The 55,721-nt window shown below is 62.8% G+C and carries 42 protein-coding genes, 1 tRNA gene and 3 pseudogenes; 26 read left to right on the top strand and 20 right to left on the bottom strand.

The window, feature by feature from the left end; genetic code table 11:
* Window positions 1–325 precede the first annotated feature (325 nt).
* The 5 genes from NKI46_RS26365 to NKI46_RS26345 all read left to right on the top strand — a co-directional run bounded on the left by NKI46_RS26365 (window position 326) and on the right by NKI46_RS26345 (window position 5,071).
* Window positions 326–1,720 (top strand): multicopper oxidase family protein, encoded by a 1,395-nt coding sequence (locus NKI46_RS26365; RefSeq protein ID WP_352748769.1) that lies wholly within the window; start codon window positions 326–328, stop codon window positions 1,718–1,720.
* A 152-nt stretch (window positions 1,721–1,872) separates the two neighbouring features.
* Window positions 1,873–3,186, top strand: coding sequence for an NAD(P)H-dependent oxidoreductase (locus NKI46_RS26360; protein WP_023818683.1), 1,314 nt, complete (start codon window positions 1,873–1,875; stop codon window positions 3,184–3,186).
* Window positions 3,187–3,267: 81 nt separating this feature from the next.
* On the top strand, window positions 3,268–3,510 hold the full coding sequence (locus NKI46_RS26355; protein WP_023669292.1) for a type II toxin-antitoxin system VapB family antitoxin: 243 nt from the start codon (window positions 3,268–3,270) through the stop codon (window positions 3,508–3,510).
* Window positions 3,510–3,902 (top strand): type II toxin-antitoxin system VapC family toxin, encoded by a 393-nt coding sequence (locus NKI46_RS26350; RefSeq protein WP_352748765.1) that lies wholly within the window; start codon window positions 3,510–3,512, stop codon window positions 3,900–3,902. The genes NKI46_RS26355 and NKI46_RS26350 overlap by 1 nt, the downstream gene beginning before the upstream one ends.
* 269 nt (window positions 3,903–4,171) lie before the next feature.
* Window positions 4,172–5,071: an MBL fold metallo-hydrolase gene (locus tag NKI46_RS26345; protein WP_023818682.1), complete on the top strand. Its 900-nt coding sequence runs from the start codon at window positions 4,172–4,174 to the stop codon at window positions 5,069–5,071.
* A 22-nt stretch (window positions 5,072–5,093) separates the two neighbouring features.
* Here the strand turns inward: NKI46_RS26345 and proC are convergent, their stop codons facing one another.
* The 3 genes from proC to NKI46_RS26330 all read right to left on the bottom strand — a co-directional run bounded on the left by proC (window position 5,094) and on the right by NKI46_RS26330 (window position 8,283).
* Window positions 5,094–5,909, bottom strand: a complete 816-nt coding sequence (gene proC / locus NKI46_RS26340; RefSeq protein WP_023832763.1) for a pyrroline-5-carboxylate reductase — start codon at window positions 5,907–5,909, stop codon at window positions 5,094–5,096.
* Window positions 5,910–5,996: 87 nt separating this feature from the next.
* On the bottom strand, window positions 5,997–7,316 hold the full coding sequence (locus tag NKI46_RS26335) for an O-antigen ligase family protein (protein ID WP_352748762.1): 1,320 nt from the start codon (window positions 7,314–7,316) through the stop codon (window positions 5,997–5,999).
* Window positions 7,285–8,283 carry a glycosyltransferase family 2 protein gene (locus NKI46_RS26330; protein WP_023681900.1) on the bottom strand — a complete coding sequence of 333 codons (999 nt, stop codon included), beginning with the start codon at window positions 8,281–8,283 and terminating at the stop codon, window positions 7,285–7,287. Before NKI46_RS26330 ends, NKI46_RS26335 begins: the two co-directional genes overlap by 32 nt.
* Before the next feature lie 162 nt (window positions 8,284–8,445).
* Between NKI46_RS26330 and NKI46_RS26325 the strand changes: the two genes are divergently transcribed.
* The 3 genes from NKI46_RS26325 to NKI46_RS26315 are packed head-to-tail and all read left to right on the top strand — an operon-like array spanning window position 8,446 to window position 11,329.
* Complete coding sequence (locus tag NKI46_RS26325; protein ID WP_352748758.1) at window positions 8,446–9,618, top strand: glycosyltransferase; 1,173 nt, start codon at window positions 8,446–8,448, stop codon at window positions 9,616–9,618.
* Window positions 9,615–10,409: a WecB/TagA/CpsF family glycosyltransferase gene (locus tag NKI46_RS26320; RefSeq protein ID WP_023669298.1), complete on the top strand. Its 795-nt coding sequence runs from the start codon at window positions 9,615–9,617 to the stop codon at window positions 10,407–10,409. The genes NKI46_RS26325 and NKI46_RS26320 overlap by 4 nt, the downstream gene beginning before the upstream one ends.
* Complete coding sequence (locus NKI46_RS26315; protein WP_352748755.1) at window positions 10,406–11,329, top strand: DUF6492 family protein; 924 nt, start codon at window positions 10,406–10,408, stop codon at window positions 11,327–11,329. Before NKI46_RS26320 ends, NKI46_RS26315 begins: the two co-directional genes overlap by 4 nt.
* On the opposite strand, the gene NKI46_RS26310 is transcribed toward NKI46_RS26315, so the two are convergent.
* A complete protein-coding gene (locus tag NKI46_RS26310) occupies window positions 11,326–12,621 on the bottom strand; it encodes a lipopolysaccharide biosynthesis protein (protein ID WP_352748752.1) in 1,296 nt (431 codons plus the stop codon). The two genes, NKI46_RS26315 and NKI46_RS26310, sit on opposite strands and share 4 nt — an antisense overlap.
* A gap of 198 nt (window positions 12,622–12,819) precedes the next feature.
* On the opposite strand from NKI46_RS26310, the gene NKI46_RS26305 reads away from it, so the two are divergent.
* The 4 genes from NKI46_RS26305 to NKI46_RS26290 all read left to right on the top strand — a co-directional run bounded on the left by NKI46_RS26305 (window position 12,820) and on the right by NKI46_RS26290 (window position 19,276).
* Window positions 12,820–15,117 (top strand): GumC family protein, encoded by a 2,298-nt coding sequence (locus tag NKI46_RS26305; protein WP_352748749.1) that lies wholly within the window; start codon window positions 12,820–12,822, stop codon window positions 15,115–15,117.
* Window positions 15,118–15,472: 355 nt separating this feature from the next.
* Window positions 15,473–16,372 carry a bifunctional methylenetetrahydrofolate dehydrogenase/methenyltetrahydrofolate cyclohydrolase FolD gene (gene folD / locus NKI46_RS26300; RefSeq protein WP_023669302.1) on the top strand — a complete coding sequence of 300 codons (900 nt, stop codon included), beginning with the start codon at window positions 15,473–15,475 and terminating at the stop codon, window positions 16,370–16,372.
* A gap of 17 nt (window positions 16,373–16,389) precedes the next feature.
* Window positions 16,390–17,382 carry a GlxA family transcriptional regulator gene (locus NKI46_RS26295; protein ID WP_032905230.1) on the top strand — a complete coding sequence of 331 codons (993 nt, stop codon included), beginning with the start codon at window positions 16,390–16,392 and terminating at the stop codon, window positions 17,380–17,382.
* Between the two features lie 235 nt (window positions 17,383–17,617).
* The gene (locus NKI46_RS26290; protein ID WP_352748745.1) at window positions 17,618–19,276 is read left to right on the top strand and encodes a vWA domain-containing protein; all 1,659 of its coding nucleotides are present in this window, start codon (window positions 17,618–17,620) and stop codon (window positions 19,274–19,276) included.
* Between the two features lie 77 nt (window positions 19,277–19,353).
* Here NKI46_RS26290 and edd read toward each other — a convergent pair whose 3' ends face one another.
* The 3 genes from edd to zwf form a co-directional block, all read right to left on the bottom strand.
* Complete coding sequence (gene edd, locus NKI46_RS26285; RefSeq protein WP_023689335.1) at window positions 19,354–21,177, bottom strand: phosphogluconate dehydratase; 1,824 nt, start codon at window positions 21,175–21,177, stop codon at window positions 19,354–19,356.
* A 64-nt stretch (window positions 21,178–21,241) separates the two neighbouring features.
* Window positions 21,242–21,958, bottom strand: a complete 717-nt coding sequence (pgl, locus tag NKI46_RS26280) for a 6-phosphogluconolactonase (RefSeq protein WP_023669306.1) — start codon at window positions 21,956–21,958, stop codon at window positions 21,242–21,244.
* Window positions 21,940–23,409, bottom strand: a complete 1,470-nt coding sequence (zwf, locus tag NKI46_RS26275) for a glucose-6-phosphate dehydrogenase (protein WP_023669307.1) — start codon at window positions 23,407–23,409, stop codon at window positions 21,940–21,942. Before zwf ends, pgl begins: the two co-directional genes overlap by 19 nt.
* Window positions 23,410–23,730: 321 nt before the next feature.
* On the opposite strand from zwf, the gene NKI46_RS26270 reads away from it, so the two are divergent.
* The 3 genes from NKI46_RS26270 (at window position 23,731) to NKI46_RS26260 (ending at window position 27,334) form a co-directional block, all read left to right on the top strand.
* A complete protein-coding gene (locus NKI46_RS26270) occupies window positions 23,731–24,477 on the top strand; it encodes an SDR family oxidoreductase (RefSeq protein ID WP_027049416.1) in 747 nt (248 codons plus the stop codon).
* Between the two features lie 179 nt (window positions 24,478–24,656).
* Window positions 24,657–25,952: a Mur ligase family protein gene (locus NKI46_RS26265; protein ID WP_352748773.1), complete on the top strand. Its 1,296-nt coding sequence runs from the start codon at window positions 24,657–24,659 to the stop codon at window positions 25,950–25,952.
* An 86-nt stretch (window positions 25,953–26,038) separates the two neighbouring features.
* Complete coding sequence (locus NKI46_RS26260; RefSeq protein ID WP_352748742.1) at window positions 26,039–27,334, top strand: Mur ligase family protein; 1,296 nt, start codon at window positions 26,039–26,041, stop codon at window positions 27,332–27,334.
* A 26-nt stretch (window positions 27,335–27,360) separates the two neighbouring features.
* Here the strand turns inward: NKI46_RS26260 and NKI46_RS26255 are convergent, their stop codons facing one another.
* From NKI46_RS26255 to NKI46_RS26235, 5 genes are all read right to left on the bottom strand, one after another.
* On the bottom strand, window positions 27,361–28,206 hold the full coding sequence (locus NKI46_RS26255) for an SH3 domain-containing protein (RefSeq protein ID WP_352748739.1): 846 nt from the start codon (window positions 28,204–28,206) through the stop codon (window positions 27,361–27,363).
* 275 nt (window positions 28,207–28,481) lie between these two features.
* Window positions 28,482–29,768, bottom strand: coding sequence for an NAD(P)/FAD-dependent oxidoreductase (locus NKI46_RS26250; protein ID WP_352748736.1), 1,287 nt, complete (start codon window positions 29,766–29,768; stop codon window positions 28,482–28,484).
* Window positions 29,769–29,902: 134 nt separating this feature from the next.
* Window positions 29,903–31,339: a glutamine synthetase family protein gene (locus tag NKI46_RS26245; protein WP_023681878.1), complete on the bottom strand. Its 1,437-nt coding sequence runs from the start codon at window positions 31,337–31,339 to the stop codon at window positions 29,903–29,905.
* A 102-nt stretch (window positions 31,340–31,441) separates the two neighbouring features.
* Window positions 31,442–32,410: an ATP-grasp fold amidoligase family protein gene (locus NKI46_RS26240; RefSeq protein ID WP_050589025.1), complete on the bottom strand. Its 969-nt coding sequence runs from the start codon at window positions 32,408–32,410 to the stop codon at window positions 31,442–31,444.
* A 2-nt stretch (window positions 32,411–32,412) separates the two neighbouring features.
* Window positions 32,413–33,228 (bottom strand): class I SAM-dependent methyltransferase, encoded by an 816-nt coding sequence (locus NKI46_RS26235; protein ID WP_156929752.1) that lies wholly within the window; start codon window positions 33,226–33,228, stop codon window positions 32,413–32,415.
* 86 nt (window positions 33,229–33,314) lie between these two features.
* On the opposite strand from NKI46_RS26235, the gene NKI46_RS26230 reads away from it, so the two are divergent.
* Window positions 33,315–34,016, top strand: coding sequence for an HAD family hydrolase (locus NKI46_RS26230; protein WP_031201930.1), 702 nt, complete (start codon window positions 33,315–33,317; stop codon window positions 34,014–34,016).
* 30 nt (window positions 34,017–34,046) lie between these two features.
* Here the strand turns inward: NKI46_RS26230 and NKI46_RS26225 are convergent, their stop codons facing one another.
* The 3 genes from NKI46_RS26225 to aceA form a co-directional block, all read right to left on the bottom strand.
* The gene (locus NKI46_RS26225) at window positions 34,047–34,508 is read right to left on the bottom strand and encodes a response regulator (RefSeq protein ID WP_023697301.1); all 462 of its coding nucleotides are present in this window, start codon (window positions 34,506–34,508) and stop codon (window positions 34,047–34,049) included.
* A 276-nt stretch (window positions 34,509–34,784) separates the two neighbouring features.
* Window positions 34,785–35,027, bottom strand: a complete 243-nt coding sequence (locus tag NKI46_RS26220; RefSeq protein WP_023669318.1) for an SMc00767 family acetate metabolism repressor — start codon at window positions 35,025–35,027, stop codon at window positions 34,785–34,787.
* Window positions 35,028–35,078: 51 nt separating this feature from the next.
* Window positions 35,079–36,368, bottom strand: coding sequence for an isocitrate lyase (gene aceA / locus NKI46_RS26215; protein ID WP_352748732.1), 1,290 nt, complete (start codon window positions 36,366–36,368; stop codon window positions 35,079–35,081).
* A gap of 250 nt (window positions 36,369–36,618) precedes the next feature.
* On the opposite strand from aceA, the gene NKI46_RS26210 reads away from it, so the two are divergent.
* The 7 genes and pseudogenes from NKI46_RS26210 (at window position 36,619) to NKI46_RS26180 (ending at window position 44,745) form a co-directional block, all read left to right on the top strand.
* A complete protein-coding gene (locus tag NKI46_RS26210) occupies window positions 36,619–38,046 on the top strand; it encodes a helix-turn-helix domain-containing protein (protein WP_023738250.1) in 1,428 nt (475 codons plus the stop codon).
* 150 nt (window positions 38,047–38,196) lie between these two features.
* Window positions 38,197–39,096 (top strand): DUF2167 domain-containing protein, encoded by a 900-nt coding sequence (locus NKI46_RS26205; RefSeq protein ID WP_031253330.1) that lies wholly within the window; start codon window positions 38,197–38,199, stop codon window positions 39,094–39,096.
* A 161-nt stretch (window positions 39,097–39,257) separates the two neighbouring features.
* Window positions 39,258–40,210, top strand: a pseudogene (locus NKI46_RS26200) (DMT family transporter).
* A gap of 424 nt (window positions 40,211–40,634) precedes the next feature.
* Window positions 40,635–41,732, top strand: a complete 1,098-nt coding sequence (locus tag NKI46_RS26195; RefSeq protein ID WP_023681872.1) for a polyamine ABC transporter substrate-binding protein — start codon at window positions 40,635–40,637, stop codon at window positions 41,730–41,732.
* Between the two features lie 83 nt (window positions 41,733–41,815).
* Window positions 41,816–42,955: an ABC transporter ATP-binding protein gene (locus tag NKI46_RS26190; RefSeq protein WP_352748729.1), complete on the top strand. Its 1,140-nt coding sequence runs from the start codon at window positions 41,816–41,818 to the stop codon at window positions 42,953–42,955.
* A gap of 9 nt (window positions 42,956–42,964) precedes the next feature.
* The gene (locus NKI46_RS26185) at window positions 42,965–43,930 is read left to right on the top strand and encodes an ABC transporter permease subunit (RefSeq protein ID WP_352748726.1); all 966 of its coding nucleotides are present in this window, start codon (window positions 42,965–42,967) and stop codon (window positions 43,928–43,930) included.
* Window positions 43,927–44,745 (top strand): ABC transporter permease, encoded by an 819-nt coding sequence (locus tag NKI46_RS26180; RefSeq protein WP_023681869.1) that lies wholly within the window; start codon window positions 43,927–43,929, stop codon window positions 44,743–44,745. Before NKI46_RS26185 ends, NKI46_RS26180 begins: the two co-directional genes overlap by 4 nt.
* Before the next feature lie 42 nt (window positions 44,746–44,787).
* Here the strand turns inward: NKI46_RS26180 and NKI46_RS26175 are convergent, their stop codons facing one another.
* Window positions 44,788–46,641: an AsmA family protein gene (locus NKI46_RS26175; RefSeq protein WP_352748724.1), complete on the bottom strand. Its 1,854-nt coding sequence runs from the start codon at window positions 46,639–46,641 to the stop codon at window positions 44,788–44,790.
* Between the two features lie 366 nt (window positions 46,642–47,007).
* Between NKI46_RS26175 and NKI46_RS26170 the strand changes: the two genes are divergently transcribed.
* A complete protein-coding gene (locus NKI46_RS26170; protein WP_023827905.1) occupies window positions 47,008–48,978 on the top strand; it encodes an acetoacetate--CoA ligase in 1,971 nt (656 codons plus the stop codon).
* A gap of 265 nt (window positions 48,979–49,243) precedes the next feature.
* Here NKI46_RS26170 and NKI46_RS26165 read toward each other — a convergent pair whose 3' ends face one another.
* On the bottom strand, window positions 49,244–53,248 hold the full coding sequence (locus tag NKI46_RS26165; protein WP_352748720.1) for a PAS domain S-box protein: 4,005 nt from the start codon (window positions 53,246–53,248) through the stop codon (window positions 49,244–49,246).
* A 324-nt stretch (window positions 53,249–53,572) separates the two neighbouring features.
* Here NKI46_RS26165 and NKI46_RS26160 point away from each other — a divergent pair, with 324 nt between their 5' ends.
* Complete coding sequence (locus tag NKI46_RS26160) at window positions 53,573–54,031, top strand: phasin (protein ID WP_023669330.1); 459 nt, start codon at window positions 53,573–53,575, stop codon at window positions 54,029–54,031.
* A gap of 346 nt (window positions 54,032–54,377) precedes the next feature.
* Window positions 54,378–54,454: transfer RNA gene (locus NKI46_RS26155), tRNA-His, on the top strand.
* Between the two features lie 605 nt (window positions 54,455–55,059).
* Here the strand turns inward: NKI46_RS26155 and NKI46_RS26150 are convergent.
* The 3 genes and pseudogenes from NKI46_RS26150 to NKI46_RS26140 all read right to left on the bottom strand — a co-directional run.
* Window positions 55,060–55,140 (bottom strand): annotated as a pseudogene (locus tag NKI46_RS26150) (alcohol dehydrogenase catalytic domain-containing protein); the annotation flags it as partial.
* A gap of 81 nt (window positions 55,141–55,221) precedes the next feature.
* Window positions 55,222–55,335 (bottom strand): annotated as a pseudogene (locus tag NKI46_RS26145) (SDR family NAD(P)-dependent oxidoreductase); the annotation flags it as partial.
* Window positions 55,336–55,403: 68 nt separating this feature from the next.
* On the bottom strand, window positions 55,404–55,721 hold the full coding sequence (locus tag NKI46_RS26140; protein ID WP_031196696.1) for a hypothetical protein: 318 nt from the start codon (window positions 55,719–55,721) through the stop codon (window positions 55,404–55,406).

Here is a 55,721-nt window from a genome sequence, read left to right as displayed (position 1 = left end):
ATGGACGACCTGCGCGAGCACAAGAAGCTCGCTCTGCGCCAAGCCGCATGACCAGCATCATGGCCGCCCCATTTTGCAGAACTTGACGCACACAACCGCGCGCCGCAGCTTTCCCTCCCCTTGTGGGGAGGGATTAAGGGTAGGGGTACGTGCCGGGCAAACCTTGGCGGGCTAACCGGTGGCACCAGCGTTCACGCTGGTGCGCAAGCAAATGTCATCGGCTCGCCATGGCATGATCGGGAGGCGATGTGGCAGTATCGGCAGCGCGCCGGTAGCCGCCGCCATCCAGAGCGCCAACACAGCCGGATTTTCGTCGGAGCTTTCCATGACCCTATTCACCCGCCGCGGGCTTCTGAAAACGGCTGCGGTTGCCGGCGGTGGCGGCGTCGGGCTGGCAGCAATGACCAGGCTCAGCGGTTGGGCAGCTGTCACACCTGAGCCGGTGGTGCTCAAGACGGCAAAGATCCAGGCCAGGTTCATGGATGCGGGCGAGACCCGGGATGTCCTGACGTATGGTGAATCAGGCATGCCGCCTGTACTGCGGATGAAAAAAGGCGAGCCCTTTGCCGCGCGTCTCGTCAACGCCATCGACGACCCGACGACCATCCATTGGCACGGCATTCGCGTTCCAAACAAGATGGACGGTGTTCCCTTCCTGGTTCAGCCTTACGTCCATACCGGCGATCATTTCGACTACGCCTTCACGCCGCCCGACGCCGGCACGTTCTGGTATCACCCGCATTGCAACACGCTGGAGCAGATGGGCCATGGCCTCACCGGCGTGATCGTGGTCGAGAACCCCAACGATCCAAAATTCGACGCCGAAGCCGTCGTCAACCTGCGCGACTGGCGCCTCGGCGACGACGCGCAGTTCATCCAGCAATTCCGGCCGCGCGATGCCGCAAAAACCGGAACCTATGGCACGGTGCGCACCGCCAACTGGCTCGACCAGCCGCAATTCGACGCGCCGGCCGGCGGGTTGGTGCGGATGCGGGTCGCCATCACCGATGTCACCCGCATCTACGCCTTTCGCGTCGAGGGTGCGGAGGCCGCGGTCATCGCGCTCGACGGCAATCCGGTGCCGCAGCGTTTTGCGCCCGATGCCTTGCTGCTCGGACCGGGGCAGCGCATGGAGCTCGCCATCCGCATGCCTGACCAGGAGGGCGCGATCGTCAGCCTGGGCGACATCAGAGGCACCAAACCCAAGGTCCTCGCCACCTTGCGCGCCACCGGCAGCTCGCTCAAGCGCGATTTGCGCGACCTCGCACCGCTGGAAGCCAACCCGGTGCCGGAGGTGGATCTCGCCAGCGCGAAACACATCGCGCTCTCGCTCAGCGCCACGGCGGAAAACGTGCCGAGCGACAGCATATGTGGCACGCTAGGCTACTCCTTCTGGGCCATCAACAAGGTACCGTGGCCGGGCGACACGCCGGACCCGACCGCGCCTTTGGCCGAGCTGAAGCTCGGCAAAAGCTATGTCATCGACATGGAGAATTTGACGCCGCAATCGCATCCGATGCATCTGCACGGCATGAGCTTCAAGGTGCTGTCGTCGTCGACACGCCAGGTTCAGCCGGTCATCTCCGACACCTATCTCATGCAGCCCAACGAGAAGGTTCAGCTCGGTTTCGTCGCCGACAATCCCGGCGACTGGCTGCTGCACTGCCACATCATCGAACATCAGAAAACCGGCATGACGAGCTATATCAGGGTGGTTTGACGCCGAGGCGGGTCAATCAGCCTCTACCGGGGTTGGCCTCACCTGCCGGGCCTGTTGCCGGAGAAATTGCCGCCGTCCGCTGGTTTCGTTGGCAAAGCGGGGCCGTTCCCTGCTATTCCCGCCTGCAATCAAGAAGCCGTGGACACGCTTGCATGACCAACGTCGCCCTGACCGGACTGGCCCGCGATCTCGCCAGGCGCGCCGCCGAGGGCCGCCCGGTGCGCATCGGCGTCATCGGCTCCGGCGAAATGGGCACCGACCTGGTCACGCAAGGCATGCTGATGCCCGGTATCGAGATCTGCGCCATCTCGACGCGGCGTCCGCACACGGCGCGCGACGCCATCCGCATCGCCTATGGCGACGAGGCGATGGCGGTCGAGGCCGACATGGGTTCGAAAGTCACCGCGGCGATCGAGGCCGGGAAAATCGCCATCACCTCGAACGAGATGCTGGTCACCAATCCGCTGATCGACGTCGTGATCGACGCCACCGGCAAGCCTGGTGTCGCCGCCGATTTCGACTTGAAGGCGATGGAGCACGGCAAGCACCTGGTGATGATGAATGTCGAGGCCGACGTCACCATCGGCTGCTACCTCAAGCAGCAGGCAGACCGGCTCGGCGTCGTCTATTCGGTCGGCGCCGGCGACGAGCCGTCGAGCTGCATGGAGCTGATCGAGTTTGCCTCCGCGCTCGGCTACACCATCGTCTCGGCTGGCAAGGGCAAGAACAACCCGCTCAACCACGATGCCGTTCCGGATGACTATCGCGAGGAAGCCCTTCGCCGCAACATGAACCCGCGCATGCTGGTCGAGTTCGTCGACGGCTCGAAAACCATGGTCGAGATGTGCGCCATCGCCAACGCCACCGGGCTGGTGCCCGATGTGCCGGGCATGCACGGGCCCAAGGCCGACCGCGACCAGCTGGCCAAGGTGCTGATACCGCGCGCCGATGGCGGCATCCTGTCGAAGAAGGGTGTTGTCGACTACACGATCGGCAAGGGTGTGGCGCCGGGCGTCTTCGTCATCGTCGAGGCGACGCATCCGCGCATCGTCGAGCGCATGGACGATCTGCATATCGGCCACGGCCCCTATTACAGCTTCTTCCGGCCCTACCATCTGACCTCGCTGGAGGTGCCGCTGACGGCAGCGCGTATCATGCTCTACGGCCGCCCCGACATGGTGCCGCTGCCGAAGCCGGTGGCCGAGGTCTGCGCGGTCGCCAAGCGCGATCTCGCCACGGGCGAGACCTTCGATGCCATCGGCGAGACTTGCTACCGCTCATGGACCATGACCGTCGAAGAGGCGCGCGCCAATCTGGCAGTGCCGGTCGGCCTGCTCGAAGGCGGCAAGGTGCTGAAGCCGGTCAGGAAGGGCGAGCTCATCACCACCGACAACGCCACACCCGACCGCACGACCAGGCTGTTCGCTTTGCGCAAGCTGCAGGATGAGATGCTCTACGGGGGCTGAGATTGCATGACAGGCCAGCCTCTCTGGTTTTGTCATGGCAAGTTCACTATATTGTAGTGGCACCGAACGGAGGCTTCCAGGATGAATCTCCAGATCAGAGACCCGCGCGCCCGTGACCTCGCCCGGCAGCTTGCCGAAAAGCGAAAGATTTCAATGACCGAGGCGGTGATCGAGGCGCTCGAATCCGAGCTTCAGCGCGAACGTGAACGAGTTCCGCTGGCTGAGCGGCTGGCCGCCATATCGAACGATCTGAAGGCCAAGGCGGGAAGCGGCGGCAGGGATTTGACTAAGGATGAGATCGACGAGATGTGGGGACATTCCTGATGTTCATCGACACCTCGGTGGTGATCGCTGTCCTCGCCGGAGAGGAAGACGCCGCCGATTGGAGCCGCCGGATCGGGCAGGCCTCGATACGGATAACATCTCCGCTGGTCGTGCTCGAAGCGGCGATCCGGCTTTCATCGAAGTTGGTGGTGGAGCCGCTCTTCGCCGAAAAGGCGATAGAGGACTTCCTGCGTGAGGCCGAGATCGAGGTGGTTCCGATCGAAATCGGTGATGCCAAGCTCGCGATCCAGGCTTTTTCGAACTATGGCAAACGCCGCGGCCACCCGGCTCAGCTCAATCTCGCTGACTGCCTGTCATATGCCTCGGCAAAAAGCTGTGGGATGCCCTTACTCTACAAAGGGAAAGACTTTTCCCACACCGATCTGGCCTGATCCTACTCCCCCAGTTCCACGATTCGGCCAGCAGCTTCGTCAGCCGCTCCCGCCCAGCAGGCCAAATGCTGCCGCGCTCGCGCCATGGGCTGTTGACCTGGTCGCGCAACACGCCTGATCATTGCGCTCGTGCTGACGACGCAGACCATCGGCTGCCATTGTGTGATCCATTCATACAGTCTGTCTTTTTGATCCGGGTTTTTCAAACAATGCCGAGATGCCAATCTCGATCAGTTGAACCCCCATTGAAGATTGAAATCTTGCAAACCATTTGGACAAGACGCGAGACGATGAAAACCCTTCTGGCAACGGGCATGGTTGCCATGCTTCAGCCTCTGGCTTTTGCAGCCAAGGCCGCCGCCAAGCTGGAATGGACCCATTTTCAGGCTGACGAGAATGGTTTCCGCCGCACGCCGGTGCTGCTGACCGGGGAAAAAGAAGCCATCCTCCTCGACGGCGGATTTACCCTGTCCGATGGCCGTGCGGTCGCGGATGCGATCAAGGCGACGGGCAAGACCCTGACCACGATCTATGTCAGCTGCAGCGACCCTGACTATTATTTTGGCCTGCGTCCCGTCGCGGATGCTTTCCCCGGCGCCAAGATCATCGCGGCCGCTGCGACGGTGGCGGCCATCAAAGCCAATGTGCAAGCCAAGCTGGATGTCTGGGGCCCGCAGCTCAAGGACAATGGACCGAAGGTCCTGGCGGATGTCGTCATTCCCGAGGCATCCGATATCACCTCACTTGAAATCGAAGGAAACAAGATCGAGATCGTCACCGTCGCCGATCTGAAAGACCGGCGGTATCTCTGGGTGCCCAGCCTTGAAGCGGTGTTCGGCGGCGTGCTGATCTCGTCCGGCGTACATGTCTGGGTTGCCGACGAGCCAACCGTAGACGACCGCAAGAAATGGATTGCCGCGCTCAACGAAATCGCGTCCCGCAAACCAAACATCGTGGTGCCGTCCCATCAGGTAGCCGGTGCACCGGACGGTCTGGCGGCCGTGGAATTCACCCGCGCCTACCTCGAAGCTTTCAATAAGGAAGCCGAAAAAGCGAAATCCAGCGTCGAGCTGATTGCAGCGATGAAGCGGCGCTATCCCGATCTTCTTGACGTCTCGTCCCTGGAACTGGGCGCAAAGGTCGCCAAGGGTGAGATGAAGTGGGGCTGATACGGCCCCGCGAGCGCCTCGGCTACTTCCCCAATTCCACCGACCGCAGCCGCGCGGCTTCCACCGCCTCGGTCAGCAGCTTCGTCAGCCGGTCTTCGCCCATCAGCACGGCAAGGGCGGCTGCCGTGGTTCCGTTGGGGCTGGTCACCTGCTGGCGCAGGACGCCGGGCTTCTCGCCGCTTTCGGCAGCGAGTGCAGCAGCGCCATAGACGGTCTGCATGGCCAGCAGCCTGGCGGTCTCGACCGGCAGCCCGGCCTTCTCGGCTGCAACCGTAAGCGCCTCGATGAAATGGAAGATGTAGGCCGGACCGGACCCCGAAACCGCCGTCACCGCGTCCATCAGGCCTTCGTCGTCGATCGTCGTCACCACACCGCTCGCCGACAGCAGCTCGGCAACGAAACGCCTGATGTCGTCGGTCACCAGCGGGTTGGAATAGACCACCATCATGCCCTTGCCGATCGCGGCCGGCGTGTTGGGCATGCAGCGGATAACAGGCGCGAGATGGCCGAGTATGTGCTCGAAGGTGGCGACCGGCGTGCCCGCGGCGATGCTGACGAAGGTGGTCCTGCCGTCGCCGAAGCGCTTGTAGGCGGCGGCGACGTCGCGGATCACCTGCGGCTTGACGGCGATGACGACGAGGTCGGGCTCTGCGTCGGCGGGGATCCCGTTCGCGTCCGCGGCGACACTGCAACCGAGGTGCTCGGCGCGCTTGCGCAATTCGGCATTGGGCTCGACCACGAACACGGCTTGCGGGGCAAGCTTGCCGGATTTCAGCCAGCCCGCAAGCATGGCGTAACCCATATTGCCGCAACCGGCGAGAACAAGCCTGATCGTCATTGAGAGCCCTCCGAGACAAGGGTTCTCCTTAGACGCTAGCGGGCAGACGGGAAAGCCCCTCAAGGGGTGCTGGATCAGGCCAGCCGGTCAAGGTCGCCGGCGCACCGCGATCGGCCGCAGCGACACTTGCTGCAAGCCAAGCACGCCGAGCACGAAGAACAGCCACACCGGGTCGCCGCGATGGAAGAAGAAGCTTTCCAGGAACGCGTTCAGCGCCGTGAACAGCACCACCATCATGAAGAAGTCACCGAGATAGATGTTCTCCTTGCGCGGCGGGATGCGCATGTAGTCGCGCAGCGGCGCGATCAGGAAAGTGTAGACGGCAACGCACAGCGCCGGGATGCCCATCAGCACCGCAATGTCGAGATAGCCGTCATGGCCATGCACGATCGTCCGGATGTCCCAGGCCCGGTCGAAGGGCTGGTCCTGGCTGAGCAGCAGCGGCGTGCCCCAGAAGCTTTCATAGCCGTAGCCGGTCCAGGGCTTCTTCGCCAGCATCTCGCCGGAGAACTCCCACAGCGTCGCGCGCCCGGTATAGGTGAGGTCGGGGAAATAGGTGGCCGCCAGCTCCTTCACCGGCGGGATGAAGACGATGCCTAAGGTGCCGATGGCCGTCGCAATGATCGCCAGTGCAAACAGGACCGGCGTGCCGAACCGCATGCCGATCAGGCTCGGCAGCACGACGATCAGGATCGAGAACGGCACCAGGCCGGCCGTCGTCTTGGAGCCGGTGTGCAGCATGAAGATCATCGCCGCGCCGAAGATCGCCACGCCCCAGAATTTCTGGCTGCGCCGGAAGAGATAGAGGCCGGCGAAGCTGAAGCAGGCCATGATTGGTCCGGCAATGTTCTTGTGGGCGAACACACCACGCCACAGGCCGGCATGTTCGGGCTCCTGCGAATCGGCCGTATGCAGGGCCTCCTGCGGAAAGACGATGAGGCCGATATAGGACAGGCCGATAACGACGATCGCGCAGAATATGATGACTTTCGAAAAACTGTCGGCGTCGCGCGGCAGCACCAGGACCGTCGCTATCGTCAAAACGCCAAGCAGCGTGAAGAAGGCCGCGCGCATGGCCGAGGACGGGTCGGTCGCGTTGATGACCGAAAGCATGAAAAAGCCGAGCATCAGAATCCAGGACGGGCTGAGCAGCGAGCGCACCACCTTGGGGTCGGCGAACGTCAGCAGTGAGAAGATCGAAATGGCGCCGAGCGAACTGAAGCCGAGCTGGTTGACGATGTCGCCGCCGTCGCCGGTCAGTTCCGCGCCTGCCGGCTGAAACGGCCGGAACGACACGATGACGACGGCAAACAACAGCGCGGCAATCGCCGTCGCCACGCCGTCGCGGGTGACGATGCCGCCCAGCAGCAGCTCGTCAGTTCTTCTCAGGCTGCCTGTATTGCTCATTGGCGTATCCGAATTCGGCAAGCACGCGGCCGAGCGAGACATAGACGGGGTAAAGCGCCGTCGACAGCGATCCTGTCCGCGCCAATTTGATTGCGCCGCGCACGGGCGAGGCTATCAGCAGCGCCAGGCTTTTTGCAAACACCTTGGCGCCGGCGAATGGCGTGCCGGCGCGCTTCTTCTTTTCGACCAGCGTCGAGATTACACCGTTGCGTAAGGATCGGGCGCGGATCCAGTCAGCCTCGACGCGCCGGGCCGGAACGCCTTCGCGCACCTTTGCCTCGGCGCACCAGCCAAGCACGAAACCTTTCTGCGCCGAGCGGCTGAGGAAGTCGGAATCGCCGCCGCCCATGAAGTTGAACCGCAGGTCGAGGAAGGGTGGCCCCATGATGGTGAGCACATTGCGCCCGACCAGAAGGTTGCCCGAGGAATAGAGTGCGGCCACGCGCCCGGTCTGGCGATAGGGCGGCGCAAACACCGGGTGCTCGGCCCATTTGGCGTGAGCAGGATCGGTAAACACCGGCACTTGCGGGCCACCGACAATGTCGGCGCCAAGCGTCTCCGCCGTCCTGCACATGCGCTCCAGCCAGTCCGCGTCGGCGATCTCGTCATCGTCGATGACCAGCAGGTGGCGGAAATCCGGAAAATGCAGGATCGCCGTCTGCCAGCCAGCATTGTAGGCACTGCAATTGCCCCGCTCATGCGCGATGATGACCATGCCCTTCATATCGTCGCGTTCGAACAGCGGCACGGCCGCCTGGGCGCCCTCACGCGCCTCGGCCTCGTTTTCGATGACGATGACGGCGAAGCGCCGGCTGGTTTGCTGTGCCTTCAGCGACGCCAGCGTTTCCAGCAGCAGTTGCGGCCGCTTGAAGGTCGGCAGCGTGACGACGGCTTCGATCGTCTCTGCGGCGAGCCCCGGAGAGCGTCCCGCAATCGATACCGAACCGTCCGATGGCAAAGGGATCATCCGCTCCAGCCGCATGTTTTAAATCTGGCTTTTTGATAACACCGCGACGATAACGTTTCGTTAATCACCTTTCGCAGCGGCGCCTGCCGGTCCGCGCCTTTCAGCCGTTGCGTCGCATGATTTAATCAAGGGTTCACCCAGCTTTGCTAGTGGATAGGTGAGATGCATCTGCTGTTCGCCACATCGATCGTGCCCGACGGCGCTCTCGCTTCGGGCTATGAGATCGCCAACGCTGCGATCATCGCCGCCTTGCGGCGCGCCGGCGTGCGCGTCACCGTCATCGGCTTCATCTGGCCGGGCAAGGCGCCCAGCGACCCCGAAAACACCATCGTGCTCGGCGCCGTCGACGTGCGCACGGAAAGCGCCTCGGCGCGGCAGAAGCTCGCCTGGCTTGGCAAGGCGGTGCTGTCAGGGCTCACCTTCGCTTCCGTGAAGCTGCGCGCGGTTTCCGACAGCGAAGTCCGTGCTTCGATGGAGCGCGCCGGTCCCTTCGACGGTTATGTCCTGAATTCCGTGCAGTTTGCCGGCGCCTTCGAAAAACTGTTCGCCGACCGTCCCTCGATTTTCGTCGCCCACAATGTCGAACATGGTTCGGCCAAAGAGAATGCGGCGGCAGCAAACAGTCGCTTCCAGCGCCTGCTGTTTACCCGCGAGGCCAGGCTGCTCAAGACCATGGAGGAGCGGCTCTGCCGCCGTGCTCGCTTCGTCTTCACGCTGGCCGAGGAAGACCGCGCCGCACTCGGCGTTGCCAGCGACGACCGCTCGGCGGTGCTGCCGCTGGTGACCACTGCCACGGCGCCAAAGCCGGTCAAGCCGCGCCGCATCGATTGCGACGCGGCGCTGATCGGCACTTGGACCTGGCAGCCGAACCGCATCGGCCTCGACTGGTTCCTGGAAAAAGTCGTGCCGCATCTTCGCCGGAGCTTTCGCATCAGGGTCGCCGGCAACATGCCGTCGGATATCACCTCTGCCCATCCCGGTGTCGAATTTGTCGGCCGCGTGTCCGACGCCCAGAATTTCGTGCGCGGCGCCGCCGTCATTCCACTGATCAGCACCGCGGGCAGCGGCGTTCAGCTCAAGACCATCGAAACCTTCGAGCTCGGCCTGCCGTCGGTCGCCACCAGCCGTTCGCTGCGCGGCATCGATCATCGCCCGGCAAATTGCTTCGTCACCGACGATCCGGCCGCCTTCGCCGGCGCGCTGGAGGCAGCGGCGGCCGATGTCAAGGATGTCGATGGCAGCGCCTTTCACCGCCGGCAGATCAAGGCACTGGATGCCGCCATCAGGCTCGGCCTGGAAAAGCTCGGGTCGGTGGGGGAGGAGGTGTTTGCATGAACATGCACACCGCCCGCGCCGCCTTCGGGCTCGATACGCTGAAGACGATCCTTGGCATTTCGGTCCTTGCCATCGGCTGGGATGACGCGATCGCGCTGCTCGCTCGTCTGATTGCCGAGCGGCGCTTCACCAAGGTCAGTTTTCTCAACGCTCACAACGCCAACATCGCCTCTACCGATCCGGTCTTTGCCGAGGCGCTCGACGATTTCCTCATCCTGCCTGACGGCGTTGGCGTCGATCTGGCGGCAAAGCTGCTCTACGGCGCGCCGTTCCCGGACAATCTCAACGGCACTGATCTCATTCCGGCCTTTCTGCAGGCATCGGCGAGGCCGCTGACCGTCGGGTTGCTTGGCGCCACCCGCGCCAACGCCGAGGCGGCGTCGGTCAGGCTAGCCGCTCTGGCGGTGCAGCACGAATTCGTCGTCATCCATGACGGCTATTTCTCCCCCGCCGAAGAGCAGGCGATCGTCGATCGCATCGAGGCATTGCGGCCCGACGTGCTGCTTGTGGCCATGGGCGTGCCGCGCCAGGAATTGTGGATCGCCCGTCATATCGATGCCCGCCACTGCACGCTGCCGATCGCCGTCGGCGCGCTGCTCGATTTTCTCTCCGGCACGGTGCCGCGGGCGCCTCTGTGGATGCGCCAGCTGAGGCTCGAATGGTTGTTCCGTCTGTGCATCGAGCCCGGCCGGCTGTGGCGCCGCTACGTCGTCGGCAATCCGGTGTTCCTGCTGCGTGTCGTCAGGCAGAAATTCTCGCGTCGGCCCGAGCCCGCTGGAGAGTTGCGGTGAACAGCCGCGTCGTGCCGAGCCCTGCAGCCGAGACCGGTGCCCTGCCGCAAACTCCGACGGCGGCGGTGGTGACCGCCAGCTATGCGCCGGATTTCGAACGCTGCCGCCTGTTGTGCGAGACCCTCGACCGCCATGTCTCCGGCGTGGCGCATCATTACATTCTGGTCGAGCACCGCGACGTGGCGCTGTTTCGCCAGTTGGAAAACGACCGCCGCAGCGTTGTCGACGAGCGCGACCTGCTGCCGCGCTGGCTGCGTGTGTTCGACGATCCGATGAGCCTCTTTCGCCGTCGCATCTGGCTCAGTTTCAAGACCCAGCCGCTGCGCGGCTGGCATGTGCAGCAGCTGCGCCGCATCGCCATCGCTGCGCATGCTGGAGAAGACGTGCTGGTCTTCTGCGATTCCGACGTCGCCTTCCTCAAGCCATTCGATCTGAGCGCCTTCTGGCGCGACGGCAAGGTGCGGCTGTTCCGGCGCGACGGCGTGCTGTCGAGCGACGGTCACGACGAGCATCGCATCTGGTCGCGCAATGCGGCCTCGGCGATTGGTATCGATGCATCCGAGGTTTCGAACCACGACTATATTTCGACGCTGATCGCCTGGCGCCGTCAGACCGTGACGGCGATGTGCGCCGAGATCGAGAAGGTGCACGCGCGCGGCTGGGTCGAGGTCATCGCTTCAGTGCGCCGGTTCTCCGAATGCATGATCTATGGCCGCTATGTCGACGATGTGCTGGGGAGCGCCGGCCATTTCCACGGCTCGGAGGAATTCTGCCGCGTGCATTGGACCGGGGAGGCGCTGTCGGATGACGAATTCCGCAGCTTCGTCGCCGCTATGGCACCGGGGCAGGTGGCGATCGGCATGCAATCCTTCATCGGCACCGATATCGGCCGCATCCGCCGCCTGATCGGATTGGCTTAGATTGCCTTGGCGGGCTTGCGCAGCGCCGAATAGGTCAGCAGCGCCGAGGCGAGATAGAGCAGCAGGAAGACGACGTTGAGCGATACGACAAGCCTGGGCGTGTCGGCAATCGTGGTCAGCACATAGGTCAACAGCACCGCCTTCAGCCCCGCCAGCAGGCCGAGGTTGAGCGCCCTGAGTGCGGTCTGGCCGCGCGCGAACAGCAGCTCGGCCTGGTATTCGACCAGGTTGCGCAGTCCCGGCACGCCGATTGCCAATGCCACCAAGGGCGCCGCCTCGGCGATATTCCGGCCAAGTGCATTGGGGAAGAAATGCAGCACGATGCCGAGTGCGGCCAGCGCCAATGTCGATACCAGGAACACGCCGGCTTCGATACCGCTCTTGACCCGCAGTCGCGACAACAGCTCCGGCGACCGCATCATCTTCTGCACCAGCATCATCGAGAAGGTGCGGATCGGTATTGCCGTCAGGTCGACCAGCCGCATGATAATGGCATAGATGCCGGCCAGATGCGGCCCGCCGATCGCCAGGACGAGCAGCTTGTCGAATTCCGACTGCAGGTAGAACAGCACTTCGGCGCCGGCAACATAGATCGAATCGGCAAGCCGCCTGAGATAGAGCTCGGTGCGCAGCCTCAGCCGCTGGCGTGGATAATAGAAGCCGAAGGCCAGCAGCAGCGAGGCGGCGTTGGCGCCGATGTAGAACAATGACCAGATCCAGACGCTGTGCTGCCCTGACAGCATGAACAGCACGGCGCCCAGCGCACGGAACGCCGTGGTCACGATCGACAGCACCGCGGCGCGGCCGAATTTGCCGAGCCCGTTGTTGACGATCAGCACCACCTCGACCGGCCGCCACAAAAGCGCTTCGGCAAAGACGATTGCGGCAAAGACGGCCAGAGGCACGGTGCTGGCGAAGAAGATCAGGTAGACGCCCCAGGAGGCCGCCGCCAGCAGTGGTAAGGACACGGCGCCAAGCAAAAGGAAGCCGGCGGTGAAGGTGCCGATCAGATTGGGGCGGATGGTGGCTGTGCGGTAAAGCGCCGAGATGAAGCCGAAAGCGAGGATGCGCGACAGCATGACGCCGGCCGCCGAGGCGGTGGCGAACATGCCGAACTCGGCAATCGACAGCGTGTTGGCAAGTGCGATGAAATAGGCAAGCGAGAACACCAGCCGCCCGCCGGCGCCGCTGATGGCTGAAAGATAGTCGCGAACCAGCCCCCGTCTTTCGGCAAGGAAGGTGCCGATGCGGGCGAGTGTCCGCCTTTGCGGTATGTCGCTGGCCTGCGTCATATCGAGGAAAGCCGTAAGCCGCAAAGCTTAACGTGCGGTTCTGACGCCATTTTACAGATCCCGGCAATGCGTGGCGAAGCGAGAAACTTTCACTTGCAGACTTCGGAAATTAACCTTTTGTTTCCCATGCCTGTTTAGCGTGACTTAACGATTGGCCGACCGCCGCTCCCGCGCCGTCGAAGGTAAAGTTTCGAAACAATGGTCGACAGGGAAAACCGTGAAGACTGGAGGCGCGAGCGCTCCCTCCTGGCGCTCGGCAAAGCCGTGCGCGGCGATGAGGCGGCGGATGCGTCGGCGGTCTCCATCGGTGACCGGGCCGATCCGTCATGGCGCGAGGATGCCGCCACGCGTCACCGCATAGCCCGCTCGCAACGCGAGGCGCGGTCGAATCCGGCGCCAACGTCACCGCCCGAGCCGCCGCAGTTCCAGGCCGACGGCGAACCCGTTTCGGCCGCCAGCGCGCGTGAGGAGCCTGTTTCCGGCCGGCGTCAGGAGCCTAGCTCCCGCGCGGCCTATGAGCCCCGCTCTTTCCACGAGCAGCAACCGGACCGCGACGACGATGACGGGCAGGAATGGAAGCCGCTGATCGATCCGCTCCAGGTCGTCCGCGGCATTACTCGTTCCAAGTTGCTGATCGTCTCGACGACGATATTGGGGACGGTGCTCGGCGTCGCCGTCGCCGTTTCGACACCGAAGAAATACGAAGCCACCACACAGATGGTCATCGAGCCAGGCGACCTGAAGCTTTCCGACAACGATCTCACCCAACCGGTCGGGCAGCCCGATGCGGCGCTGGCTGTTGTCGAAACCCGCATCAAGATGGTGACATCCGGCAAGGTCCTCGACAAGGTCGTGGCCGATCTCAATCTCGTCGACGATCCGGAATTCAACGGACAGGGCTCTGGCGGCCTTGGCGTCCTGTCGCTCATTCGCTCGATACTGTCGCGCCAGGATGGCCCTGGCGGCGGCGGTGAAGTGCGCCGCCAGGCGCTGGCGGTCGGCAATCTGGCCAAGAGCCTGTCGGTTGAGCGCAGCGGCAAGAGCTTTGTCGTTTCCATCAGCGCCACCACTCAAAGCGCCGACAAATCGGCGAAGATAGCCAATACGACCAGGGACGTTTTCCAGCAGGAGGCGGCCCAATACCAGTTCGGGATGGCCGGGCGCGCGACGGACCAGCTGACGGCCAAGCTCGATGACCTGCGCAAGAATGTCGAGACAGCGGAGCGCAAGGTCGAGGATTTCAGGGCCACGCATGATCTCGTCGACGCGCAGGGCCATCTGATCAGCGACGACCAGATGCTGAAGCTCAACGAGCAGCTCTCAGTCACCCGGGCCCGTACGCTGGAACTCAATGCCCGGGCCGCGTCGGCGCGTTCGCTGGACGTCAATTCGGTCATCAACGGCACCTTGCCGGAAGAAATCAATTCCAACACGATGAGCGAACTGCGCGCGCAATATGCAGTTTTGAAGCAGGAGGCCGACCGCGCCGCCGTGCGTCTGGGACCGCGTCATCCCGAATACCAGGCGCTCAACGCCCAGCTCGACGGCTCGCGCGAGCGCATCGCAGGCGAACTGCGCCGCATCGCCTCGTCGCTGCAGGTCGATTTGAAGCGCTCGGTTCAGCTTGAGCAGGATCTCGCTTCCCGCCTGGCTCAGGCAAAGGTCCAGAGCGGCGACGTCAACAGCGATCTGGTCAGCCTGCGCGAACTGGAGCGTGACGCCACGGCCAAACGCTCCGTCTACGAACAGTACCTTCTGCGCGCCAAGGAGACCGGCGAACAGCAAAACATCAACACCACCAACATCAATCTGATGACCCCCGCGCAACCGCCGCTCGAACCCAACGGACCGTCGCGGGCTGTAATAGCGATGGCCGGCCTGCTGCTCGGGCTTGCTTCGGGCATCGGTGTCGGCGCCATGCGCGGCGCCTTTGCCAGCCTGCGCGGCGCTGCCAATTCGCGTTCGCGCGGCAGAATGGACGAGCGCCCCCCTCCGGTCGAGGACAAGGTCTATCGCGCGCCGCTGCCTGTGGCGCCGCCACCGGCAGCACCTCCGGTGTTGCCGACCGCGGCCGCTCCCGCCCGGAGCCCAGGTCTGTTCGACGGACTGTTCTCGGCGATGCGCAAAGCCGCGCCGGGTAGCGGGACGTCAGGCGAACCCGTCGAGACCTACCGCGCCCAACCAGCCGCCGAATATACAAGGCCGGTGCAGGAGCCTGTGGGCTATCGCCAGCCGGACTTCCGGAACGAGGTTCCGCACGCCAATTCCCCTGCGCAGCAGCCTGGCTACGCGCAGCCTCGTCAGCCGGCTGACTATGCCTATTCGCAGGCTCAGCCGATGCCCGCGGCGTCCGGGCCGTGGTCTTCTCCGCAGCCCGCTGGGGCGGCGCCGGAAGACCAGCAGGCGCAAATCGACGATATCCGCGCCAGCCTGCGCGAATTTCGCGAAGCGGTGCGCGAACTCACCGAAAGCCGTTCGCACCGCCGCTATTTCTGAGCAATTCCAGGAAAAGTGTGAAACGGTTTTCCCGGGAAAAGCGCGTAGCGCGCTTTCCCTTGGGAATTGCGTCAAAACAAGAAATAGAGCGGTTCAGCCTTTCCGTGAAAGGATGAGTCGCTCTGAGCCCGTCAGCACAGAATAAAAGCTGCCGGTTTCGAGTTTACGGCATGTGACGGCGCTTTGACGGGATTGCTTAGGCCAAATTTCGTGACAATGCCGCGCAGCATGGCGCCCAAAAAACGCTGCCGTCGGGCTTTACCCGAATGGGCGGAACGTTTGGAACAACGACATGCACGAAGCAACGTTCAAGGCGCGCGCCGCGCCTTGGCTGGAATGATGTCGAGGATGGTTCATGGCCGAAGTGATTGACGGAAAGATCGTCGCCGCAGACGTGGTTCAGAAGGTCAAGGCCTTGACCGAGGACCTGGTCGCCAAGGGAAAGGCCCAGCCCGGCTTGGCGGTGGTCATCGTCGGCGAGGATCCGGCAAGCCAGGTCTATGTCGCGTCGAAGTCGCGCACCGCCAAGGAATGCGGCTTTCATTCGCTGCAGCACACACTGCCGGCCGACACGTCCGAAGCGGCACTGCTGAAGATCATCGGCGAACTCAACGCCGATCCGGCCATCAACGGCATTCTGGTGCAGCTGCCGCTTCCCGCCCATATCGATGCCGGCAAGATCATCCAGGCCATCGCGCCACAAAAGGATGTCGACGGCTTTCATTTCATCAATGTCGGCAAGCTCGGCACCGGCGAACTCGAAACAGCCTTCGTGCCCTGCACGCCGGCTGGCTCCATGCTTTTGATCGAACGCGTGCGCGGCAAGGATCTTTCCGGCCTCAACGCGGTCGTCGTCGGCCGCTCCAACATCGTCGGCAAGCCGATGGCAAATCTGTTGCTTGCCGCCAACTGCACCGTCACCATTGCCCACAGCCGCACCAAGGATCTGCCGGCGCTGGCCCGCACAGCCGACATTCTGGTTGCCGCCGTCGGCCGGCCCGAAATGATCAAGGGCGACTGGGTCAAACCCGGCGCCACCGTGATCGATGTCGGGATTAACCGCATTGCCGCACCCGAGAAAGGCGAAGGCAAAACCCGCCTCGTCGGCGATGTAGCCTATGCCGAAGCGGCCAAGGCCGCCGGCGCCATCACCCCCGTGCCCGGCGGTGTCGGACCGATGACCATTGCCATGCTGATGGCCAATACGTTAGCCTCAGCCTACCTTGCGGCCGGCTTGAAGCGGCCTTCCTTCTGACCCAGAAAGCAGCTTCTTTGCCGAACCTTACTATACCCTCTGAACGGCCGGATGATCCCGTTCAAGGGGGCCGGCAATTCGCGTTCCTGCTGGTCGACAAGTTTTCGATGTTTTCGTTGGCAGCGGCGATCGATACCTTCCGCTCGGCCAACCGCCTGCTCGGCCGCGATTTCTATGGTTGGACCACGGTCTCGGCCGACGGCGATCCCGTCATGGCCTCCAATGGCCTGCCGCTCAAGATCGACTATGCCGTCGCCGATTTGCCGCCGGTCGATATCCTGTTCGTGTCGGTGGGCCTGTCGGTCGAGTTCCCCGGCAAGAGCAAGGTGCTGGCGGCGCTGCGCAGCTGGGGCCGGCGCGGCAATGCGCTAGGCGCGCTGTCGGTGGGCTCTTACCTCCTGGCCGAAGCCGGTCAGCTCGAAGGCTATCGCTGCACCATCCATTGGGAAAACCGCGCCGGCTTCGTCGAGCGCTTTCCCGACATCAATTGCACCGGCAACGTCTTCGAGATCGACCGCAAGCGCTACACCTGCGCCGGCGGCACCACCTCGATCGACCTGATGCTGGAGATCGTGCGTGGCGACTTCGGCTCGAACCTCGCCAACGGCGTTGCCAACCAGTTCCAGCATGAGCGCATCCGCTCCGCCGGCGACCGCCAGCGCGTCGGGCCGGAGCGCGACCTGACCGGCAAGTCGGAGAAGCTAAGGCGCATCGTCGAACTGATGGCCGACCATCTCGACGAGCCGCTATCAGCCGTGCAGCTTGCTAAATCGGCGGGCCTGTCGGTGCGCCAGGTCGAGCGCTTGTTCCTGCGCCATTTGAGCGTCACGCCCGGTCGTTACTACATGCGGCTCAGGCTTGAGCGGGCGCGCGAACTGCTGCGCCAGACCAACATGCCGATCCTCGACGTGGCCATTGCCACCGGCTTTACCTCGCACTCCTATTTCGCGCAGAGCTATCGGCTGCAGTTTGGCCGTCCGCCTTCCGAAGAGCGGCGCACCACCTACTGATTTCGTGTTACCAGCTCTGCCGGCGCCGATCCTGTTACACTGCAACCGTTAGAAGCATGATCCCAAAAAGTGGGTGCCGGTTTTTGGAAAAGATCGTGCTCCAACAAAGGGTTAGATCATGATGAGATTTCATCCAAATCTCATCATGATCTAGTAACCCGCTCCAGGCTTGTGTCCGGACGCGCTGTCAAATAGCTTCCGGCGCGGATCAGAGGGCGGCCTCAAGGAGATTTCGATGGCGGGACTTTTGCGGAGCGTCGCTGCGGCGCTGCTCCTTTTGTCGATGACTTCGCTCGGCTTTGCCGCCAATAAGGTTATCATCATTCTTGACGCTTCAGGCTCGATGTGGGCCCAGATCGACGGCAAGCCGAAGCTCGAGATCGCGCGCGAATCGCTGAGGACCGTACTGCAGTCGGTCCCGGGCGACGACGAGATCGGCTTAATGGCCTATGGCCACCGCGAAAAGGGCAGCTGCGACGACATCGAGCTGATCGTGCCGCCGCAAGCCGGCTCGGCTAGCGCCATTTCGGCCGCTGCCGACAGCATGAAATTCCTCGGCAAGACGCCGCTGACCGCAGCCGTCAAGCAGGCGGCCGAAGCTCTGAAATACACCGAGGACAAGGCGACCGTGGTTCTCATCACCGATGGGCTTGAAACCTGCGAAGGTGACCCGTGCGCGCTGGGCAAGGAACTGGAGGCCTCAGGCGTCGATTTCACCGTCGACGTCGTCGGCTTCGGCCTGACCGCTGACGAGGGCAAGCAGATCGCCTGCCTTGCCGACAACACCGGCGGCAAATATATCCAGGCCTCGGACGAGAAGGCGCTGCAGGAAGCACTGGTCGAAACCGTCGCCGCGCCGGCTCCGGCGCCGGCACCCGAACCCGCTCCGGCGCCTGCCCCTGAACCGGCAAAGCCCGAATTCAATTTCATCCCGAGCGTGGTCATGGCGGAAGGCGGCGATCCGATCACCGACGGCAATGCCTGGGAGGTCTACAAGGCCAAGGCCGATGGCACGCGCGGCGAGGCCGTCACCACCCAGTACAACAACTACGAGGCCAATCTCGAGCCGGGCGACTATGTCGTCGTCGCGCGCGCCGACGAAGCTCGGGCGGAACAGAAGGTCAAGATCGAGGCGGGCCAGGTCTACAAGCCGCTCTTCACCTTGAACGCCGGCACCATGCTCATCCATCCGAAGCCAAGCCAGGGCGCCGAGATCAGTGACGAAGCCCATGTCGACTTCGCCTTCCCGGGCGGCAGCACCACCCACTATGGCGACATCAGGATCATCGTGCCGGCTGGTGAGCAGAAGGTGACGGTTGCGATCGGCAGCGGCTCGGTGACCGAGACCATCCAGCTCGCCGCCGGGCAGACTGTGGAAAAAGACATAGTCGTCGGCGTCGGCCATGCCGCCGTCAACGCCTACTACACTGCAGGTGGCGACAAGGCCGACTCCTCGGGCATCAGCGTCCAGATCGTCAAGGCCAAGAAAAAGATCGACGGCTCGCGTGACGATGTCGCCCACTCCTATGGGCCCGACAGCAAGTTCTGGCTGCCGCCGGACGACTATGTCGCGGTCACCTCGCTTGAGCTCGCAACCGTCGAGCAGCCTTTCAGCGTCAAGGTTGGCGACAATCAGGACGTCAAGGTGACGCTGGATGCGGGCGTGCTGGTGATGTCGGCGCCGGGCGCCTATTCGATCGAGGTGCTGTCGTCGAAGAAGGATATCCAGGGCAACCGCAAGGCGCTCGGCCTGAACTATGGCGACACCTGGCAGCAGACTATCTCGGCCGGCGACTATGTCGTCCTCCGCCACATGCCCGATCAAGGCCATGACAAGGAAATGCCGGTGACGGTCAAGGCCGGCGAACGGAGCGAGATTACGGTTCAGCCGTAATCGCCATCCATCCCTCACCAAAGGGCGGCCTCAAACCGAGCTCGAGCCGCCCTTTTTACAAAATAGGCAATGATGCCTCAAGCCGTGCCGAAAGCACTGGCGCCGTGGTCGGCGCGGCCGACCAACTGGCGGAAACCAGCGAACAGCTCGCGGCCGAAACCGAACTCGTTGCCGATGAGATCGATGTCGGCCGTGCGGCGCAGCGCGAGCTCGGGCCCCGGCACCAGCACTTCCAGCGTGCCGGCATCGGCGTCGAGCCGGATGATGTCGCCGTCATGGATCCTGGCGATCGGCCCTTCCTCGACCGCTTCCGGCGTTACATGGATCGCCGCCGGCACCTTGCCGGAAGCGCCAGACATGCGCCCGTCCGTGACCAGCGCGACGCGCTGGCCACGATCCTGCAGGATGCCGAGCACGGTGGTCAGCTTGTGCAGTTCCGGCATGCCGTTTGCCTTCGGGCCCTGGAAGCGGATGACGGCGATGAAGTCGCCGGTCAGCGTGCCGGCCTTGAAGGCTTCGTTCAGTCCCTGCTGGCTGTCGAACACCTTGGCCGGCGCCTCGATGACGCGGCGTTCCGGCTTCACGGCGGACGTCTTGATGACGGCGTGGCCGAGATTGCCGGCGAGCACCTTCAGGCCGCCGGTCGGCTGGAAGGCTTTCTTGAACGGCGCCAGCACCTTCTCGTCGCCGCTCTGCAGCGGCGAGGCTTCACGCACGACGCCGCCATCTTCGCCGAGCCGGGCCTCGACCGCATAGGGCCTCAGGCCTTCGCCCCATACCGTCTGCACATCCTCATGCAGGATGCCTTCGTCGAGCAATTCGCGGATCAGGAAGCCAAGCCCGCCGGCGGCGTGGAAATGGTTCACGTCGGCAAGCCCGTTCGGATAGACGCGCGCGAGAAGCGGCACCGCTTCCGACAGGTCGGAAATGTCCTGCCAGGTAAGCGTGATGCCGGCCGCCGCGGCCATGGCGATGAGATGGATGGTGTGGTTGGTAGAGCCGCCGGTGGCGTGCAGGCCGACGACGCCATTGACGAAAGAGCGCTCGTCGATCATGCGGCCTACCGGCGTGTAGGCGTTGCCGAGCGCGGTGATCGCCAGGGCTCGCCTGGTCGCCTCGCGCGTCAGCGCGTCGCGCAGCGGCGTGCCTGGATTGACGAAGGACGCGCCGGGCGTATGCAGGCCCATGATCTCCATCAGCATCTGGTTGGAATTGGCGGTGCCATAGAAGGTGCAGGTGCCCGGCCCGTGATAGGATTTGGACTCCGCTTCGAGCAGTTCTGCGCGTCCGGCCTTGCCCTCGGCATAGAGCTGGCGAACCTTGGCCTTCTCGTCATTGGGCAGGCCCGTCGTCATCGGCCCGGCCGGCACGAACACCGCCGGCAGATGGCCGAAGGTGAGGGCTGCAATCACCAGCCCCGGCACGATCTTGTCGCAGACGCCGAGATAGACGGCGGCGTCGAACATGTTGTGCGACAGGCCGATCGCCGCCGACATGGCGATGACGTCGCGCGAAAACAGCGACAGCTCCATGCCGGGCTGTCCCTGGGTCACGCCGTCGCACATGGCGGGCACGCCGCCGGCCACTTGCGCGATGCCGCCAACTTCCTTCGCGGCTTCCTTGATCAGCGCCGGGAAGGTTTCGAAGGGCTGATGCGCCGACAGCATGTCATTGTAGGAGGTGATGATGCCGAGGTTCGGCACCTTGTCGGCGCCGAGCGCCAGCTTTTCAGACGGGCTGCAGACGGCAAAGCCATGCGCGAGGTTGCCGCAAGACAGGACGCTGCGGTTGGCGGTGCGGCTGGAGGCCTCGGCGATGCGGCCGAGATAGCGCTCGCGGCCGGCTTTCGAGCGTTGGCGGATGCGTTCCGTGATGGCTTCGATGTCGCGTCTGGCTGTCATGGTCGGTCCTTTCGAGCCCCGGAAGAACGTCCTCCACCGTCTGCCGGGACTGCTTTGCGTGAAATCAGGGTGCCCAGAACACCTCTACCGGGGTGGGTGCCGCTTCGAGCACTTTGCGGATGGGCTTTTTCGCACCCGGTCCCATCGCACCGTCGAAGGCGGTGCGCTTGTCCTCGCCTTCTATATGCAGCGCGATGAAGCCGGCGTCGACGATCCGTGCCAGCGGCAGCGTCAACCGGGGTTCGCCGGCGCTTGCCGCGTGAACCGGCAGCACGATCCTTGATGAGGCCGGGTCGAGCAAATCGCCGAGATTCTCGGCGTCGGGAAAGAACGAGGCGGTGTGGCCGTCGCCGCCCATGCCGAGCACGACGACATCGAGGGGCCAGGGCAGAGCCTTCAGCGCCGCATCGTCGGCCGCCGCGGCGGTCTCGATGCTTGCCGCCTCATGGTAGAGCGGCACGAAGTGCGCGGCAGCCGCCTTGTTCTGCAGCAGGTTGGCCGCGACCAGCCCCGCATTCGAGCGCGGCGAGGAGGCCGGCACGAACCGTTCGTCGACCAGCGTCACCGTCACCTTGTTCCAGGCGATCGGAATGGCCGAAAGTGCTGCAAAGAACTTTGCCGGCGTGGTGCCGCCGGAAACGGCAAGCAGGGCCGTGCCGCGCTCGTCGATGGCCTTGGTCAGGCGCGCCGCGACATTGCCGGCAAGGGCTGCCGCCAGGTCTTGGCGCCCGGCAAAGCCGTTCCAGTTATAGACGGGCTCGCTCAATTGCTTTCGTGCCATGTCCGCCCGTCGCGTTCGATCAGCGCAATCGAGGCCGAGGGACCCCATGTGCCGGCCGTATAGCCTTGCGCCTCCTGCCTGGCGCTTTCCCAGGCGTTCTGGATCGGGTCGATCCACTTCCATGCCGCCTCGACCTCGTCGCGGCGCATGAACAGCGTCTGGTTGCCGCGGATAACATCCATGATCAGCCGTTCATAGGCGTCCGGCGCGCGACCGTCGAAAGATGTTGCAAAGCTCATGTCGAGCGGAATCTGGCGCAGCCGCATGCCGCCCGGGCCTGGATCCTTGATCATGATGAACTGCTTGACGCCTTCGTCGGGCTGCAGCCGGATCACCAGTTGGTTGGCTGAGATCGGCCCGGCGCTGTCGCCGAAGATCGAATGCGGGATCGGCTTGAACTCGATGACGATTTCCGAAACGCGGGTCGCCAGCCTTTTGCCGGTCCGGAGATAGAACGGCACGCCGGCCCAGCGCCAATTGCCGATCTCGGCCTTGATGGCGACGAAGGTCTCGGTGGAGCTGTCTTTGCCGAGTTCCTCGACATAGCCTTTCACCGCGCCGCCTGCAGAGGCGCCGGCGCGGTACTGCCCGCGCACGGTGTGCTTGGGTGCCTCATTGCCGTTGATGCGCTTCAGCGCCCGCAGCACCTTCAGCTTCTCGTCGCGCACGGCATCGGCATCCATCGACGATGGCGCCTCCATGGCAACCAGGCAGAGCAGCTGCAGCATGTGGTTCTGCACCATGTCGCGCAGCGCGCCGGCCTTGTCGTAGTAGGTGACGCGGTCTTCAAGACCGACGGTCTCGGCCACCGTGATCTGCACATGGTCGATATGGGCAGAATTCCAAAGCGGCTCATAGAGCGCGTTGGCAAAGCGCAACGCCATCAGGTTCTGCACCGTCTCCTTTCCGAGATAGTGGTCGATGCGGAAGATCTGGCTTTCGTGGAAGTCGTCTCCAACCACGTCGTTGAGCTTGCGCGCCGAATCGAGGTCGCGGCCGATCGGCTTCTCCAGCACGATGCGTGAATTCGGCGTGATGAGATTGTGGGCTTTCAGCTGGTGCGAGATGTCGCCGAACAGCGCCGGCGCCACCGCCAGATAGAAAGCGCGGATGCGGTCGCTTTCGCCGATCGCCTTTTTCAGCTTGTCGAAGCCGGCACCAGTCGTCGCGTCGGCCGATACGTAGGACAGCCGGGCAAGAAATGTCTTGAGTTCCTCGGCGTCGATGTCGGCCGGCTTAACATGCTGGGAAATCGCCTGCTTGGCGAAAGCCTGGAATTCCTCGTCGCTCATCTTGGAGCGCGAGGTGCCGATGATGCGGGTCGGCTCGGAAAACTGGTGGTCGCGCTGGCGGTGGTAGAGCGAGGGCAGCAGCTTGCGTTCCGACAGGTCGCCGGTGCCACCGAAAATGATGAAGTCGAAAGGCTCGACGGGAATGATCTGGCTGGTCATGGTCTGTCCGCTTTGACGCCGCTCGCTGTGACGCGGCAGGATATAATCTAATCGATTTAAACTATCCAGTGCCATGGTGTCACATCAAGGCCAAATCACTGCATATTGATTCGCTCCAAATGTGCCTTGACACTGGCTGCCACCCGGAGGCTTTTCGTCAAGCGATGGTCCCGGGGCTTTCGCGCCTGCAACATAAAGCGGGAATGTGACGAAAGCTAATGCGTGTCGCCCAGAAGTGCGAAGCGGTTCTGGGAGACAGACATGCATCGAACAAAAAGGAAAATGCGCTTGCGAGGTGGGTCTTCAATGAGCGGAAAAAGCATGCGTCTGGAAAACAAGGTTGCCGTCATCACGGGTGCTGCGTCAGGTTTCGGCGAAGGCATGGCCAGGCGCTTTGCCGAAGAGGGCGCCAAGGTCGTCGTCGCCGACCTCAACGCCAAGGGCGCGGAGCGCGTTGCAGCAGAGATCGGCCAGGCCGCGATCTGGACCCAGACCGACGTTTCGCAGCGTTCCGAATTCGACGAGATGGTCTATGCCGCAAAAAGCGCCTTCGGCCGCATCGATATCATGGTCAACAATGCCGGCTACACCCATCGCAATGGCGACATGCTCGACGTCGACGAGGCGACCTTCGACCTGATCACTTCAGTCAACATGAAGGCGATCTATCACGCCGCACTTGCCGTGGTGCCGATCATGGAGCGGCAGGGCGGCGGCGTCATCCTGACCACGGCTTCGACCGCCGGTCTGCGGCCGCGGCCGGGGCTCACCTGGTACAATGCCTCGAAGGGCTGGGCGATCACCGCGACCAAGTCGATGGCGGTCGAACTCGCGCCCAAGAACATCCGCGTGAACTGCCTTTGCCCGGTCGCCGGCGAGACCGGCATGCTGGAGAAATTCATGGGCACTGACACGCCGGAGATCCGCGAGAAATTCCGTGCCTCGATACCGCTCGGCCGTCTGTCGACGCCGCTCGATATCGCCAACGCTGCGCTTTGGCTTGCGTCGGACGAAGCCGCCTTCATCACCGGTGTGGCGCTGGAGGTCGACGGCGGCCGCTGCATTTGAGCAATTCGGGAAGTACCTCGCTGTTCGCAATGCATGGCAGACAGAGCAATGTCGGCAAGAGTTCGCATCGGTGCGCCGGCCGGCCGAGGAACGAACAGTTGACGTCGTCACGCCGGACCCCAGTTTGACTTCTCGATCCCCCGAAAGGCATAACGGATCGTGGATAGTGTTGGCGGGTGATGAAGATCAGGCAGCAGAAAAGTCGCTATGATCTGGGATGGCGGCTGCGGCTTTACCTGGCCACCCGTGCGCGGGCGCGAAGCAAGGCAATTTTCATCGGCATTACCGGAAGCTCCGGCAAGACCACGGCGGGAAGCCTGCTTGGACACATCCTGGCCGGTCATGGTTCGGTCCATACACAGGTTCTGGCCAACACGATGAAACTGTTGGTCTCGACGCTATCCAGGCGAATGGGAAAGGGCGGCAAAACCGACTACGTCGTCTTCGAGGCTGCTGCATTCGGCCCGGATACAATGAAGCCCATGGCCGAATTGCTTCGCCCCGACGTGGCTGTTGTCACAATGGTCCGGCTGGAGCATCGGGCCAGTTTCAAGACTGTGGAAAACGTCGCTCGAGAAAAGAGCGCCCTGGTCGCGGCGCTGGAGCCGGGCGGCTTCGCGATGCTCAATGCCGATGACCCTCTTGTGATGGGCATGGCCTCGGCGAGCTATTGCCGTTCCGTCACATTCGGCACATCGGAGCAGGCGGATTATCGCGTCAGCGATATCGAGGCCTCCTATCCCAAGCCGTTGCGGTTCTCGCTCCACTGGCGCGGCGGTGTGCTCGATATCGAGACGTCGTTCCCCGGCGAGCATTTCTGGCTGCCGACTTCAGCGGCGGTGGCAACCGCTCTTGAGCTGGGCGTGCCTGCGCAGATGGTCAAGCACAGGATCGCGACGTTCCAGCCTCTGGAAAATCGCGGCCAGGTGCTCGTCCCCGCGGGTGGCCCCCACTTCATCGTGGATGCCGCAAAGGCGCCCTGGCATTCGCTGAGCCTTGCCTTCGACATGGTAGCCGGATCGACATTTGGGCGAAAACGTATCGTTCTTGGCCAGCTATCGGATTTTTCCGGCTCGAATAACAGATATGCCCAAGCTTACAGCAGCGCGCGCGAGATTGCAGACCAGGTGATTTATGCCGGCGATCATGCCCATCGCTCCAAGGCGAACCAGGCAGATCGCGACAGCGGCCGCTTCATCGAATTGCGCACGGCGAGGGAAGTGTCGGACTACATCGCCCAAACCGCGCAGCCTGACGAGTTGATCCTGCTCAAGAGCTCGTCCAATCTGCACCTCGAGCGTGTCGCACTTGCCTGGACCCACAACGTCGAGTGCTGGGTTTCGGTATGCGGCAAAACCGAGGGATGCGAGCAATGCGGCCTCTATGAAGTGCCGTTTGAGCAGCACCGTGAGTTTGTGGCGCAGAGAAAATCGAAGCGCCGCAAGCACAGACTGCTGCGGCTCCTCGGTCGCTAGAACTCTTTGGCTCAAGCACGCCAGCGCCCGTTTGACTCTGGAACTTGGCACGACGCATATTAGGCTGGGCTAAAAGCTGGCGGGGTGTGAAACTGGAATCGCTGAAAATTCGCAAGGACTTGGGCTGGGCGCTGCGACGGCTGCAGGCGCGCTGGGTGCGGGCGCGTCACAAGGCGACGTTCATCGGCATTACCGGCAGCTCCGGTAAATCCACATCCACCAGCCTGCTTGCACACATACTGGGCGCCCAAGGCAAGGTGCATCTACAGGCCCAGGCCAATACAATGCCTGCGCTCATCCGAACGCTTTACAAGCGCCTGAGGAAGGCCGGCAAAGTCGATTACGTCGTTTTCGAAGCCGGCGCTTCCGACTTCGGCACGATCAGCGCCATGGCGCAGATGCTGAAGCCGAGTGTGGCGGTGGTTACGATGATCCGTCTGGAGCATTTCGGCAAGTTCAGGACTCTGGAAGCTGTGGCGGGAGAGAAGCGGACGCTGGTCGAGGCACTCCAACCCGATGGACTTGCGGTTCTCAATTGCGATGACCCACTGGTGATCGGCATGGCGTCTGGCGCGAAATGCCGGATTGCGACCTTCGGCCAGTCCGGCGAGGCAGACTACCGCGTGAGTGACGTGCATGCCGCGTATCCGGAATTGCTGCGGTTCACCCTTCATTGGCGCGGTGGCAGCCTGAATATTCAAGCGCCTTTTCCCGGCGAGCAATTCTGGCTGCCGACTGCAGCGGCCATGGCCGCCGCCTTGGAACTTGGCGTCCCGCCAGAGCAAGTCGTAGCAAGAACGGCATCGTTTGCACCACTGCCCAACCGCTCTACGGTGCAAGAGGTATCCGCGGGTCCGAAATTCCTGGTCGATACGGCCAAAGCGCCCTGGCATTCGCTCAACATTGCTCTGGAGATGATTGCAAAGGCCAAGGCCGCTCGCAAGCGCATTGTGCTTGGGCAGATATCCGACTACGCCGGCTCGTCGAGGAAATACGGCAGTGCGTACAAGATCGCTCGCGAAATCGCCGATGAGGTCATCTACACGGGCGACAATGCGCATCGCTCGCGCGCCAGCCAGGCCGACCGCGACAGCGGCCGGTTCATTGAGCTTCGCAGTCCCAAGGAAGTTTCGGATCACATCAAACAGACCGCGGTCCCAGGAGAACTGATTCTGCTGAAAAGTTCGTCCAACCTTCATCTGGAAAGGATCGCGCTCGCCTGGACGCACGATGTGAAATGCTGGACCCCGCTATGCGGCCGGTCAGAAAGCTGCCAAATGTGCGGCCTCTATGAAGTGCCGTTCGAGGAACACCGGGATTTCCTGGTGAAGCGCCAACTTGCTCGCAGAAGACACCGTTTCAGATGGCTGCTCGGCGGCTGACCAGATCTGGCGGCTTCGTCTGTGTCTCAAGCTCCGGTCTTGATGTAGCTCTTGTAGATCCAGCCGCGCTTGCCGTTGTAGACGATCTGGCACCATTTCTTGCAACTCATCACCTGCACCGATGACTTGGCGGGCACGGTGCCGATGGCGGCGGCGTTTTTCTGCGGACCGCTGCGCATTGTCACTGTCCTGAGGATGCGTCCGGTGCCGGCTGCAGCAGCCACCTTCTGTGGCTTGGCCTTGGCCTGGGTATCGTTCGTTGCGGCGGAAGATTGCTCGTCTGGAAGTTGCGGTTTTGGCGTCGGTATGGCGGCGGTTTCCGCGTCGTCGTCATTGGCGGCAGCAGCGACCTTTGACAGCTGCGTCGTGGCGTCGCCCTGCGCCGCCGGTTCTTCGAATGCCGCGGCATCGGACGGTTTGGCGGCAGCCTGCTCGGTAGGCGCCTGATCGGGCGGCTTCGCAGCAGGGTCCCTGTTGGATTGCGCCGCAGTCCAGCGCGGGTCGTTGGCCGACAGCGGCGGCATGGCAGCCCCACCGGCAGCGACCGTCGATGAAACCGCATCGCCCTTGCGCGCGGCTTGTGGCGCCGCTACCGCGGCAGCCGTGGCCGCGACCGGGGCAATCTTGGTCGTCTTGACCGGAAAAGTCGGAACGTTCTGCTGTGTGCTGGCGACTGCTTGCCGGTCGTTGGCCGGCAACGCCAGCCAAAGCGCTATGCCTGCCACGCCAAGCAGCGCTGCGGTGCCGACCGCGGCGATCACCAGATGCGAATTCGTGCGCACCCCCTGCCAGAAGGAGGGCCGCATGTCATAACCGAATTGCATGGCGAAGCGCCGACGTTCCGGCGCGCCGAAACTGAAGGGCTCGTTCACTCTTGCCACCTCCAAAAGATGAGCCGGTGTTCTTTCGATCGGCGCCGGCAGCCCGGCATTCGATCGGCATCGGTCCCAACAACAAAGCGGGCAGGCCCGCAGAAATCCCCGTTCAATCGCCCAGAACCGGCATCCTTTGCCCTTGATTGTGGCATCAGTGCGCCTTCAGGGGAATTGTGCGCTCTTGTTAAGGATTCTGCAACGTCTCGCTGCGGCAACCAACAGCTCAATAGAATCAGCTCAGTACCAGCCACGGCTGATGTGAGATACTTTCCCTATATTCGGTCCCTCAGGGCAAACCAGTTCAGTGCCAAGAACAATAATGGCGTTCTAAATCGCCGGCCGCCGGGAAAAGCCGGGATGTTCAGGTCCTCGATCAGCTTCAGTCTGTCGCGGTTGCCGGCGACGGCCTGGGCATAGAGCTTGCCGAAGAAGTTCGACAGCATCACGCCGTGGCCGGAATAGCCTCCGGCCGAGATCACATTGGGCATCACCTCGCGCACGAACGGTTTCCTGGGCATGGTGATGCCGACATAGCCGCCCCAGCCATGGGTGATCTCGACATCTCGCAGCTCCGGATAAAGCTCGGCTATCTGCCGGCGGATATGGACATGGATGTCCGTCGGATCGTTGACGCCATAGACCTCGCGCCCGCCGAACAGCAGCCTTCCATCCCTGGATTTGCGGAAATAACGCACGACGAAACGCGAATCGTCGACCGCCTCGCCGCCCGGCAGCACTTTCGAATCCACGCCCAGCGGCACCGTCGCGCCGATGAAGGAACCGATGGGCATGATGTGCGCGGCACTCACCGGCTCGAGCGTGCCGCCATAGGCATTTACACCGATCAGGCATTTCTGGGCGGTGATGGTGCCTCTCGAAGTCGTCACCCTGACCTTGCCGCCGCTGGAGGTAACACCGGTCGATAGTGTCTGCTCGAACAGGTGCGCGCCGGCCGCTGCCGCGACCTTTGCCGTGCCGATCACCAGCTTCATCGGGTGGATGTGTCCGGTGCCGGTGTCGCGGGTGCCGCCGAAGTAGCGTATGGAGCCCAGCCGTTCGGCCGTTTCCCTTGCATCCATGAAGGCGATATGCGGATAGTTGAAGCGGCTGGCCATGATCTCGGCATGCGCCTTGTAGTCGTTGAGATAACGCGGCTTGTGCGCCACGGACAACTGGCCGGGCATATAGTCGATGTCGATCTGGTTGACGGCGGCGAATTCGAGCAGGTGCGCTTTCGCCTCTTCGGCAAGGTCGAACAGCGCCTTGGCGCGGGAGAAGCCGTATTCGGCCTCCATCTCTTCGGCCCAGGCGCGCTGGCCCGTGCCGAGCTGGCCGCCATTGCGCCCTGAAGCGCCGTCGCCGAAGCGATGCGCCTCGATCAGAACGACGTCGGCTCCCGCCTTCGCCAAATGAGCGGCCGCCGACAGCCCGGTGAAGCCACCGCCGACGACGACGACGTCGCAGCTGCGGCCGCCGTCCAGGGCAGGGTACTCAGGGCGTGGTCCGGCTGTGTCTTCGTACCAGGAGCGACCGGGGGAGATAGGTGATTGGTAAGGCATGGGGACACCAGCCAATGGTGAATGGTGAATGGTGAATGGTGAATGGCTGCGAGACGCACGACGTCTGCGCTCATCCATCCAATATGAAACTACTCACCATTCACTATTCACCATTCACACGACGAAGTCGCCGCTCACACGTTGAGCAACAGATACTCCCGCTCCCACGGGCTGATCACTTCCATGAAGGTCTCGAACTCCGCCCGCTTGATCGCTGCATAGGTTGCGGCGAAGGACTTGCCCAGAAGAGCGCATAGTTCCTCGTCGCCTTCGAAAAGGTCGACGGCTTCGAGCAGGCCGCGTGGCAGGTCGATCTCATCGGCGTTTGCGGTGGTCAGCACCGGAGGCTCGGCCTTGATCTTGTTGGTGATGCCGATCAGCCCGCAGGCAAGTGAGGCCGCCAGCGCCAGATAGGGGTTGGCGTCGGAAGACGGGATGCGGTTTTCGACACGCCGCGCCGCCGGATCCGAGCGCGGCACGCGGAACGCCGTGGTGCGGTTGTCATAGCCCCATTTGTTGTTGACCGGCGCCGAGGCCGACTGCGTCAGCCGGCGGTAGGAATTGACGTAAGGGGCAAACATCACCAGCGCGTTCGGCACATGCTTCTGCATGCCGCCGATGAAATGGAAGAAGTCGTCGGTTTCCGAGCCGTCCTTCGCCGAAAAGATATTCAGCCCGGTCTTCTTGTCGATGATCGACTGGTGGATGTGCATGGCAGAACCTGGCTGGCCCTGGATCGGCTTGGCCATGAAGGTGGCATAGATCTCATGCTTCAGCGCTGCCTCGCGAATGGTGCGTTTGAACATGAACACCTGGTCGGCGAGCTCGACCGGATCGCCGTGACGCAGATTGATCTCGAGCTGGCCGGCGCCTTCCTCGTGGATCAGCGTGTCGATCTCCAGGCCCTGACTTTCGGAGAAATGGTAGATGTCGTCGATCAGTTCGTCGAACTCGTTGACGCCGGCGATCGAATAGCCCGCTCCGCCGCCGATTGGCCGCCCGGAACGCCCGACTGGTGGCGTCAATGGGTAATCCGGGTCGGGGTTCTTGCGCACCAGGTAGAATTCGATCTCGGGCGCCACCACCGGCTTCAGCCCGCGCTTGTCATAGGCTGCTACCACGCGCTTCAGGACGTTGCGCGGCGTGAACTCGACCGAACGGCCATCCTGATGGACGAGGTCGCAGATGACGGCGGCCGTCGGGTCTTCTTCCCACGGCACCACGGTCAACGTCGACAGATCCGGCATCAGCTTCAGGTCGCCATCATCCTCCGGATAGTGGAAACCGTTGCCGTCCTCGGGATAGCCGCCCGAAATCGTCGTCATGAACACTGCCGATGGCAGCGCCAGCGAGGTGTTGGAAGTGAATTTCTTCGACGGCATCATCTTGCCGCGCGCGACGCCAGCCTGATCAGGCGTGATGCATTCTATGTCTTCGATGCCGCGCCATTCCAGCCAGGCGCTGACTTCCTTCCAGTTCTTCACGCCGCGTTGATTTTTCACGAAGGCAGGCGTTCGGACGCGTCCTCCGCGGGTCGACGGACGGACTTCCTTTTTCGCAGGCGGCATCATTCACCAGTTTGGGTTGCAATTATCACAGTATAGCTGTTGCCGGTGATGGAAGGGAAGGGGAGCCGGCCCGATAGGTGCGGCAACGAGGCTGAACGGCCTATGTCAGACGGCCTTGCCGGGCGGCGCATTTGCGCCCTGCCATCTGCGCAAGGCACCGGCATAGCGCCTGCGCCATCCGCTTTGCGGCGCGGTCAGGAACCAGGATTGGCTGAGGTTCCAGCTGTCTGCGCACAGATCCCTGAGCCTTGTGTTGATGATGCCTTTGCCGGATAGCGGATAGACCGAGAATTCGGAAAAGAAGATCGCGCCTTCGATTTCGTAGAAATCGCATCGCATGTGATCGAACGGCGCGGTCAGCCGCTCGGCGATGGCAAGCATGCGCGGGAAGGATGCCGGCAGGTCGATCCGGATCCACTGGGGGCCGCTGCCTGGCGGTGGCGGCGCGTAGGTTCCGTCACGGTCGAAATGACATTTCTGTTCGTTGCCGTGTTCATCCCGACGCGCGGCATAGACATAGGCCGTCGTCCCGTTAGACACGTGGAATTTGTACTCCAAAGCAACGGGCTGACCGTCCTCGAGGAGCATCTCTTCCACGAGGATGCGCCTGCTGGCGTGCTTGTAGCCCCATTCGCCGAGCTTCCTGCCGTAGCGGTGGCGCATCCAGCGTGCCGTACGCCGGCGCAGCCTAGCTCTGTCTACCTCACCGTTGCGCACCATCATGTTCCAGCGGCAGCCATGATTGGCCTTCACCATGACATTGCCGGTGAGCAGCTCCGCCGGAAGTTCTGCCGCGTCATATCCGGACCACAGAACCGCAGCCGTCTTGAGTTCTGGACAGGTGGACAGAGCGTAGGCTTTCGAGGCGAGCTTGTCGCAAGCCGTGGTGAAGAAGGGATTGTGGTCGAAAATCTTGCGCCACAGGAACTTGTCTGCATAGGAAGCGGGCCTTGCCGGATCGGGCAGCACGCCGCTATGATTGAAGGTGCGGGCGCAAATCATCGGATGGCGGACAAGGCACCATGCCTGTACCAGGGTAAGCAGCACGCGGTCGCTCATCCGCAGCCCTGGCATGATCAGCTTGCTGGCCTGGGAACACTCCCGCGTGCAACGAACACGTCCCGCGTCATATTTCGATGGATGCTCGTGCGGCCGGTAACCGCAAGCCGGGGATCAAGCGTTCTTTCTACGCTTTCCACCCACAGCCTGCCAAGCGAGACCGGCTCCCACAAGACGATCTGCACACCTTGAGGCGCGGTATCGGCTATGCGAGAAACCACCGCTGCCTTGGGCGATACCATGCTGGCGACGTAAACGACCTGCGCCTCGCCATAGTCATAGTCGCGGCCGTCGCAAAGCTCGGCCCGCATCCGCACATAGCCGAGCTTGGCCGCAAGCCTGTTTGCCGTTTCGACCGCTTCAGGCACAATATCGAGACCGATGATTTCGGGGACGACAGTCTGGTCGTGTATGCGGAACATCGTAAACGGACGCCCTCCGCAGCCGACCATGACAGCGCGGCAGCAGCTGCCGAAATCGACGTGATCGAAGACTTCGTTCAGGCGATTATACGCATCCCTGGATGACAGCACGCCGATGCTTGTTTTTCCCGCTGCGATCTGCCCGAAGGATGCCGGACCGCTCAGATCCTGATCCAGCATGTGCCTGATCTCGGCGGTATCTTGCTCCTGCACCATCTTGCCGAATGCGGCGGTCAGCGCCGGTCGGTACGAAAGGATCTCCGGGTAGGTTTCAAGCAACGCCTCGCCGGTATCGTGTCCCATGGCGATGCCAAGATCTCGGATGGCATTTATGAGTTCAGTCGGAGTACGCCCTGGCAAGGAGCCCACAATTTGCTCCAGTTCACGCTTCCAGGCGCCCAATTCCGGCATTGCTTCCCACCATTCCCTTGCCGTAGCTAGCAGTGTGCGGCGACAACGTCTACATCATTGCCTTCACTTGAACGGGACAGTCGACCATGCCCCTGACCACTATCGGCTTCGACGCCGACGATACCCTATGGCAGAACGAACAGTTCTTCCGCCTGACCGAGAAGCATTTTGCAACCCTGCTCGCCGACCATGGGGAGGCCGAGCACATTTCGGCACGGCTGCTGGAGGCCGAGAAGCGCAACCTTGCCGTCTACGGCTTCGGCATCAAGGGCTTTACCTTGTCGATGATCGAGACGGCAATAGAAGTGACCGAGGGCCGTGTGCCGGGGTCGACCATCGCCGAAATCCTTGCCGCCGGCCGCGACATGCTGGGACATCCGGTCGAGGCTTTGCCGCATGCGCGTGAGACCGTGGAAAGGCTCGCCGGCGCCTACCATCTGGTGCTGATCACCAAGGGCGATCTGTTCGACCAGGAGCGCAAGCTGGCGGCGTCCGGCCTTGGCGACCTGTTCGATGCCGTCGAGATCGTCAGCGACAAGAGCGCCGCCACCTATGCCAGGATCTTTGGCCGCCACGGCAGCCCGCAGACCAGCATGATGGTCGGCAATTCGCTCAAGTCGGACGTGGTGCCGGCCATCGAGGCCGGCAGCTGGGGTGTGTATGTGCCGCACGAGCTGACCTGGGTGCTCGAACACGTCGAGCCGCCGGTCGAGGCACCGCGTTTTCGTCAGCTTGTCGATCTTGGCGAACTGCCGGCTTTGATCGAGAGCATCGGCAAGGAAGGCTGACCGCCCCGCACGCGTTCGGGCGGATTGCGATCAGCCGCGCCCGAGACTGATCAGCCGGTCGACCACCGGCTGCAGCCTTTCGGTGGTGATCGGCTTGGTTACCACCACATCGACCACGCTCGACAGGCCCAGGCTGTCGGGCGTGCCGGTCTTGGTTGAAAGCAGGATCACCTTGGGGAGCGACCGCCCAGATGTCCGCCGCAAGGCGTCGATGGCCGCCATCAGCGCGCGGCAGTCCTCGTTGTCGGGGCCGCCATCGAGAACGACGGCGCCCGGAATGAGGGTTCGCAATGTCTTTGCCGCCATTTCGGGCGACTCGGAGATCGGCTTCAGTCCGGACTTCTCGACGATCTTCGACACCACCACCCGGTTAATCGGCGATCTTCCAACGACCAGCACGTGGGAGAAATCCGTTGATATCTCGGAGTTCGCGTCCCTGCTTGACGAATTCAGATGTTTGGCGGTGTCGGTCTCGCGGTTCACAGGGCACATGGGCGGGGCGGGCACTCGGCGCTGCTTCAATGCAGGGTTGAAATCCGAGAGCCAATTGGCGTGAGATCGCCCGCCATGTCAAGCTGAAATGACGGACCTGCGAAATATAGCTGGAAATATAAACCCCGGAGACAAGGTCTGTTTTCGAACTGTAGTTAAGTTTACGCTCAAAAGCGAAAGTCACCCGCGCTGAAAACCCGCGGGTGACGTTGAAATCGGCCAGTGAACGGCGGGGCCCATAGATTCCACAAGCACAAAGCTTCCGTAAGGGAAAGATCAGCCGTGACTCTTCTGCGTGACGATCACCGGGATCAGCAGGTCGCCCCAATTGCCGTCGCCGCCATGATGCCGGGCCGAGCGCACCAGTTCCACCGAGACGCCGGCCTCCACTGCCTTCATCACCGATTGATTGAGCCGGTGCAGGTCGTTGGCCAGCATGCGGATGGTCGCCTGTTGGTCGACACTCATCGTGGTGGACTGCTCTTCTGCACGTTCCTTGACGCGGCTTATGGATGCCATTTTCTTCTCCCTTGCCCTTCGGGCGTTTCCTCTGTTGGTATGTCGACCGGTTCATTCCGCTGCCGGCTTGAACTGGGCGTGCTCAGTCGATTCATGCATGGCGGCGGTCGAGGACTGGCCGCCGCTGATCGCCATTGAGACGGCGTCGAAATAGCCGGTGCCGACCTCGCGCTGGTGCTTGGTCGCGGTGTAGCCGTGGACTTCGGCCGCGAACTCGGCTTCCTGCAGCTCGGAATAGGCGGCCATCTGCCGCGCCTTGTAGCCGCGGGCCAGCTCGAACATGCCGAAGTTGAGCTGGTGGAACCCGGCCAACGTGATGAACTGGAACTTGTAGCCCATGGCGCCGAGCTCGCGCTGGAACTTGGCGATCGTCGCGTCGTCGAGGTTCTTCTTCCAGTTGAACGACGGCGAGCAATTATAGGCGAGCAGCTTGCCCGGATGATGCCTGCGCACGCCTTCGGCGAATTTCTTGGCCTGCGCCAGATCGGGCTTGGATGTTTCGCACCAGATCAGGTCGGCATGCGGCGCATAGGCAACGGCGCGCGCGATGCACGGTTCGATGCCGTTCCTGACCTGGTAGAAGCCTTCAACCGTGCGGCCGGCATCGTAGTCGACGAAAGGCTGGTCGCGCTCGTCAATGTCGGAGGTCAGAAGCTTTGCCGCTTCCGCATCGGTGCGTGCCACGACTAGCGTCGGCGTGCCCATCACGTCGGCCGCCAGACGCGCCGCGTTGAGGTTGCGGATATGCGCGGCGGTCGGGATCAGCACTTTGCCGCCGAGATGGCCGCACTTCTTCTCAGAGGCCAGCTGGTCCTCATAGTGGACGCCGGCAGCGCCGGCCTCGATGAACGCCTTCATGATCTCGAAGGCGTTGAGCGGTCCGCCGAAGCCGGCCTCGGCATCGGCGACGATCGGCGCGAACCAGGTGTCGATCGACAGGCCGTTGCCTTCCGAGGTCTCGATCTGATCGGCGCGCTGCAGCGTGCGGTTGATGCGCTTGACCAGTTCGGGCGCCGCATTGGCGGGATAGAGCGACTGGTCCGGATACATGGCCGACGCGGTGTTGGCGTCGGCGGCTACCTGCCAGCCCGAGAGATAGATTGCCTTCAGCCCGGCACGCACCTGCTGCATCGCCTGGTTGCCCGACATGGCGCCGAGTGCATTGACGAAGTCTTCCTCGTGGATGAGCTTCCACAGCCGGTTGGCGCCCATTTCGGCAAGACTCTGGCGTATCTGGACCGACCCGCGCAGCCGCTTCACATCGTCCGGCGAATAGGGTCGTTCGATGCCGTCGAAGCGGCCTTCGGGCGCGGATGGGACAAGATTGTAAAAATCAGTCATTGGTCACTCCAGATCAATCGATGCCAGTGTCTTGAAACGCCGCGCCCTGGGATAGTGTGCGTCGTCTGTGTGTGACATCATTTACATTGCGCCGCGACGAGAGCGAGGAAAACCGCTATTTCCGGTAGAAAATAAGAGAAAACCTGTGTTGTGTTTGACTGCCTGCCGCTGTAAATCTGTCATGATTGTAAAAAGATGGTGCGCCGTTCATCGCTCGCAAGTCGTGTAAATTTCCTGTCAAGGAAAGCCGATGGCCGACCAGAAGATCTTTGCCGGGCCGCGCATCCGCCGCATCCGCATCGCCAAAGGCCTGACCCAGACAGCGATGGCAGAGGGGCTCGGCATCTCGCCGTCCTATCTCAACCTGATCGAGCGCAACCAGCGGCCGCTGACGGTGCAGCTGATCCTAAAGCTGGCCTCTGTCTACAAGGTCGACCCGCATGAATTGCAGGGTGAGGCGAGAGGGTCGATCTCGGCCTTGAAGGAAGTCTTCGGCGACCCGCTGCTTGCCGGTGAATTGCCGGGGGACCAGGAACTGATCGAACTGGCCGAGGCCGCCCCCAACGCATCGGCTGCGATGATAAAACTGTTTCGCGCTTACCGCGAGCAGGTCGAGCGGCTGTCCGATCTCAACGAGCTTCTGGCGCGCGAGGGCCGCGCCACGGCGCTGTCCGGTGCGCGGCTGCCGATCGACGAAGTGCACGAGATTTTCGAGCGCCGGCCGAACCATTTTGCAGCACTCGAGGAGGAGGCCGAGGCCTTCACCTCGGTGCTCGACCCCGGCGACGATCTGTTCGGCGCGCTGAAGGCGTGGCTGAAGCGCGAGTATGGCATCGTCGTCAAGGTGCTGCCGGTGGCCACCATGCCGAACTGGCGCCGCCGTTATGACCGTCATTCGCAGCGTCTTTTTCTATCGGAGCGGCTGTCGCCGTTCGACCAGTTGCGCGAAGTCGCCATGGAGGCCTGCCTGATCCGCATGACGGTCGCTGTCGCCGGCGAAATTCAGGCGCTGAAGCTCGGTACGGACGAAGCCCGCCGGCTCGCCCGCTTCGAGTTCGGCCGCTACGCCGCCCATGCCTTGATGATGCCCTATCAGGCCTTTCATGCCGCCGCCGTGCGGGCTTGTTACGACATCGATGTGCTGCGCTCGCGTTTCGGCGTCTCCTTCGAACAGGCGGCGAACCGCCTGACCATGCTGCAGCGTCCTGGCTTGTCCGGGGTCCCGTTCTTCATGCTCGAGGTCGACAATGCCGGTAACCGCTTCCGCAAGGCCGGTGGCCAGGGCTTTCCGCAAAGCCGCTTTGGCGGCGGCTGCCCGAAACTGCCGGTCCATGCCGCTTTCGCTTCGCCTGGCCAAATCCTGGTCGAGGCGGTTGAAATGCCCGACGGCGCCGAGTTCCTCTGCATCGCACGCACGCTCGAGGGGCCGCAGGGTTCGTTCTCCGAGCGTCCGCGCCGCACCGCGCTGCTGTTGGGCTGCGATATCGGCTTTCGCGACGAGATCGTCTATGGCGCCGGGCTGCCGGCAAAGGCCGGACAGGGCGCCGCCACGCTGGTCGGTCCCGCTTGCCGGCTGTGCGAACGCATCGGCTGCCTCGCCCGCGCCGAGCCGCCGGTGACCCGTCCGCTGGGCCTCGACGAGATGGTGACGGGCCTGAGCGCCTTCGATTTCCAGTGATGCTTCTCGGGCTGGAGGTCGCGGAAGACTGCAGCTGTTTGCGCTAAAGCAATAGAGCGCGGCCCGAACCATCGCCGAACCAAATATTGATTAAGCATCGGCGCTGCGCTATCGAAGGTGAGCTGCAGGGCAGCCAAGGGGGGACGGCTTATGAACAGGAAAGCTTTGTGGCTTGGCGTGGCGCTTGCCCTTTTGGCGGGGCCTGTTCTGGCAGAAAAATCCTCGGAATTCTTCAAGGACTATCAACAGTATAGTGACGACGGCAAGGCATTCCTGGACAAGATCGATCCAAAGACCGGCGCGGTCGACCTTCCCGAAGGCATCCATCTCGATCTCAAGGACAAGTTCTATTTTCTGGGCAAGAAGGACGCGACGTCCGTCCTGACCGAGGCCTGGGGCAATCCGCCTGATACCGCGTCCGAAGCAATCGGCATGATCTTCCCGGCCAAGTACGAGCCCATCGCCGGCAAGGGTTGGGGCATCGAATTGCGCTATGAAAAGATCGGCCATGTCGATGACGCCGACGCCGCATCCATCGACTACACCGAACTGCTGAGCAGCATGCAGGCGGACACATTGTCGGCCAACGATCAGCGGGTAAAGGACGGCTTTCCCCCGATCAAGCTAATCGGCTGGGCCTCGCCGCCGGTCTATGATTTCGTCCACAAGCGGCTGCACTGGGCCAAGGAACTGCAGTTCGGAGACGATACCGTCCACACGCTCAATTACGACGTCCGTTTCCTCGGCCGGGAAGGCGTCTTCGTGATGAGCTACATCGCTACGGTTGAACAATTGCCGGAGATCAAGCAGAGCCTGGACGAAGTGCTGGGCGTGGCGGACTTCAACACCGGCAAGAAATACACCGATTTTCTGCCCGGCACCGACACGGTCGCCGCGGTTGGCATTGGCGGCCTCATCGCCGGAAAACTCGCGGCAAAGGCCGGCCTGATTGCGGTCGCGGTCATCGCCCTGAAAAAGTTCGGCATTCTGCTGCTGGTACCGTTGGCCGGTCTTTGGCGCTTTATCCGCGGCAACAAGGGCACGTCCTAGAAACGGCGGTGTTTGCCCGTATGGCTGCCGGTTGGCGGTGCGCCAAAGGGAATGCCGGGCTGGATCACGTCCGGCGGTAGCCTATGCGCTAGGCGAATACGGCACGTTTCTGTCGTCCATTGTGCATCATGCCGCCCCGAGATAGCCGACAGTCGCACCCCATGACCGATACCGCATCTTCTCCAATCGCCGCACCGCCGATCGTCTCGCCGCGCGAAGAGCGGGTCGGCTTGCTGCTGGTGTTCCTGTCGGCGCTGATGTGGAGCTTTGGCGGCACCATCGCCCGCTTCATCGACACCGCTGACAGTTGGACCGTGGTGTTCTGGCGATCGCTGTGGGCGGCTGTGTTCCTGATTTGCTTCATGGCCTGGCGCGACGGCTGGCGCGGCATGTTGCGGCTGTTTCGCGACATGGGCCTGCCCGGCCTTGCCGTGGCCGTCTGTTTCGCCACGGCGTCGACGTGCTTCGTTGTCGCGCTCGCCTACACCACCGTTGCCAATATCCTGTTGATGCAGGCCGGTGTGCCGCTGCTGGCGGCATTGCTTGCCTGGGTGCTGTTTCGCGAACGCGTCGCCGTCGCGACCTGGGTGGCGATCGCCGCCGTCATCGCCGGCGTCGCCATCATGGTGTCGGAATCGCTCGACGGCGCCGTATCGCCCATCGGTGACGGGCTGTCGCTGCTGATCGCCGTCATGTTCTCGATCGCCACTGTCATCACCCGGCGCTTCGCCCATGTGCGCATGACGCCGGCGACGTGCCTCGGCACGATGCTGGCAGCGGCTTTCGCCGCATCGCAAGCCACGCAGTTTGCCACGTCGGCCCACGACATGGCTTTCCTGTTTGCCTTCGGCGTCATCAATCTCGGGCTGGGCCTTGCCTTCTTCGCCACCGGCGCGAGGCTGGTTCCGGCGGCGATCGCAGCACTCCTCGGCACGTTCGAGCCGATCCTCGGACCGATCTGGGTCTGGCTCGTCCATGGCGAGGTGCCCTCGGTGCGCACCATCATCGGCGGCGCGGTGGTGGTCGCCGCGCTGCTCCTCCATATCGGGCTTGAATTCAAGCGCCAGGCGAGGCTGCACGGCCGGGGACCAGCGGCCTGCCATCGCCTAATTGACCGCCTTTCCCTTGGTTGACAACGTCTCTCCCTATTAGGCTCGTCTTTCCTAATTAACGAAGCCGCACGCCATATGGACCGGGCTTGCCCCGCGCGGGCCATTGACAACCTTGCTGCGGCACGGGCAGGCTGGGGCACGGCAACAACAAGACAGGCTTATCTTGCCAAGTGTCCCCGCCGGTCGGACCAAGACCGGACCACAGCGTCGTATCCCTGCCAGCGCCGCGGCGAAAGCCTCTGACGGCGTCAGCGCGCCCGCCATGCGGGCACACAGAGCCATCATCTGCCGCTCGTCGAACCGCCCGGACGGCGCTGGCAGTTCATGCTTGTGGCTGCCCGGAAAGCTCAATACTCTGAAGCAAATGCCCAATCGCGCTCGAACAGCGACGACTTGGCGAAGGAACACTCATCAAAGGAGAACAGCATGATCCGCAAAGCGCTCTGGCTTTCGGCAACCTCGGCATTTCTGACGCTTTTCGCCGTTGGCGGCCATGCCGAGGATCGCGTCGTCAACGTCTTCAACTGGTCGGATTACATCGACAGTTCGATCATTGACGACTTCACCAAGGAGACCGGCATCAAGGTCGTCTACGACACCTTCGATTCCAATGAAATCCTCGAAACCAAGCTGCTTGCCGGCGGCAGCGGCTATGACGTCGTCGTGCCCAGCGGCAACTTCCTGGCCCGCCAGATCCAGGCCGGCGTGTTCCAGAAGCTCGACAAGTCGAAACTGCCCAACATTTCCAACATGTGGGACACGGTTTCGGAGCGCACCGCCAAATACGATCCGGGCAACGAATATTCGATCAACTACATGTGGGGCACGGTCGGCATCGGCTACAACATCAAGAAGGTGAAGGCTGCACTCGGCACCGACAAGATCGACAGCTGGGATGTGTTCTTCAATCCCGACAGCCTGGCCAAGCTGAAGGACTGCGGCGTCTATGTGCTGGACTCGCCGGCCGACATCATCCCGGCGGCGCTCAAATATCTCGGCCTCGATCCGAACAGCACCTCACCTGACGACATCGCCAAGGCCGAGGAGACGTTGCTGAAGGTGCGGCCGTATATCCGCAAATTCCATTCGTCCGAATACATCAACGCGCTCGCCAACGGCGATATCTGTTTGGCGGTCGGCTGGTCGGGTGACGTCTTCCAGGCGCGCAACCGCGCGGTCGAGGCCAAGCAAGGCGTCGAGATCGGCTATTCCGTGCCCAAGGAAGGCGCCCAGATGTGGTTCGACCAGATGGCGATTCCCGCCGATGCGCCGCATGCCGCCGAGGCACTCGAATTTCTCAACTACATGATGAAGCCGGAAGTGATCGCCAAGTCGTCCAACTATGTGCTGTACGCCAACGGCAACAAGGCTTCGCAGCAGTTCGTCGACAAGGCACTGCTGGATGATCCGGCGGTCTATCCGGACGCCGAGACCTTGAAAAAGCTCTATACGGTCCAGCCCTACGATCCCAAGACCCAGCGCCTGATCACGCGCAGCTGGACCAAGATCGTCACCGGCCAGTAAGCAATGCGACATGGTCCCGGCAGCCACCTGCCGGGACCATTCTTCTCTGGGGCAAGAAGCAAAAAAATAGGACGGAGTGGGACATGAAATCGCTTGGCAGCATCCGCAGGGATTTCGCGCCATGGAACGACCCGAACGCCAAGCCATATATTCAATTCGAGAATGTCAGCAAGAAGTTCGGTGACTTCACCGCCGTCAACAATCTGTCGCTGACCATTTTCGAGCGCGAGTTCTTCGCCCTGCTCGGCGCGTCGGGCTGCGGAAAGTCGACGTTGCTGCGGATGCTTGCCGGCTTCGAGGAGCCCACCGCCGGCCGTATCCTTCTCGACGGCCAGGATTTGCGCGGCATCCCGCCCTATCGCCGCCCGGTCAACATGATGTTCCAGTCCTATGCGCTGTTCCCGCATATGAGCGTGGAAAAGAACATTGCCTTCGGCCTCAAGCAGGAAGGCATGCCGGCGCCGGATATCGAAAAGCGCGTCGCCGAGATGCTGAAGCTGGTCAAGCTCGAGCAGTTCGCCAAGCGCAAGCCGCACCAACTCTCCGGCGGGCAGCGCCAGCGCGTCGCACTCGCCCGCTCGGTCGCCAAGCGGCCGAAAGTGCTGCTGCTCGACGAACCGCTCGGCGCGCTCGACAAGAAGCTGCGCGAGGAAACGCAGTTCGAGCTGATCGACCTGCAGCAAAATCTCGGGCTCACTTTCGTCGTCGTCACCCACGACCAGGAAGAGGCGATGACCATGGCCGACCGCATCGCCATCATCGACAAGGGCGAGGTGATGCAGGTGGCGACGCCGGCGGAAGTCTATGAAGCCCCCAGTTCGCGCTTCGTTGCCCACTTCGTCGGCAATGTGAACATGTTCGAGGGCAAGGTCGCCGAGCGTGCGGCAAACACCACGCGCATCACCGGCGCGACAGGGGCCCAGATCGTCGTCGAAAACAGCACCGATACAAAGGCCGGTTCCGACATCGTCTTCGCCATCAGGCCGGAGAAGATCAAGGTGTCGTCGAAGAAACCGGCCGACGCAGTCAATGCGCTTGAGGGCGAGGTCTACGACGTTGCCTATCTCGGCGACATGACCGTCTACCACATCCGGCTGGATGACGGGCAGATGATCAGGGCAAGCGCGCTCAACGCGGCGCGAGTCACCGAGGACCCGCTGACCTGGAACGACCGCGCCTGGGTCTCCTTCCGGCCGGATGCCGGCGTCGTGCTGACGCGGTAGGGAGCGGCCATGTCCAACATCGCCATCACCGACGCCGGTCCATCGGCCGCGGCCAAACCATTGCCGACGCGGCTCGGTGCCGGCTTCGTCAGCCGGCTCGTCATCATCGTTCCCTATCTCTGGCTGCTGTTCTTCTTTTTCATTCCGTTCATTATCGTCTTCAAGATTTCGCTGTCGCAGTCGGCGATCGCCATGCCGCCCTACACGCCGGTGCTCGATTTCAGGGATGGCATTTCCGGATTCGTTGCCCGCTTCCGCGAACTCAGCTTCGACAATTATGTCTGGCTGACGCAGGACGCGCTTTACTTCAAAGCCTATGTCACCAGCGTCATCATCGCGGCGATCTCGACGATACTGACCTTGCTCGTCGGCTTCCCGATCGCTTACGGCATGGCGCGCGCGCCGGCGACGATCCGCCCGACCTTGCTGATGCTGGTGATCCTGCCGTTCTGGACGTCGTTCCTGATCCGCGTCTACGCCTGGATCGGCATCCTCAAGCCCGAGGGGCTGCTCAATCAACTGCTGCTGTCGCTGAACATCATCGATCAGCCGCTGATCATCCTCAACACCTACACGGCGATCTTCATAGGCATCGTCTATTCCTATCTGCCATTCATGGTGCTGCCGCTCTATTCGTCGCTGGAAAAAATGGATTACTCGCTGATCGAGGCGGCAAAGGATCTCGGCTGCCCGCCGACAGCCGCCTTCTGGAAGATCACCTTTCCGCTGTCGCTGCCCGGCGTCATCGCCGGCTGCCTGCTGGTGTTCATCCCGGCCGTTGGCGAGTTCGTCATTCCCGACCTGCTCGGCGGGTCGCAGACGCTGATGATCGGCAAGACCTTGTGGAATGAATTCTTCGCCAACCGTGACTGGCCGGTGTCATCTGCCGTCGCCGTTATCCTGCTGCTGCTCCTGATCGTGCCGATCATGCTCTTCCAGCAGGCTCAGGCACGCGCCCAGGAGCAGGACAAATGAACGCCACCTGGAGCCGCTTCAACGTCACCTCGGTCGTGCTGGGCTTTGCCTTTCTCTATCTGCCGATCGTGCTGCTCATCGTCTTCTCCTTCAACGAGTCGAAGCTGGTTACCGTCTGGGGCGGCTTCTCGACCAAATGGTATGTCTCACTGTTTCACAATCAGGGGCTGATGGACGCCACCTGGGTGACGGCGCGTGTGGGGGTCATCTCCGCCACGGTGGCAACGGTGCTCGGCACGCTGGCAGCGCTGACCTTGACCCGCTACACCCGCTTCAGGGGCCGCATCCTGTTTTCCGGCATGGTGTTTGCGCCGCTGGTCATGCCGGAAGTCATCACCGGCCTGTCGCTGTTGCTGCTGTTCGTTGCCGTCGGTCTCGACCGTGGCTTCCTGACCGTGACGCTTGCTCACATCACCTTGACCATGTGCTTCGTGGCTGTCGTCGTGCAGTCGCGCCTGGTGTCGTTCGATCGTTCGCTGGAAGAAGCTGCCTTGGACCTCGGCGCAACGCCGGTAAAGACCTTCTTTCAGATCACGCTGCCGGTGATCATGCCGGCCATCGTCTCCGGCTGGATGCTGGCCTTCACCTTGTCGCTTGACGATCTGGTGATAGCCTCCTTCACCTCCGGGCCTGGCGCCACCACGCTGCCGATGAAGATCTACAGCCAGGTGCGTCTCGGCGTGACGCCGGAAATCAACGCCGCCTGCACCATCCTGATCGCCGTCGTGGCGGTAGGCGTCATCATCGCTTCGGTCGCCAACAAGCGGCGTGAGGTGCAGCGCCAGCTCGACGAACAGGCCGCGCAGCGCGGTTGATTGCGTCAAACGAGGGATAGGGCGGTCCCGGTAAGGGTCCGCCTATTCGCCTGAGACGCCGCGGCTGATCGGCGAGATGAACGGCGTGCTCCAGGTGCCGCCGACGAAGAATGACGACTGGTTGGATCCCTGCTGGCCATTGACCGGTGCCGCTGCCGGGTCGGCCTGGGTGACACCCCCCGAAAGCGCCAGCCCGCGTCCGCCGTAAGAGGCGATGCCGGACAGCCAGACCTTGTATTTCGCCGAATTGGCCTCGGCCTTGTCCAGCCTTGCCACACCCTTCGAGATGGTGGCCTTGAGCTCGGCGCCGTCCATCGGCAGTGTCCCGTCCGAGACGTCGTCGAGCGCGAAGAAGCCGCCCTGTTCCGTGTGCTTCAGAAATGCCGGCAAATTGAGCCCGCTCAGCGCGCCCGGCCCGAACGTCGCAGAGACCGAGCCGTCCGCGTTCTCGAAGATCGAGTCCCAGGATTTGCCCGGCCCTTTGAGAATGACCGAGACAGTGCCGGTGCTGGCCGGCACCAGCCGCGTCATTCCGGCCGCGGTGCCGAAAGCGGCGCCGTCAATGTCGGAGGCGAGCAGCCGGATCTCGACCTGCGAGCCCTCCGGTTTGCGGTCGAAACGCAGGCTACTTTGCACGTTGCCGCCAAAGGCCGACGCATCGGAGATATCGAAGACGGCAAGCCCGTTCTTCACCTGCGCCGTGGCGGCGACGTCGGCAAGCTGGATTGCGCCGGCCGAGGCATGCGCCGCTGACAGCCTCAGATCGAGATTGATCCGGTCGGCGAAGCTGGTGTCGATTTCGCCGGGACCGGTCTCGCCGGTCGGCGCCAGCGGCGTGAAGGCCGAAAACAGCGACCTGAGGTCGAGCGTATCGAAGGCGAGTGTGCCTGATATCACCGGCAAGGCGTCGCCGAACGAAAAATCCAGCGCCCCCATTCCCGGGTTGCTGTCGAGCGTCACCGCGGTGTTTTCGAATTTGACGCGGCCGGCGGTCGCCGTGATCTTGCTCGAAATCGAGACCGAACCGATCGCCGTACCAGGAGCAATGCCGGCCTGCGACCATTCCAGCACGCGCCGCAGCGAGGGCGCGGCGAATTTCGCCTGGCCATCGAAATAGGCGTTTTGCGACATGCTGGCCGTGCCGTCGAACGAGAAGCTGGCCGGCGCTGCCTTGAACGAAAACGTGACCGGTGCGGCGCCGCCGGCAAACAGCACCAGCGGCTTGGGCGAGGCGGCATCGACGGTGACGCTCTCGCCGCGCCAGATTCCGGTCGCCGACAAGGTCGCGTTGCTGTTCATCGCTGCCCAGCTCGCCTGGCCGGACAGGCTGGTCAGCAATTCGACGTCCTTGCCGCTGACGGAGGCGACCATGCGGCCGTCCCTGAATTCCACGGTGCCGAACGGATCGGCGGGCAGCTTGCTCAGATCCGGCTTCGTCGGATCGGCGTTGACCACGCCGCGCGCCGTGTCGATGGAGCGGGTGATGCGTCCGCCCGTTGGTATGGAGGGCAGGAACATGCCGTTTGCGGCGCGCTGGACCCGGATCGTCGGCCGCACCAGCCGCGCCGTCGAAAACACCACATCGCCCTGCAGCGCCGCCATGGCCGAAAGGTCGACCTCGACCCGTTCGGCCTCGATCACCGGCGGCGCGTCGGTCTCGGTCCACTGCGACAGCGTGACGTCGCTCAATATGGCGCGGAACTTCGGCCACACCTCGATGCGCGGCGAACCGGCGATGGTGACCCTGAATCCGCTCCACGCGCTCATCTCCCAGGCAATGCGATCGCGCACGATCCGGGTCGAGGCAATCAGCGGCAGAGCGGCGACGACCAGCGCGATGACGAGCACGGCAACGCCGATCGCCCATATTCCGCGCCGGATCAAAGGTGATGGCATATTGCCCCGGTTGCTTTCATTCCGATAAAAATCGCCTGACGGGTGTAACCGCCAGTTGTCACCACGCCTTCCAGTCGTCACTACGACTTAGGGCTGAGGCATTTCAAGTCTTTATGGCCCGGCGATGGCAATTGCGCACACATGGCCGAGTTTAGCGGAACAAAATCTTGCTCTGCCGCACGGTGGTAGGCATAAGCGATGCAGCTTCAGCCTGCTACGAGGCGCGGCGTTTTTGGGACAGCGCGCCTGTAAAGCTGAGGCTAGTGCATGTCGCCCGGAAGAGTGCAGCGGTTCCGGGACAACGACGTGCATCAAAACAAAAGCATATCTATCTTGCGACGCGACGGGCTTCAAGGAGGATCGATAATGGCTGCCGAAGCACCGCTCTGGACCCCGACGCAAGACCAGATCGACGCAGCACCACTGACCGCGTTCATGAAGGCAGCAGCGGCCAAAAGCGGCACATCCTTCGCCTCCTACGCCGAACTGCACCGCTGGTCGGTCGAGGATCGCGAGGGCTTCTGGAGCCTGCTGTGGGACTTTTGCGGCATTGTCGGCGACAAAGGGACCGATGCGGGCGAGCCCGTGCTCGTCGATGGCGACAAGATGCCCGGCGCATCGTTCTTTCCCGAAGCGACACTGAACTTCGCCGAGAACCTGCTGAAGAAGACCGGTTCCGGTGACGCGATCGTCTTTCGCGGCGAGGACAAGATCGAGCGGCGGCTGTCGTGGAGCGAACTGCACCAGCTGACCTCGCGCTTTCAGCAGCTTTTCCTGTCGCTCAAGGTGAAAAAGGGCGACCGCATCGCGGCGATGATGCCCAACATGCCGGAAACCGTCGCCGCCATGCTGGCGGCCGCCTCCATCGGCGCGGTCTGGTCGTCCTGTTCCCCCGATTTCGGCGAGCAGGGCGTGCTCGACCGTTTCGGCCAGATCGAGCCGGTCATATTCATTGCGCCGGACGGCTATTGGTACAATGGCAAGGCAATCGAGGTAGCCGACAAGATCGCTGCCGTTGCGGCGAAGCTCGAAACCGTCCGCAAGGTCCTGATCGTCGACTATCTCGGTACCTCGCGCGATATCGCAGCGATCATCGACAAGGCCGTGGCGCTCGAAGAGGCGCTGTCACCCTTTACCGCCAAAGCGGTCACGTTCGAGCGGCTGCCGTTCGCGCATCCGCTCTACATCCTGTTTTCGTCAGGTACCACCGGCATTCCCAAATGCATCGTCCATTCGGCCGGCGGCACGCTGGTCCAGCACGTCAAGGAACACCGGCTGCATGCCGGGCTCGTCGAAGGCGACCGCTTCTTCTACTTCACCACCTGCGGCTGGATGATGTGGAACTGGCTGGTGTCGGGCCTGGCCTCGGGCGCCACGCTGCTGCTCTATGACGGCTCACCCTTCCACCCCGACGGCAATGTGCTGTTCAGCTTCGCCGATGCCGAGAAGATGACCTTTTTCGGCACCTCGGCCAAATTCATCGATTCCGTGCGCAAGGCCGGGCTCAAGCCTATCCGCAGCCATGATCTGTCGAGTGTGCGGGCGATTTCCTCGACCGGCTCACCGTTGTCGCCGGAGGATTTCCGCTTCGTCTTTGACGGCATCAAGAAGGACGTACATCTCGCCTCGGTTTCCGGCGGCACCGACATCGTCTCCTGTTTCGTGCTCGGCGTACCGACGCAACCGGTCTGGACCGGCGAGATCCAGGGTCCCGGCCTCGGCCTTGCCGTCGATGTATGGGACGATGACGGCAAGCCGATCCGCGAGCAAAAGGGTGAGCTGGTCTGCACCAAGGCGTTCCCGTCGATGCCGATCGGCTTCTGGAACGATCCTGAGGGCAAGAAATACCATGCGGCCTATTTCGAGCGCTTCGACAATGTCTGGTGCCACGGCGACTTCGCCGAATGGACCGCGCATGGCGGCATGATCATCCACGGCCGTTCCGACGCGACGCTCAATCCGGGCGGTGTGCGCATCGGCACGGCGGAGATCTACAATCAGGTCGAACAGATGCCGGAAATCCTTGAGGCGCTGTGCATCGGCCAGGATTTCGACAATGACGTCCGCGTCGTGCTGTTCGTGCGGCTGGCCGCCGGCGTGACGCTGGACGAGGATCTGGAAAAGCGCATTCGTTCCAAGATCCGCAGCGGCGCCAGCCCGCGCCACGTGCCGGCAAGGATCGTCGCCGTCAGCGACATTCCGCGCACCAAATCGGGCAAGATCACCGAGCTTGCAGTGCGCGACGTGGTGCATGGCCGCGCCATCAAGAACAAGGAAGCGTTGGCCAATCCAGAGGCGCTGGAGCTGTTCAGGAACCTGCCGCAGCTGGCTGAGTGACGCGGCCGGGATGGTTAACCAGATATGTCGGTCGAATTTACCTAGATTTCATGAGTGGTACACATTCGTAAATTTTTTGGACGGCCGGTAAGGAGTTGTTAAGGCCCGGCGCCGATAGTCGCACGTAACTTGAGGGAGAAATCCCGTTCCTCGTCCCCTGAGGATCAGATTCGCTCAAGCCCCCGTTGTGACAGCAAATCCCATTTAAGGCGTCCTGTTGGACGCCTTTTCTTTGTCCGGGATTCTCGCCCGGGAATGGCCGGCCCTATTCGGCCAGCACCCGCGTCGACGGGAAGGCGACCTCGACCAGCGTCCCTTCGCCCGGCGTCGAGGTGATGGTGAAGCGGGCGCGGTTGGCTTCCACCATCGCCTTGGTCAGCGGCAGGCCGAGACCGGTGCCGTCGCCACGCCCGCGCTTCAGCGCATTGATCTGCTTGAATGGCTTCAGCGCCTGCTCGATCTCGGCATGGCTCATGCCAATGCCGGTATCGCGCACCCGCATGACAACGTCGCCGGAGGTTTCATAGGCGGTCGACACGATCACCTGTCCGCCGGCTTGCGTATAGCGAATGGCGTTGGACAGGATGTTGAGCGCGATCTGGCGCACGCTTCTGAGGTCGGCGACGACTTCCGGCAGTCGCGAGGCGAAGCTGGAGCGAATGATGACACGCTCGCGGTTGGCCTGCGGCTGCATCATCGCCACCGTCTCGGCCAGCGTATCGTTGAGCGACACCGCCTCGTAGTCCATTTCCTGCTGGCCGGCCTCGATCTTCGAAATGTCGAGGAGGTCATTGACGAGATCGAGCACATGGTTGCCCGAGCGGTTGATGTCTCTGAGATAGTCGCGGTAGCGGTCATTGGCTACCGGGCCGAACTTCTCGTCCACCATCAGCTCGGAAAAGCCGATAATGGCGTTGAGCGGCGTGCGGATCTCGTGGCTGATGCGGGCGAGGAAATCGGTCTTCTGCGAGGAGGCGCGCTCGGCCACCGCGCGCGCCTGGGTCAGATCCTCTTCGGCCCGCTTCCACTGCGTGATGTCGCGCACCACGGCGCAGAAGCCGCTGTCATTGGGCAGCCTGCCGATGGTCATGAACAGCGGGATGAAGCGCCCTTGCGCCTCGCGCCCGATCACCTCGCGGCCATCGTTCATCACACTCGCCACGCCGGGCTCGGACAGGCCGTTCAGATAGTCGCGCGCCGCGCGCTGGCTTTCGATGGCAAACAGCGAGGCGAACGGTTTACCGGTGACGTCGTCGCTGTCGAAGCCGAACAGCGCCTCGGCCGGCCGGCTGATCGAGCGGATGTCGCCGTCGCGGCCGATCAACACCACACCATCGGTCGCGGTGTCGATGATGGTGCGCATCTCGGCAATGCGCGCTTTGAGTTCGGAGACATCGGGCTGCGTCTGCTCGTCGGCTGCGAGATGCGCAACCATCGGCGGCTCGTTGTCGCCGGTACGTCGCACCACCAGCATCAGCGCCTTGCCGGCGCGCCACGGCACCGAACGCAAAATGGCTTCGATCGGAAATTCCTGGCCCTCGCGCGTCTTCAGTTTGAGTGTGTGGTCGCTTTCGCCGGCCATTTCTGAATAGGGATCGGCAAACAGCGCGTCGAGCCCGCCGGCGTCGCTCAGGTCCTCAAGCGTGTCATAGCCGGTCAGGCCGAGGAATTCCTCATTGGCGTAATGAAGCTCGTCGCCCGAATGGATGAGCAGCGGCACCGGCAGCTTGCCGAGGATCGACGTGTCAGGGGCCTTGTGTTCATCTCCGGCCGAGAATGCCGAAGGCATGAACCCCTCAAGCTTGAGCGGCGGCACTTTCAGGCGCTGTGGTTCTGCCGGCACTGTGTCCGCATCGCCGGCCTTGTCCCCGTCTTCCACGGCGGAATCGGTCGCCTCGTCGGACGGCGCCCAATCCTCATTGTCCTCGGCATCGCGGAAGTCGGCCGACGTCATGCTGTCGTCTTCACCGGCATTGGCCGGCGTCTCGGCAACAACCGGCTGTGGCTCTGCGGCCTCGACGATCTCTTGGGCTTGCGTATCATCCGGTTCGGAAGCCGGCGCAAGTTCGTCGTTGGACGACGTTGCTTCCGTACTGTCTTCGGTGACGGAGCCTGGTTCGGGATCGGCATAGTCGAGCAGGGAGCGCGACACTGTCGGCGCCTTCGCCTCGCCTGCTTCGCTGTCCGCAAGGCCGTCGTCCGGCTGCTCGCCGTCAAGCCGCGTCAGGTCCTTTTCGTCCTCGGCATCGCTTTCCGGCGGTTCGGCCTCAGCCGTTTCGCTTTCGGGTGCGGCTGCCGATGGTTCAGCCACGGCAGCCGGGCCGGCTTCGTCCGGACTCGAGACCTCGGCGGGTTGTCGGGCTGGCGCGGCTGTTTCAGGCTGGTCCGCCTCGACATGATCCGGCTTGGGCTCATCTGCCTTGGCCTGGTCTGGCATTACCTGATCCGGATTGGCCGGTTCGGCCTGCTTGGCAGTCTCCGGCTGCTCCGGCGGGGGATTGTCCTTCTTCAGCCGCTCGCCGATTTCGCGGAAAGCGCTGCGCTCCAGCGTCGACAGGCCCCTCTCGCTTGTCGGCTGCTTGTCGCTGGCGGGCTGCCGATGCTCGGCCAGCCGGATGACCTTGTCGGCAAAACGACGTTCCTGCTTCGGCACGATGGTCAGTGCCGGCACTTCGCCCTCGAACGGATCGGCCGCCTTGGGAGCTTCCGCCACGGGCTGTTCCGGGGCCGGCTCGGCTGCTGCCGGTGGCGCGCCATTGGGGACCAGCGCCATGCCGATTGCTTCCGGATCGACCACCGCATCGCCGGCGCGGGCGACGCCGAAACCACGAAAACCTTCGAAGGCGCGGCTGCGGCCATAGACAGGCAGTGCTGCCAGATCGACCGGTATCTTCAGGTCGGAGCCGGCAACCGGCCACAGTACCGAGCGGCCCGACCAGGTGTCGCGCCGTTCAAGCAGGCCCGCGATCTCGCCCGAGGCGTCGAGGCCGAAAGTTGTCGCGACGTCCTTGAAGCGGCGGCCGATCACGTCGGCGGCGGCTTTGCCGACAATGTCGCCGAATTCCGGCGACAGCGCGCTGAACTTGCCGTCGGCGTCGGTGCGCCAGACGAAGCGCAGCGGCGGCGCCGAGCGGTCGACCTCACGTTTGGCGGGAGGCGCAGCCGGTGGGGCTGCGTCGGACGGCAGGGCGGGCGCAGCGGCACTGCTGTCCAACTGCGCACTCTCGGCCGGGGAAACAGAGTCCGGCTCGGCCTGCGCCGGGCTGTCCGGCTCGCCCGCCTGCGGCTCTTCGCCGGCATGGAAGTACCAATGATCATGTTGCGCCGGCGCGCTGTCATTCGCCGCCTGCTCGCGGCCGGTCGTCTGCTCGCGATGGTCCGCCTTTGTATCGGTTGACGCCGAAGCATCATGCTCGGTGGCAGCCGGACCTGTCTCCCCGACATCAGGCGCGGCCGCGAGTGGGGCGCCCTGATTCCCGCTTGCGGTGGGGTGGTCAGCCACCGCATCCACCGTTACCGCGTTCTCCGCGGCGGCTTGCGCCGGGCCATCGTCGACCTGCGCTGCAGCAGGTTCGGCATCCAGCTCGCCGACAGGATTTTCCTCACCGAGCTGATCCTCGTCGATGACCACCAGCAGATGCCTGGACTCGGTCAGGCGCGCGAAGCCGGCCGGATAGGACTTTGCGCCGCCGGGGACCAGCCGCTTGACGATGCGGTCGTCCTGGCTCGCCACGTCGGCGACAAGCGCGGCCAGCGTCTCAGGCCGGATGGCGAGCGCGCCAAAGCCATCCGAAGCCGCCTCGACAGTGCCGGCGGCGTCGACAAAGGCGATGAAATGGCCGTCTTCGGTAAAGCCGCTGATGGCGCGGGCCGCAATGTCGGCAGCACTGCGCGAGCCGGCCTGCGCTGCCGGCACCACCAGCATGATGGCGCTTTCGCCGTCCGGCATAGTCACCGCACTGGCCAGGAAGCCGACGGCGCGGCTGGTGATGCCGGTCGCCAGCCGTACCGTAATGGCGCGGTCGCTGCCGATCTGCGGGAAGCCCGCGGTCGCCATGATCTGGCGCCTGGCGATCAGCGGCAGCTGAGCCGAGGCGCCGATGATGGCCTCGATATCGGGATAGCCGAACACCGCAGCGCCCGGGCCGTTGGCCCAGATCACCTGTTCGAGGTCGGCCGACAGAATCGCGATCGCGTCGCCGGCGGCGAAGCGCTGGCGAACCGCATCAAGCACGGCGACATCGAGGAAAGAGTAGTTCTCGGAAGGCATGCGCTTGGCGGACCCTTTCGGTGAAACCTCTTGGCGAACCCCTCTTGGCGAACCTACAAGGCGGGCAATTTGCAGTTAACGCTTTGTTAATAAAAGCCCGCGCGGCGAAGGTCCACAAGCCATGGCGGGAAGCAGGTGGAATCTCTGGCCACTTGGTTAACAGCCCCTCGGAATGCCCTTGGGTAACCTCTTGGGGTAACGCATGGGAAGAAATTATGGTGCACTGCAACAAAGATATTGCATCGCACAAAAAAACCGCTATATTGCCATCATACATGAACGAGACGGCTTTTTGTCAAAGCCGCTACCCCGAAAGGATGGAAAATGACCAAGGCCAAGACCGCTGAGACCATCGAAAACGTCGAATTCCCGAGCTTCGACGCTTCCAAGGCAACCGATCAGATCCGCGCTTTCGCCGAAAAGGGCGTCGAGCAGTCGAAGGAAGCCTACTCCAAGCTGAAGACCGGCGCCGAAGAGACCCAGAAAGTCCTGGAATCGACCTTCGAGACTGCCAAGACCGTTTCCAGCGACCTGTCGCTCAAGACCATCGCCGCTCTGCGCGCCAATGCCGAAGCCGGCTTCTCGCATCTCGAGGCCCTCATCGGCGCCAAGTCGCTGTCGGAAGTGGTCGAACTGCAGACCGCCTTCCTGCGCAAGCGCGTCGAGACCACGGTCGAGCAGGCCAAGGACTTCCAGGCTGTTGCTTCGAAGGCTGCCGAAGACGTCTCCAAGCCGGTCAAGACCGCTTTCGAGAAGGCCCTGAAGGACATCAAGGCCGCCTAATAATTGCGCACAACTCTGCGATGCATCAAAACGTCGCATTTCGTCAGACAAATAGGTGTGCGATAGAGTTGTCCAAATGAATACCCGGCGAGTGGAACCTCCTCCCTCTGCTCTCCGGGGTGACCAGCCAGCACCTCCTCCCGCTGGCTCGTAACAGGAAAAGGCCGGCACCTCCTCCCGCCGGCCTTTTTCTTTTGCCGAAGAAACCGGCGCCTGTTGGCGGAACCGGCTTTGCCTTATCAAAGGCCTTGAATTAGTCTCTGATAGACCGTATTGGACGCATCGCCGAACGACAGAGCGGATCTCGGAGAATGAATTTTCACCACGATCTGGCTCAGGCGAACGTGCCGTTGTAGCTCAGATGGTTAGAGCGCCGGATTGTGGATCCGGAGGTCGCTGGTTCGATCCCAGCCAACGGTACCATCGAATTTCCCGCTAAAGTATTGATTGCCGATCCCGGCGATCCACGGGAGATCAAGACCTGTATGGCCCTGTCGGCAGGGCAGGAAGACCCTGACTGCGCACACACACCGCGGTGCGGATACCCGCGCCGCAGCTTAGGTTTCATTTTACTCCAGCGGTTCGTCGGTCGGCCGAGGCGTCGTGCCTGCCTGACGAGGACGGCCGGCATTGCGATTTGCAATGCGGCTGTCGAGTGGCGATCTGGACGCTTGCTGGGCGCCAGCGGTCTTGGGTGCCGTCGGCTTGGCGCCGGAATCGCTGTCTTCAGCATCGCGACGGGGATGTGGCAAACCGGCGGCCTCAGGCGATCTGACCGGAGGTGTCGCGGCCGGGTTTGTCGATACGGGTTTGTCCTTGGCCATTTTCAACTCTCGCCTTTTCAGCATGCAGACGGCCGGACAACAAAGTCGGGCCATTGGACAGAACGGTCAGCCGTGCGGGCGCATCACGACTTTGATGCAGCCGTCCTCCTTCTCGCGGAAGGTTTTGTAAGTTCGGGCCCGGCCTTGAGGCCAGCGCGATGGAATGACGGGTCGATATCGCCGTTCTGAACTTTCTGCAGCGATGTCGCGTTCATCCTGGATCGTCGGATCGGCCACCTGTTCGCAGCGTATGTCGCCTTTGCCGTGCCATGTGAGGGCCTTCATGTGCTGTTCCTTGACGACAAGCCCTGCGAGCCCAAACTTGGCTTGATGTGAAATGTTCCCGCTTCCAACGAGCATCCGGCCTCAACCCTTGGCGGCCGAGCCGGGTTCGGCCATGCCGCAATGCTGCTCGGCCAGGGTGCCGGCCGGCGTGCCATGCGCCGCTGCAACCTGCAGCTTGTTTTTCCAGCCGCTGATCGCCTGCTGCCACGACCGCATCCCTGATCGCTTCGCAGGGCAGAGGTTTGGCGCAAGCGCAGGATCTGCTATCGCGCCAGCATCGCGGCGACAACGAACACGACGGCGGCAACGACGACAAGCGCGACAATGGCCAGCACCGGGCCGTTTTTACTCGGGGCCGGGGCTCGCTCGTCGTCCGGCCGCCGCATCGCATTGGCGAAGCTTGCTTGATTAGCGAAAGCCGGCGTGCCCGTCGCTGCGGGAACCGGCACGGCGCAGGTGTCTGCCGCTTCGGCATCGGTTTCCATAGGCGCCGCCGCCGGGTCGAATCCCGGCGTCTTGTCCTCTGTCACCCCAGACTGAATATCGCCTCTGTCTTCGGCCGGGTTACGTTCGACGTTCAT

Origin of the sequence: Mesorhizobium sp. M0615 (assembly GCF_040320805.1) — a bacterium.
Taxonomy (GTDB): domain Bacteria; phylum Pseudomonadota; class Alphaproteobacteria; order Rhizobiales; family Rhizobiaceae; genus Mesorhizobium.
This window is presented reverse-complemented; position numbering and strand designations above follow the sequence as displayed.

What these genes read in the sequence shown, in the direction of transcription:
- NKI46_RS26185 (WP_352748726.1), top strand. Translation starts at nt 42,965, where the DNA reads ATGTCCAACATCGCCATCACCGACGCCGGTCCATCGGCCGCGGCCAAA.
- NKI46_RS26330 (WP_023681900.1), bottom strand. Translation starts at nt 8,283, where the DNA reads ATGATCCCTTTGCCATCGGACGGTTCGGTATCGATTGCGGGACGCTCT.
- NKI46_RS26350 (WP_352748765.1), top strand. Translation starts at nt 3,510, where the DNA reads ATGTTCATCGACACCTCGGTGGTGATCGCTGTCCTCGCCGGAGAGGAA.
- NKI46_RS26305 (WP_352748749.1), top strand. Translation starts at nt 12,820, where the DNA reads ATGGTCGACAGGGAAAACCGTGAAGACTGGAGGCGCGAGCGCTCCCTC.
- zwf (WP_023669307.1), bottom strand. Translation starts at nt 23,409, where the DNA reads ATGACCAGCCAGATCATTCCCGTCGAGCCTTTCGACTTCATCATTTTC.
- NKI46_RS26250 (WP_352748736.1), bottom strand. Translation starts at nt 29,768, where the DNA reads ATGCCTTACCAATCACCTATCTCCCCCGGTCGCTCCTGGTACGAAGAC.
- NKI46_RS26235 (WP_156929752.1), bottom strand. Translation starts at nt 33,228, where the DNA reads ATGCCGGAATTGGGCGCCTGGAAGCGTGAACTGGAGCAAATTGTGGGC.
- pgl (WP_023669306.1), bottom strand. Translation starts at nt 21,958, where the DNA reads ATGGCACGAAAGCAATTGAGCGAGCCCGTCTATAACTGGAACGGCTTT.
- aceA (WP_352748732.1), bottom strand. Translation starts at nt 36,368, where the DNA reads ATGACTGATTTTTACAATCTTGTCCCATCCGCGCCCGAAGGCCGCTTC.
- NKI46_RS26365 (WP_352748769.1), top strand. Translation starts at nt 326, where the DNA reads ATGACCCTATTCACCCGCCGCGGGCTTCTGAAAACGGCTGCGGTTGCC.
- NKI46_RS26165 (WP_352748720.1), bottom strand. Translation starts at nt 53,248, where the DNA reads ATGCCTTCCGAGAACTACTCTTTCCTCGATGTCGCCGTGCTTGATGCG.
- NKI46_RS26195 (WP_023681872.1), top strand. Translation starts at nt 40,635, where the DNA reads ATGATCCGCAAAGCGCTCTGGCTTTCGGCAACCTCGGCATTTCTGACG.
- NKI46_RS26170 (WP_023827905.1), top strand. Translation starts at nt 47,008, where the DNA reads ATGGCTGCCGAAGCACCGCTCTGGACCCCGACGCAAGACCAGATCGAC.
- NKI46_RS26335 (WP_352748762.1), bottom strand. Translation starts at nt 7,316, where the DNA reads ATGAGCAATACAGGCAGCCTGAGAAGAACTGACGAGCTGCTGCTGGGC.
- NKI46_RS26265 (WP_352748773.1), top strand. Translation starts at nt 24,657, where the DNA reads ATGAAGATCAGGCAGCAGAAAAGTCGCTATGATCTGGGATGGCGGCTG.
- NKI46_RS26220 (WP_023669318.1), bottom strand. Translation starts at nt 35,027, where the DNA reads ATGGCATCCATAAGCCGCGTCAAGGAACGTGCAGAAGAGCAGTCCACC.
- NKI46_RS26190 (WP_352748729.1), top strand. Translation starts at nt 41,816, where the DNA reads ATGAAATCGCTTGGCAGCATCCGCAGGGATTTCGCGCCATGGAACGAC.
- NKI46_RS26325 (WP_352748758.1), top strand. Translation starts at nt 8,446, where the DNA reads ATGCATCTGCTGTTCGCCACATCGATCGTGCCCGACGGCGCTCTCGCT.
- NKI46_RS26175 (WP_352748724.1), bottom strand. Translation starts at nt 46,641, where the DNA reads ATGCCATCACCTTTGATCCGGCGCGGAATATGGGCGATCGGCGTTGCC.
- NKI46_RS26355 (WP_023669292.1), top strand. Translation starts at nt 3,268, where the DNA reads ATGAATCTCCAGATCAGAGACCCGCGCGCCCGTGACCTCGCCCGGCAG.
- NKI46_RS26205 (WP_031253330.1), top strand. Translation starts at nt 38,197, where the DNA reads ATGAACAGGAAAGCTTTGTGGCTTGGCGTGGCGCTTGCCCTTTTGGCG.
- NKI46_RS26245 (WP_023681878.1), bottom strand. Translation starts at nt 31,339, where the DNA reads ATGATGCCGCCTGCGAAAAAGGAAGTCCGTCCGTCGACCCGCGGAGGA.
- NKI46_RS26240 (WP_050589025.1), bottom strand. Translation starts at nt 32,410, where the DNA reads ATGCCAGGGCTGCGGATGAGCGACCGCGTGCTGCTTACCCTGGTACAG.
- NKI46_RS26180 (WP_023681869.1), top strand. Translation starts at nt 43,927, where the DNA reads ATGAACGCCACCTGGAGCCGCTTCAACGTCACCTCGGTCGTGCTGGGC.
- NKI46_RS26310 (WP_352748752.1), bottom strand. Translation starts at nt 12,621, where the DNA reads ATGACGCAGGCCAGCGACATACCGCAAAGGCGGACACTCGCCCGCATC.
- edd (WP_023689335.1), bottom strand. Translation starts at nt 21,177, where the DNA reads ATGACAGCCAGACGCGACATCGAAGCCATCACGGAACGCATCCGCCAA.
- NKI46_RS26140 (WP_031196696.1), bottom strand. Translation starts at nt 55,721, where the DNA reads ATGAACGTCGAACGTAACCCGGCCGAAGACAGAGGCGATATTCAGTCT.
- NKI46_RS26225 (WP_023697301.1), bottom strand. Translation starts at nt 34,508, where the DNA reads ATGTGCCCTGTGAACCGCGAGACCGACACCGCCAAACATCTGAATTCG.
- NKI46_RS26320 (WP_023669298.1), top strand. Translation starts at nt 9,615, where the DNA reads ATGAACATGCACACCGCCCGCGCCGCCTTCGGGCTCGATACGCTGAAG.
- NKI46_RS26270 (WP_027049416.1), top strand. Translation starts at nt 23,731, where the DNA reads ATGCGTCTGGAAAACAAGGTTGCCGTCATCACGGGTGCTGCGTCAGGT.
- folD (WP_023669302.1), top strand. Translation starts at nt 15,473, where the DNA reads ATGGCCGAAGTGATTGACGGAAAGATCGTCGCCGCAGACGTGGTTCAG.
- NKI46_RS26290 (WP_352748745.1), top strand. Translation starts at nt 17,618, where the DNA reads ATGGCGGGACTTTTGCGGAGCGTCGCTGCGGCGCTGCTCCTTTTGTCG.
- NKI46_RS26210 (WP_023738250.1), top strand. Translation starts at nt 36,619, where the DNA reads ATGGCCGACCAGAAGATCTTTGCCGGGCCGCGCATCCGCCGCATCCGC.
- NKI46_RS26160 (WP_023669330.1), top strand. Translation starts at nt 53,573, where the DNA reads ATGACCAAGGCCAAGACCGCTGAGACCATCGAAAACGTCGAATTCCCG.
- NKI46_RS26360 (WP_023818683.1), top strand. Translation starts at nt 1,873, where the DNA reads ATGACCAACGTCGCCCTGACCGGACTGGCCCGCGATCTCGCCAGGCGC.
- NKI46_RS26230 (WP_031201930.1), top strand. Translation starts at nt 33,315, where the DNA reads ATGCCCCTGACCACTATCGGCTTCGACGCCGACGATACCCTATGGCAG.
- proC (WP_023832763.1), bottom strand. Translation starts at nt 5,909, where the DNA reads ATGACGATCAGGCTTGTTCTCGCCGGTTGCGGCAATATGGGTTACGCC.